40 protein-coding genes and 2 tRNA genes (2 of these 42 cut by a window edge) are annotated in these 57,671 nt (G+C 46.5%); 27 read left to right on the top strand and 15 right to left on the bottom strand.

The window, feature by feature from the left end; genetic code table 11:
- A protein-coding gene (locus tag C233_RS0107240) for an exo-beta-1,4-galactosidase (protein ID WP_373278732.1) crosses the window boundary here: on the top strand, positions 1–1,060 show its 3' portion. Its footprint begins 1,790 nt before the window's first position; 1,060 of the gene's 2,850 nt are visible here — the last part of the coding sequence; its start codon lies beyond the left edge, outside the window; its stop codon occupies positions 1,058–1,060.
- Between the two features lie 114 nt (positions 1,061–1,174).
- Here the strand turns inward: C233_RS0107240 and C233_RS0107245 are convergent, their stop codons facing one another.
- Entirely contained in the window at positions 1,175–2,086 is a 912-nt protein-coding gene (locus C233_RS0107245; protein WP_018666928.1) for a sialate O-acetylesterase, read from the bottom strand.
- 289 nt (positions 2,087–2,375) lie between these two features.
- On the opposite strand from C233_RS0107245, the gene C233_RS0107250 reads away from it, so the two are divergent.
- Genes C233_RS0107250 through C233_RS0107260 form a run of 3 tightly spaced genes read left to right on the top strand, consistent with a single transcriptional unit; the run spans position 2,376 to position 10,075 of the window.
- Entirely contained in the window at positions 2,376–5,465 is a 3,090-nt protein-coding gene (locus C233_RS0107250; RefSeq protein WP_026314778.1) for a SusC/RagA family TonB-linked outer membrane protein, read from the top strand.
- A gap of 30 nt (positions 5,466–5,495) precedes the next feature.
- Positions 5,496–7,058 (top strand): RagB/SusD family nutrient uptake outer membrane protein, encoded by a 1,563-nt coding sequence (locus C233_RS0107255; protein WP_018666930.1) that lies wholly within the window; start codon positions 5,496–5,498, stop codon positions 7,056–7,058.
- A gap of 47 nt (positions 7,059–7,105) precedes the next feature.
- Positions 7,106–10,075: a glycoside hydrolase family 2 protein gene (locus tag C233_RS0107260; RefSeq protein ID WP_026314779.1), complete on the top strand. Its 2,970-nt coding sequence runs from the start codon at positions 7,106–7,108 to the stop codon at positions 10,073–10,075.
- A 501-nt stretch (positions 10,076–10,576) separates the two neighbouring features.
- Here the strand turns inward: C233_RS0107260 and C233_RS0107265 are convergent.
- The 4 genes from C233_RS0107265 to C233_RS0107280 all read right to left on the bottom strand — a co-directional run bounded on the left by C233_RS0107265 (position 10,577) and on the right by C233_RS0107280 (position 13,268).
- The gene (locus C233_RS0107265) at positions 10,577–11,695 is read right to left on the bottom strand and encodes a Fic family protein (protein WP_018666932.1); all 1,119 of its coding nucleotides are present in this window, start codon (positions 11,693–11,695) and stop codon (positions 10,577–10,579) included.
- Between the two features lie 258 nt (positions 11,696–11,953).
- A tRNA-Pro gene (locus C233_RS0107270) sits at positions 11,954–12,026 on the bottom strand.
- Between the two features lie 16 nt (positions 12,027–12,042).
- Positions 12,043–12,115: transfer RNA gene (locus C233_RS0107275), tRNA-Phe, on the bottom strand.
- Between the two features lie 151 nt (positions 12,116–12,266).
- Positions 12,267–13,268 (bottom strand): malate dehydrogenase, encoded by a 1,002-nt coding sequence (locus C233_RS0107280; protein WP_018666933.1) that lies wholly within the window; start codon positions 13,266–13,268, stop codon positions 12,267–12,269.
- A gap of 208 nt (positions 13,269–13,476) precedes the next feature.
- On the opposite strand from C233_RS0107280, the gene C233_RS0107285 reads away from it, so the two are divergent.
- Entirely contained in the window at positions 13,477–14,325 is an 849-nt protein-coding gene (locus C233_RS0107285; RefSeq protein ID WP_018666934.1) for a CvfB family protein, read from the top strand.
- A gap of 337 nt (positions 14,326–14,662) precedes the next feature.
- Here C233_RS0107285 and C233_RS0107295 read toward each other — a convergent pair whose 3' ends face one another.
- From C233_RS0107295 to C233_RS0107315, 5 genes are all read right to left on the bottom strand, one after another.
- Positions 14,663–15,991, bottom strand: a complete 1,329-nt coding sequence (locus C233_RS0107295) for a TolC family protein (RefSeq protein ID WP_026314780.1) — start codon at positions 15,989–15,991, stop codon at positions 14,663–14,665.
- Between the two features lie 31 nt (positions 15,992–16,022).
- On the bottom strand, positions 16,023–17,129 hold the full coding sequence (locus tag C233_RS0107300; protein ID WP_018666937.1) for an efflux RND transporter periplasmic adaptor subunit: 1,107 nt from the start codon (positions 17,127–17,129) through the stop codon (positions 16,023–16,025).
- A 63-nt stretch (positions 17,130–17,192) separates the two neighbouring features.
- Positions 17,193–18,434 carry an ABC transporter permease gene (locus C233_RS0107305; protein ID WP_018666938.1) on the bottom strand — a complete coding sequence of 414 codons (1,242 nt, stop codon included), beginning with the start codon at positions 18,432–18,434 and terminating at the stop codon, positions 17,193–17,195.
- Between the two features lie 5 nt (positions 18,435–18,439).
- Positions 18,440–19,696 (bottom strand): ABC transporter permease, encoded by a 1,257-nt coding sequence (locus tag C233_RS0107310; protein WP_018666939.1) that lies wholly within the window; start codon positions 19,694–19,696, stop codon positions 18,440–18,442.
- 22 nt (positions 19,697–19,718) lie between these two features.
- A complete protein-coding gene (locus tag C233_RS0107315; protein ID WP_018666940.1) occupies positions 19,719–20,435 on the bottom strand; it encodes an ABC transporter ATP-binding protein in 717 nt (238 codons plus the stop codon).
- 178 nt (positions 20,436–20,613) lie between these two features.
- On the opposite strand from C233_RS0107315, the gene C233_RS0107320 reads away from it, so the two are divergent.
- Positions 20,614–21,594 (top strand): ROK family protein, encoded by a 981-nt coding sequence (locus tag C233_RS0107320; RefSeq protein ID WP_025068676.1) that lies wholly within the window; start codon positions 20,614–20,616, stop codon positions 21,592–21,594.
- Positions 21,595–22,134: 540 nt separating this feature from the next.
- Here C233_RS0107320 and rplS read toward each other — a convergent pair.
- The gene (gene rplS, locus C233_RS0107325; RefSeq protein WP_005652416.1) at positions 22,135–22,488 is read right to left on the bottom strand and encodes a 50S ribosomal protein L19; all 354 of its coding nucleotides are present in this window, start codon (positions 22,486–22,488) and stop codon (positions 22,135–22,137) included.
- Between the two features lie 226 nt (positions 22,489–22,714).
- Between rplS and C233_RS0107330 the strand changes: the two genes are divergently transcribed.
- The 3 genes from C233_RS0107330 to C233_RS0107340 are packed head-to-tail and all read left to right on the top strand — an operon-like array spanning position 22,715 to position 27,397.
- Positions 22,715–23,485 carry a 5'-nucleotidase C-terminal domain-containing protein gene (locus tag C233_RS0107330; protein WP_018666942.1) on the top strand — a complete coding sequence of 257 codons (771 nt, stop codon included), beginning with the start codon at positions 22,715–22,717 and terminating at the stop codon, positions 23,483–23,485.
- A 27-nt stretch (positions 23,486–23,512) separates the two neighbouring features.
- Complete coding sequence (locus C233_RS0107335) at positions 23,513–24,358, top strand: bifunctional metallophosphatase/5'-nucleotidase (protein WP_018666943.1); 846 nt, start codon at positions 23,513–23,515, stop codon at positions 24,356–24,358.
- A gap of 3 nt (positions 24,359–24,361) precedes the next feature.
- Positions 24,362–27,397 carry a serine hydrolase domain-containing protein gene (locus tag C233_RS0107340; RefSeq protein ID WP_025068675.1) on the top strand — a complete coding sequence of 1,012 codons (3,036 nt, stop codon included), beginning with the start codon at positions 24,362–24,364 and terminating at the stop codon, positions 27,395–27,397.
- A gap of 106 nt (positions 27,398–27,503) precedes the next feature.
- Here C233_RS0107340 and C233_RS0107345 read toward each other — a convergent pair whose 3' ends face one another.
- The 3 genes from C233_RS0107345 to C233_RS0107355 form a co-directional block, all read right to left on the bottom strand.
- Positions 27,504–28,133: a porin family protein gene (locus C233_RS0107345; protein WP_018666945.1), complete on the bottom strand. Its 630-nt coding sequence runs from the start codon at positions 28,131–28,133 to the stop codon at positions 27,504–27,506.
- A 59-nt stretch (positions 28,134–28,192) separates the two neighbouring features.
- On the bottom strand, positions 28,193–28,846 hold the full coding sequence (locus C233_RS0107350) for a DUF4136 domain-containing protein (RefSeq protein WP_018666946.1): 654 nt from the start codon (positions 28,844–28,846) through the stop codon (positions 28,193–28,195).
- A 191-nt stretch (positions 28,847–29,037) separates the two neighbouring features.
- The gene (locus C233_RS0107355; protein ID WP_026314781.1) at positions 29,038–30,039 is read right to left on the bottom strand and encodes an aldo/keto reductase; all 1,002 of its coding nucleotides are present in this window, start codon (positions 30,037–30,039) and stop codon (positions 29,038–29,040) included.
- A gap of 196 nt (positions 30,040–30,235) precedes the next feature.
- On the opposite strand from C233_RS0107355, the gene C233_RS0107360 reads away from it, so the two are divergent.
- The 10 genes from C233_RS0107360 to C233_RS0107405 all read left to right on the top strand — a co-directional run bounded on the left by C233_RS0107360 (position 30,236) and on the right by C233_RS0107405 (position 45,908).
- Complete coding sequence (locus C233_RS0107360; RefSeq protein WP_018666948.1) at positions 30,236–31,123, top strand: helix-turn-helix domain-containing protein; 888 nt, start codon at positions 30,236–30,238, stop codon at positions 31,121–31,123.
- 373 nt (positions 31,124–31,496) lie between these two features.
- Positions 31,497–32,789, top strand: a complete 1,293-nt coding sequence (locus C233_RS0107365) for a glycoside hydrolase 5 family protein (RefSeq protein ID WP_018666949.1) — start codon at positions 31,497–31,499, stop codon at positions 32,787–32,789.
- A gap of 193 nt (positions 32,790–32,982) precedes the next feature.
- The gene (locus tag C233_RS0107370; RefSeq protein WP_018666950.1) at positions 32,983–36,087 is read left to right on the top strand and encodes a SusC/RagA family TonB-linked outer membrane protein; all 3,105 of its coding nucleotides are present in this window, start codon (positions 32,983–32,985) and stop codon (positions 36,085–36,087) included.
- Between the two features lie 11 nt (positions 36,088–36,098).
- The gene (locus C233_RS0107375) at positions 36,099–37,757 is read left to right on the top strand and encodes a RagB/SusD family nutrient uptake outer membrane protein (protein ID WP_018666951.1); all 1,659 of its coding nucleotides are present in this window, start codon (positions 36,099–36,101) and stop codon (positions 37,755–37,757) included.
- Between the two features lie 20 nt (positions 37,758–37,777).
- Positions 37,778–39,466 carry an IPT/TIG domain-containing protein gene (locus C233_RS0107380; protein ID WP_018666952.1) on the top strand — a complete coding sequence of 563 codons (1,689 nt, stop codon included), beginning with the start codon at positions 37,778–37,780 and terminating at the stop codon, positions 39,464–39,466.
- A 58-nt stretch (positions 39,467–39,524) separates the two neighbouring features.
- The gene (locus C233_RS0107385; RefSeq protein WP_018666953.1) at positions 39,525–40,970 is read left to right on the top strand and encodes a calcineurin-like phosphoesterase C-terminal domain-containing protein; all 1,446 of its coding nucleotides are present in this window, start codon (positions 39,525–39,527) and stop codon (positions 40,968–40,970) included.
- Positions 40,970–42,088, top strand: a complete 1,119-nt coding sequence (locus C233_RS0107390) for a glycoside hydrolase family 26 protein (RefSeq protein WP_026314782.1) — start codon at positions 40,970–40,972, stop codon at positions 42,086–42,088. The genes C233_RS0107385 and C233_RS0107390 overlap by 1 nt, the downstream gene beginning before the upstream one ends.
- Positions 42,089–42,123: 35 nt before the next feature.
- Positions 42,124–43,314 carry a glycoside hydrolase family 130 protein gene (locus tag C233_RS0107395; RefSeq protein WP_018666955.1) on the top strand — a complete coding sequence of 397 codons (1,191 nt, stop codon included), beginning with the start codon at positions 42,124–42,126 and terminating at the stop codon, positions 43,312–43,314.
- Between the two features lie 7 nt (positions 43,315–43,321).
- The gene (locus tag C233_RS0107400) at positions 43,322–44,704 is read left to right on the top strand and encodes an MFS transporter (protein WP_018666956.1); all 1,383 of its coding nucleotides are present in this window, start codon (positions 43,322–43,324) and stop codon (positions 44,702–44,704) included.
- 13 nt (positions 44,705–44,717) lie between these two features.
- Positions 44,718–45,908, top strand: a complete 1,191-nt coding sequence (locus tag C233_RS0107405; protein ID WP_025068672.1) for an AGE family epimerase/isomerase — start codon at positions 44,718–44,720, stop codon at positions 45,906–45,908.
- A gap of 100 nt (positions 45,909–46,008) precedes the next feature.
- Here C233_RS0107405 and C233_RS0107410 read toward each other — a convergent pair whose 3' ends face one another.
- On the bottom strand, positions 46,009–47,346 hold the full coding sequence (locus tag C233_RS0107410; protein ID WP_018666958.1) for an aspartate kinase: 1,338 nt from the start codon (positions 47,344–47,346) through the stop codon (positions 46,009–46,011).
- 288 nt (positions 47,347–47,634) lie between these two features.
- On the opposite strand from C233_RS0107410, the gene C233_RS0107420 reads away from it, so the two are divergent.
- From C233_RS0107420 to C233_RS0107455, 8 genes are all read left to right on the top strand, one after another.
- Positions 47,635–48,978, top strand: a complete 1,344-nt coding sequence (locus tag C233_RS0107420; RefSeq protein ID WP_018666960.1) for a sigma-54-dependent transcriptional regulator — start codon at positions 47,635–47,637, stop codon at positions 48,976–48,978.
- 619 nt (positions 48,979–49,597) lie between these two features.
- Complete coding sequence (locus C233_RS25145) at positions 49,598–49,678, top strand: potassium-transporting ATPase subunit F (RefSeq protein WP_081626105.1); 81 nt, start codon at positions 49,598–49,600, stop codon at positions 49,676–49,678.
- A 14-nt stretch (positions 49,679–49,692) separates the two neighbouring features.
- On the top strand, positions 49,693–51,399 hold the full coding sequence (gene kdpA, locus C233_RS0107430; RefSeq protein WP_018666962.1) for a potassium-transporting ATPase subunit KdpA: 1,707 nt from the start codon (positions 49,693–49,695) through the stop codon (positions 51,397–51,399).
- A gap of 19 nt (positions 51,400–51,418) precedes the next feature.
- Entirely contained in the window at positions 51,419–53,467 is a 2,049-nt protein-coding gene (gene kdpB, locus C233_RS0107435) for a potassium-transporting ATPase subunit KdpB (protein ID WP_018666963.1), read from the top strand.
- A gap of 17 nt (positions 53,468–53,484) precedes the next feature.
- Positions 53,485–54,057, top strand: coding sequence for a K(+)-transporting ATPase subunit C (locus tag C233_RS0107440; RefSeq protein WP_018666965.1), 573 nt, complete (start codon positions 53,485–53,487; stop codon positions 54,055–54,057).
- A gap of 185 nt (positions 54,058–54,242) precedes the next feature.
- Positions 54,243–55,007, top strand: coding sequence for a TorF family putative porin (locus tag C233_RS0107445; protein ID WP_025068671.1), 765 nt, complete (start codon positions 54,243–54,245; stop codon positions 55,005–55,007).
- Between the two features lie 172 nt (positions 55,008–55,179).
- Positions 55,180–56,307: a sensor protein KdpD gene (locus tag C233_RS0107450; protein ID WP_018666969.1), complete on the top strand. Its 1,128-nt coding sequence runs from the start codon at positions 55,180–55,182 to the stop codon at positions 56,305–56,307.
- 20 nt (positions 56,308–56,327) lie between these two features.
- A protein-coding gene (locus C233_RS0107455; RefSeq protein WP_018666971.1) for an ATP-binding protein crosses the window boundary here: on the top strand, positions 56,328–57,671 show its 5' portion. The gene runs 96 nt beyond the window's last position; 1,344 of the gene's 1,440 nt are visible here — the first part of the coding sequence; its start codon is at positions 56,328–56,330; its stop codon lies off the right edge, out of view.

Raw genomic sequence — 57,671 nt, forward strand, 5'->3', positions numbered from 1 at the left:
ACTGTTGGCGCTGAACGATTATTCCGGTCAGGGAACTGCACTGGTGGGGGTGCTTAATGTGTTTTTCGAAGAGAAGGGATACATCGATGCGGCGGAGTTCAGGCGTTTTTGCAGTCCGACGGTTCCATTGGCGCGGATTCCTAAATTCGTATATACCGATAATGAGACTTTTCATGCAGATATAGAGGTTTCCCATTTCGGGGCGGCTCCGCTGCAAGGGGCAAGAACCGTTTATACGGTTAAGGATAAGTATGGAAAGGTGTATGCTCGCGGAACGGTCGGTATCAGCGATATTCCTATAGGGAACTTGTGCCCTTTAGGGAGTGTGGATATAAAGTTGGATATTGCCGACGTCCCGCAAAAACTAAACCTGGAGGTACGTATCGAGAATACGGATGCTGTTAATGACTGGGATTTCTGGGTGTATCCGGCAGATGTCGAGCTGGCGGAAGGTGATGTGTATACCACGGATACATTGGATGAAAAGGCTGTCTCTGTCTTGGAACAAGGCGGTAATGTGTTGATTACCGCAGCCGGAAAAGTGAGCTATGGCAAGGAGGTGGTGCAGTATTTTACTCCTGTATTCTGGAATACGTCCTGGTTCAAGATGCGCCCGCCGCATACCACCGGTATCTTCCTTAATGAATATCACCCGCTTTTTAGGGAGTTCCCTACCGAGTATCACAGTAATTTGCAGTGGTGGGAGTTGTTGAACAAGGCGCAGGTAATGCAGTTTACCGGTTTCCCGGCCGATTTCCAGCCATTGGTCCAGAGCATAGATACATGGTTTATAAGCCGAAAGACAGGAGTTTTGTTCGAGGCGAATGTACTGAACGGGAAGTTGATGATGACCAGCATGGATATTACTTCGAAACCGGAAGAACGGGTTGTTGCCCGCCAGATGCACAAAGCTATTCTGGATTATATGAATTCGGATAACTTCCGCCCTACGGCTACTGTTTCCCTTGGGCAGATACGGGAATTGTTCACCAAAGTGGCGGGAAATGTGAAGTCGTATACGAAGGATTCGCCGGATGAATTGAAGCCTAAGATGAATTGAGGATTAGGATTGCAGGCTTACCGGATAGGTATTGAACGTTTGCCGTAGAACACAAAGAGCCGGACTTTCGCAAGCCCGGCTCTTTTTACTTACACAAAATTTTCTATGGAAATCCTATTGTTTAATGCTTATCTTCTTTGCTTTTTTCCCGGCAATCCCCAGGTCTACCAGTTTGTTGTACATCTCGATTCCCAGATATTCGGCAGACTCGGCAGTGAAATGCAGCCGGTCTCTTTGTAATTCGGCCTTGGACATGTCTATAACGTGGAAGTTTTTGTCTTCCCGGGCAAGTTTATAAAGTGCGGCTTCTACATCGGCACTGTATTGCTTGTTGCTACGGGCTACTGTGCCGCAGATGAAGGGTAGCTTTTTGTACCGTTTGTTTCCCGTTTTCTCTACAAGGAAGTTGCGTACGTATGCTACTACTGCTTTCAAGTTCTTGTAATAGTTTTTGCCTTTGTGCCGGTCGCTTTCTCCCTGATGCCATAGGAAGGCTTTGATTTCGTATCCTTCGGGAAGTTTGCTCAGTTTATTGTCGATACATGCCGAGATATTTTCTGTAAACGAGAGCAGAAGCGATTTTCCGCCGGTAGCTGTCGAATGGTTGGCTGCCAGCCATTCCGGGTTGGCAGACCAGTATTTGCCACTGGTACTGCTGCAACCTATATCGATAGCAGTTCCGCCCAAAGACCATTTTACTACATAGAACTCTCTTTGAAGTGCCTGCTCCAGCCAATAATAAGTAACGGCATCATACGCCCAGCGTCCCGGACGCGCCTGGTGTACCATGCGGGGCCAGAAAGTTTCGAACTTCCCCGTTATCTGCTGACCGGCGCTTCCGTAACACCATTGGCAGTACTTATACTTATTTTTCTGGATATAGTCGGGGAGTGCACTGTTCAGCACCCGTCCGTCTGTGTTCGATTGTCCGGCAGTGATGATAACAGTTGCCGGTTGGTTGTCCTTACTTTTTCCGAGAGCAGTCAGCGAGCATAAGGCTACTGCTATCAACAAAATCTTTCTCATGATATGTATTTAGGGTTTTCGATTTATTTTGCTGCAAAGTTACGCAACCTTTATTCCGGTTACATGCAATATTGTTCAGATATCCTATATATTTATGCAGTGTTCGTATAAAACGTCCGGTGTGCTTGCAGAAAGGGGCGTGGTGGGCTTTTTTGCATACTTTTTGTACATAATTACATGTACGAATCGGCTCCGGTCGCTACTTTTGCATGTGTAAAACACAGGATTTGGTATTGGGGTATTATGAAATACACATTACTGTTTCTTTTATATGATAACTTTATTGACCATGAAAAATAAGATGAGAAAGATTTATGACTTTAGGCAGGCGGCAGTCTCGGTACTTTGCATCCTGTTCTTCCTGCTGTGCGGTGTTACGGCGGCAGCACAGAACCGGGAAATCAACGGTACGGTACTGGATGAGACGGGACAGCCTGCTATCGGTGCTACTGTGGTAGTGAAGGGAACGAATAGCATGACTATCACCGGGCTGGACGGGCAGTTCAGCCTTTCCGTACCGAAAGACGCCGCACAACTGGAGATTTCGTATGTGGGTTATGAAACCGCTAAAATAGCATTGACTGCCGGAAAGAACGTGTATAACGTAAAGCTGAAAGTAGCTGATTTGGCACTGGATGAAGTGGTGGTTATCGGTTACGGTACTGCCAAGAAAGGCAATGTGACGGGGTCTATCGCTACCCTGAAAGGAGAGAAAGTGGCAGACCGCCAGAACGAGAACGTGCTGTCTTCATTGCAAGGGCAATTGGCAGGTGTGGAGATTACGACAAACAGCGGTGCGCCGGGCGGCGAACTGGAAGTGCATATCCGCGGCGCAGCATCTATCAATGCCAGCGACCAGCCTCTCTATGTGGTGGACGGCATTCCGGTAGATGACTTGAGCGATTTGAATGCGGATGATATCGAGTCTATCGATGTGCTGAAGGATGCTTCTTCCTCTGCTATCTACGGTTCGCGCGGGGCCAACGGCGTTATTCTTATCAAGACGAAGGAAGCGCAGAAAACAGGCAAGGTGAACGTATCGTTTTCCGCTTCTTTCGGTATGCAACAAATGGAGAAGAAACTGGATGTACTGACACCGGACGAGTGGATTGCGTGGCGTTCGGAAATCAATAACCAGAACTATGTAAGGAATTATGGTTCGAAAGGCGCCACGGCTACCGATGATTATGAAATCCGACTGGCTTATACGGGCGGTTCTGTGAACACATCGTATGTAAATGACCCTCGTTGGACACAACCCGGCTACGGCGGCCTGTTGGCAATTGACTGGCAGGATGAGGTTTTCCGGCTGGCTCCCAAGCAGAATTACACATTGTCCGTATCCAACTCTACAGACCAGTCCAGTTATCGTGTGAGCCTGGGGTATGTAGACCAGAAGGGTATCGCGGTGAATACCTCTTATAAAAGGCTCAACCTGCGTGCTAATATGCAGACTACGATATTCGACCGTATTACGTTGGGGGTTAACCTGGCTCCTTCCATGTCTTGGAATGACGGCGGAACAGCGGATGCCGTGGCCGTGCTTTCCATGGTTCCTTTTGCCGAGCCGGAAGCTGGGCTTTATACCGGCGCGGAGCCTTACAGCAGATATAGCTGGGCGGGTACTCGCGTCAGCCCTATAGCCACGTTGGAGCGTAAGTCGAGTACGGCGGAAGATGCCCGCGTCAATACTTCCGCATTTATCCGCGCTGAATTGTATGAAGGTTTGCGTGCCGAGATAACGGGGGCTTATAACTTCCGCAGTACGCAGTCGCGCAGCTTTTCGCCCAGCTCCATTTCCAACCGGTGGAGTACGGGTGAAGGTTACTATGCAACTGCCAACCGTACCGATGCGCGTAATCATTCTTATCTGTTCCAGACGTTGCTGAATTATGACAATTCTTTCGGCAAGCATACCGTGGGGGCTATGGCAGGTTTCTCGATAGAGGCCAAGAATTCTTATTCTTCCCGCCTGTCGGCGACGCACTTTCCCGACAATCTGGTGGAGAGTTTCGATATGACGGATGTAGACCTGACTACGGCTTATGCCACTATCGGATATCCGGGACGAATGGCTTCTTTCTTCGGTCGCCTGCAATACGAGTATGATAACCGCTATCTGATGACGGCGAGTGTCCGCCGCGACGGTTCGTCCAAATTCGGCAAGAACAGACGTTGGGGTATTTTTCCTGCCGTGTCGCTTGCTTATCGTATCTCGAACGAGCGGTTCTGGCCTGAAGATTTTGTTGTCAACTCGATGAAGTTGCGTGGCAGTTGGGGAGCTAATGGTAATAATTCCCTTTCCGACGGGGCGGCACTGGGGTTGATGTCGAGTGCAAACTACTCTTTGGGCGGCTCGCTGATGAACGGCTACGCCATGTCTTCGCTCGATGTGGAAGACCTTACATGGGAGAAGGTGTATAGCTGGAATATCGGTGCCGACTTTTCATTGTTCAATAGCCGGTTGTCGGTAGCGTTGGATTATTATCAGAAGAAAACGAGCGATTTGCTTTATAAGGTGACGATGCCCGGTATTATCGGTTTTAGCAATATGTGGGACAATGTGGGTGAAGTTCAGAACAAGGGCTTCGAACTGGAATTGCAGAGCCAGAACCTGACGGGGGCTGTCCGTTGGAGCACTTCCTTCAATATGGCCTACAACGAAAATAAGGTGACCGACCTGGGCAACAACGACAAGATATTCAGCAACAGCAATACGCAGGTGCTGATGGTGGGACAGCCCATGCGCAGTTTCTACATGTACGATGCCGTGGGGGTGTACCAGTACTCCGAGGATTTACGGAGGTATCCGGTGCGTAAGGGTACGGCACTGGGAGATGTGCGCTACCGCGACGTGAATGACGACGGCGTTATCAATGATGACGACCGTACGCTGGTAGGCAAACCCAATCCGGACTTTACGTTCGGTATGACGAACAAGCTGAACTGGAAAGCGTTCGACTTGTCGGTACTTTGCACGGCGCAGTTCGGCGGTATGCTTTACAGTATGTCGCCGGGGCGTTATATGGATAATCCGGGTATGGCTATTTCACAGAATGTCTTTTCCTGGTGGAAGAATATGTGGCGTTCGGAAGAGGAGCCGGGTGACGGTAAAACACCGGCACTTAACTCCACTACCGGCGAGCTGCGCGACACGCGCTGGCTTTACAGTTCGGACTACATCCGTATCAAGAACATTACTTTGGGCTATAAATTGCCGATTAGCCGCAAGGTGGTACGTAATGCGCGCATTTACTTCACGGTAGAAAACGTGTGGATGTGGGACAAGTACGACGGCGGATATTCACCCGAGAACAAGGGTAACAATGCCTACCCGCAGGCACGGACTTATACGGTGGGCGCCAACTTCAACTTCTGAAACAAGGAATAACACTTAGAAACATCGCTTATGAAGACGTTTTATCATATATGTATCAGTAGCATCCTCACAGTGGGTATGCTGCTCACCGCTACCTCCTGCGAGGATTGGCTGGAAGTGAAATCACCTACTGCGCGTTCCACGCAGGACTTTTTCCAAACACCTACCCAGGCCGAACAGGCATTGTTGGGTGTCTATAACGGTTTGTTGCCCGTTCCGGAATACATCCTGCTCATGTCCGACGGCCGTTCGGATGACGTATGGACCGAACCCGCCGACGACAAGCAGCGCGATTACGTGGATATCAGCGTATTCAATCCGAGCATCTACACTGCCGGAACGATAAACAGTGCCTGGAATGCCCTTTATCAGATAGTTGCCCGTGCCAACCTTTTTCTTGAAAGGGTAGAGAACCTCGAGTTCGATGTGGAGGAAGATGCTGAGGTGGACGTAAAAGCTACTTTCATGGCTGAAGCGCGTTTTCTGCGTGCTTATGCTTATTTCGAGCTGGTGCGCTACTTCGGGCGTGTACCCGTTTCCACCAAGTCGTTGAGTGCGGAGGAGGCGATGAGCACACCGCAGTCCGAACCGGAGGAGGTATACGGGCAAGTAATCATTCCCGACCTGCAATACGCCATAGAGAATATGGAAGACCAGGCCTACACAAGCAGCGGCGGTATTGCCGAATTGGGACGTGCTACGCTGCCGGCGGCACAGGCATTGCTCGGCAGGGTGTATCTGACTATGGCAGGTTTTCCACTGTACGATACGGCTAAACTACCGCTTGCCGAGGAGGTACTGGGAGAGGTAATAGCCTATGCCGAGAAGAACGGCAAGTATTGGGCGGCCGACGGCGATGAATGGGAGCGTATCTGGATTAGCGATAACGACAATAAGTATCATATCTTCGAAGTACAGTACGTTGCCGAGAAGGATTACGGTAATCCGGTAGTATTCATGTCGGTTCCCAATGTAGGAACGGACTATGTAGGCATTCAGATGTCGGGCAACCGTATAACCTGCTCCGATGCGTTGGCGGCACTTTATGAGGAGAACAAGGCGGATGTGCGTTATGAAGCGACGGTAGACCCTAAGAAAAACTACTTTACCAAATTCTTCGAACATAAAATCAAACGGAAAAAACTGGGGTACAGCGATATCGACGGGCAGATTGTAGACCGTACCTATTTCCCTATCAATTATCCGCTCATCCGCCTGGAGGATGTGATGCTGATGTATGCCGAGATTGTAGGGCCTACGGACGAGGGGATACGGCTGGTGAATAAGATACGTACCCGTGCCGGGCTGGCAGCATTGAATGCCGCGCAGAAAACGGCTGATATTTTCCGGCAATGCGTGGAAGACGAGCGTCGCCGTGAGCTTGCTTTCGAAGGTATTCGCTGGCATGACCTCGTGCGCCACAATACGTATATAGAAAAGATACGTGCGAAGTTCTCGGATAAGGCTGCCGGTACTTCCGTCTATGATAATTATATCAACAATGTACAACCGGGTACTTACCTTTATCCTATTCCTGATACGCAAATGAAAGCGAAAGAGGGGTTGTATCAGCAAAATGAAGCGTACAGATGATGAACGGCGAGAATAAACGGGTACTAATAAAACTAAGTAATAAGGATATGAAGAACAAATTTTATCTGCTTACATTTCTGCTGGCAGCTCTTTTCAGCATAAACGGTTATGCCGCAGAACGCAAGAAGTATAATTTCAACAGTGAATGGCTCCTGCAGGTGGGCGACTTCCCGCAGGCCAAAAATACCGGTTTCGACGACAGCGGCTGGAAGCGGGTCACCCTGCCGCACGCTTTCAACGAGGACGAGGCGTTCAGGTTGTCTATCGAACAGCATACCGATACGGTGGTGTGGTATCGCAAGCATTTCCGGGTGGAGGGTCTGAAAGGAAGAAAGGTATTCGCGGAGTTCGAAGGCGTCCGTCAGGGCGGCGAGTTCTACCTGAACGGCCAGTACCTAGGAATACACGAAAACGGTGTCATGGCCGTGGGATTCGACCTTACCCCCTATATGAAGGAGGGAGACAATGTGCTTGCCGTCCGTACGGACAATGACTGGTTCTATCGCGAACGGCGCACCAACTCCAAGTTCCAGTGGAACGACCGTAACTTCAACGCCAATTACGGCGGCATTCCCAAGAATGTGTTTCTGCATGTTACGGATGAGGTGTACCAGACCCTTCCCTTGTACAGCAACCTGAAAACGACCGGTGTGTACGTCTATGCCACCGGTTTCGACATCAAGGGCCGCACGGCGAGGATACACGCCGAGTCCGAAGTGAGGAACGACAGCCGTGAGACGCGCAGCTTCAGTTACCGGGTGATACTGTCCGATGCGGACGGCAGGACGGTAAAGACCTTCGACGGTGATAAGACTGTACTGGAAGCCGGTGGGACGGGTGTCGTGAAAGCCTCCGCCGATGTCGGTGGCCTGCATTTCTGGAGCTGGGGGTACGGCTACCTGTACACCGTAAAAACCACCCTTTTGGACGACCGCGGGAACATTTTCGACGAGGTGGTGACCCGTACCGGCTTCCGCAAGACGAAATTCGGCCAGGGGAAGGTGTGGCTCAACGACCGTGTCATCCAGATGAAAGGCTATGCGCAGCGTACCAGTAACGAATGGCCTGCGGTGGGGCTTTCCGTCCCCGCATGGCTGAGCGACTACTCCAACGGGCTTATGGTGGAGAGCAATGCGAATCTCGTGCGGTGGATGCACGTCACCCCCTGGAAACAGGACGTGGAGTCCTGCGACCGCGTCGGACTGATTCAGGCGATGCCTGCCGGCGATGCGGAGAAAGACCGCCAGGGGCGTCAATGGGAACAGCGCACGGAACTGATGCGCGACGCCATTATCTATAACCGCAACAACCCGAGCATCCTGTTCTACGAGTGCGGTAACGAGTCTATCAGCCGCGAGCACATGGTGGAGATGAAGGCTATCCGAGACCGGTTCGACCCTTTCGGCGGACGCGCTATCGGCTCGCGCGAGATGCTTGACATCGATGAGGCGGAATACGGCGGCGAGATGCTCTATATCAACAAGAGCAAGAAACATCCGATGTGGGCCACCGAGTATTGCCGGGACGAGGGACTGCGTAAATACTGGGACGAATACAGCTATCCTTTCCATAAGGAGGGAGCCGGACCGCTTTATCGCGGGAAGCCCGCCACCGATTACAACCACAATCAGGATATGCTTGCCCTGGAAATGGTACGCCGTTGGTACGACTACTGGCGCGAACGGCCGGGTACAGGTCTCCGGGTGAGCGCAGGCGGTACTAAAATCATCTTCTCCGACTCCAACACCCATTACCGCGGCGAGGAGAACTACCGCCGCAGCGGCGTTACTGACCCCATGCGCATAGCAAAGGACGCCTTCTTCGCCCACCAGGTGATGTGGAACGGCTGGGTGGATACGGACAAGTATCAGACCCACATCATCGGGCATTGGAACTATCCGGAGAATACGGTGAAACCGGTGTATGTCGTGTCGAACGCCGAGCAGGTGGAATTGCTACTGAACGGCGAGTCCCTGGGCAAAGGGAAGCGCGACTGCCATTTCCTCTTCACCTTCGACAAGGTAGCCTACCGGCCAGGAAGGTTGGAGGCGGTGGGTTACGACGAGAACGGCTGGGAAGTGAGCCGCCATGCCCTGGCGACTGCGGGGGATGCCGCTCGCCTGGAGCTGACGGCGATACAGAACCCCGAGGGTTTCCATGCCGACGGAGCCGACATGGCGCTGCTCCAAGTGGAGGTGGTGGACAAGGACGGCAGGCGCTGCCCGTTGGACAACCGTACGGTCAGTTTCACCTTGGAGGGCGAGGCCGAGTGGCGCGGGGGTATCGCCCAGGGAAAGGACAACCATATCCTGGACACGAAGTTCCCGGTGGAATGCGGTATCAACCGGGCGCTTATCCGCAGCACCACACGCGCCGGCAGGATTACGGTGACCGCCGAGGCGGAGGGGCTTCCGGCGGCTACGCTCACCCTGCACACTGTTCCGGTAAAGGTTACCGGCGGTTTGAGCGAATACCTTCCCCAGATGACCTTGAAAGGCAGGCTGGATAAGGGGGAAACTCCGCTGACTCCTTCCTATACGGATACCATGCACGATGTTGCTATCGTATCTGCCAAAGCGGGTTCCAACCAGGCGGAGGCGGATAACAGCTACGATGACAATGAGTTGAGCGAATGGGCGAACGACGGGCAGCTAAGTACGGCATGGATTACCTACACGTTAGAAAGGGAAGCGGCTGTCGACGACATCTGCATCAAGCTGAACGGCTGGCGTTCCCGCAGTTATCCCCTAGAGGTGTATGCCGGCGATGAGTTGGTTTGGAGCGGCAATACGGAAAAGAGCCTGGGGTACGTGCATCTGAAAACGGACAAACCGGTACGCTCCGACAAGATAACGGTACGCCTGAAGGGGAGTACTACCGATAAGGATGCTTTCGGACAGATTGTAGAGGTGGCGGGCGGAACCGCCAATGACATGGAGAAGAAGGCGAAAGCAGGCAGGGGGAAACATAAGCTACGCATTATAGAAATAGAGTTTCTGGAATGTATAAGGAACTAACCGGATAATGAATTTGAAAAGGGGGAGTTGGGAAATTTGCTCCGTGGAATGAAAAGATTCGTTCCACGGAGCAGAATATTTCATCCCATGAGACGGATTTATTCGTCCCATGAGGTAAATCTTTTCGTTCCGTAGGATGATTCTCTTTAGGCTTTATACAGATTCCTTAGAAAGGGGAAAGCTTTCTGTTTCTTTTTGATGTTTAAAGGCCGCTTCGGTTCTTCCTATATAGGTGATTAAGTGGATTATTACTCTGACAGGACGGTAATTTGCGACTATGCCACAAAATAGGGTAGTGGAAAATAAAGAACCGAAGATATTTATAGAGTATGATGCTGTTTAAGCAACATAGAAGGTCAGAGCGAGTTAGAGGACAAAAGATTTCTTTACTGTTAGAGCGATACCTGTTGATACTGTAGGTTCTTTTTATATTTGGTCGGACGAATACTATACTGCTTGATACAATGAAGTATGTTAGTAATAATGTAAAAGATAATGTTTTTATCCAACAGTTGCAATTTGGTGTTGGTTATTGTCGGTCGTTTCAATATGAAAGGTATTTATCAGTAAATTAAAAAGCTTTGTATTTAAATAAAAGTTGTCCCGTCCTAATTTCATTTTAATTAGAAAACCGGCATTGACTAATTGATTAAGGTAAGAGGTTGCTGTAGGTCGGGTGACGTTCAGTTCATTGCATATGAAGTCAATTTTTGTATAGGGGTGTTTAAATAGATTGTTTAATAAATCTTGAGAGTATATTTTAGGGAGTTGGCTCCTGATTTTCTGTTTGTATTCCTGCATTAGTGCTTTCATGTTTAATATGAGAGATACTGTTTCTTGTGAAGTTTCTTCAAGACCTTTTAAAAGAAACAGAATCCACGGCTCCCATTCTTTTTGCTCTCTGACGACTTGAAGTAAACGATAATATTCCCCTTTATTTTTTATTATATACCGACTTAGATATAAGACTGGTAAATCCAGTAACCCTTGAAGAACAAGGTATAAGATATTGATGATTCTGCCAGTTCTGCCGTTACCGTCTGAAAAAGGATGAATGCTTTCAAATTGGTGGTGTATAATACACATTTTTATCAGTGGATCTAAATCGCTAATAGTATTGTCATTAATGAATGTTTCGAGATTTGACATACAAGACACTATTTCGTCATAGCTTTGAGGAGGTTGATAGACAGCTTCTCCTGTGCGGTCATTTATCAAAGCTGTTCCTGGAGTTACTCTAAAACCTGCTTGGTTATGCTTTATAAGTTTGTAGATTTCAATTATATCGTTGCAAGTTAGTAATTCATGCCGCTTGACGAGCTCAAAGCCATGGATTAAAGCCTCAGAATAACTGTGTACTTCTTTTGCTGCTGGTGAAATTGTAGCATGAAGTGATAATTCAGCCTTGTATAATTCGTCATGCGTTGTGATAATACTTTCTACGGCGGAACTGTCTTTAGCTTCTTGTAGGGATAATGTATTGATTAAAATCGTGGTATTAGGTATTGATAATACGGCTCCTTTTAGTTCTGCCAATCTACGATGTGCTTTTGCTGCTTGTCTTAAAACAGCTTTTGTTTCTACGTCTTGTTTGAGTGGTAAAGTTGGTATTTGATACATGTTGTTTTGTTTTTAATGACATGATACAAATATACATAGAAAATCCTGTTTTTTTTCTATATAAAGGAAGATGTATAAAAAAAAAGAGCTTTCTTTTATATATTACTGTGATGTATAAAAGGAATTTCTATGTTTTAATATAAAAGAAGAATCTCTCAAGTTTTACGTTGCCCTCCATTTCCTATATTCCATATGGCAGGCAGGGCTTTAAATGAAAATAAGCCGTAGTATAAAAGCTACGGCTTATTTTCGTTTGTGTCGGAATGAGGCGACTCGAACGCCCGACCCCTACGTCCCGAACGTAGTGCGCTACCAACTGCGCTACATTCCGATACCTTTTCGGAAAGTGGTGCCACCAGGAATCGAACCGGGGACACAAGGATTTTCAGTCCTTTGCTCTACCAACTGAGCTATGGCACCTTTTTGTTTGCGGGTGCAAAGATAAAGAGTTTTTTTTATACTACAAGGCTTTTTTGGAAAAATATTGGAAAAATCCCCTTTGCGGCTTCTTGAATAGGCGCAAAGGGGATATGAATAAGCTATTTCCGGAATAAATCCTTGTGCTAATCGCTTAGTCTATATTCGGGTTAATGCTGTGCCAGTCCTTAATGGGAGGCAGTACGCCCATTCCGATAACTTCGTCACGCAGCTTGCAGAGGTGTGCATAGCTTTCTTTCAGTTTGCTTTCTTCCTCGGGTGTGCCTTTCAGTTCTTTGTAATGTACGCCGTCTTTGTTGATTTCGGTTTCCATTGCCATCATGATATGGTCGAAACCGTGGTTGTGTACGTATATACCTGCCGGCCAGCGGAAAGGCTTGCCACCCATAGCGGCAGCAATCATCTCGATAGAAATGTACGAGGGACTTTGGAAAGAGGAACGGCCGCGCAGAGCGATGATGTTGGCTCCTCCTTTGGTTACTTTGGACTGTATTTCGCTCCATTGCTCTTTGGTAAGGGCGGGAGTGCCGATGATGTCCGACAACGGTTTACCGTCTACTTTGGCGGTAGAGGCATATACGGCCATTTGCTCGCCGTGTCCGCCGTAGGTGCGGCAATTTTCTATCTTGTCGGGAGCGATTCCGAAGTGCTTGGAAAGCTCGCTGCGCAGGCGGGTGCTGTCGAGGGCTGCTAGGGTGGTAACCTGGGAGGGTTTCAGTCCGGAGTACAGCAGTGTAATCAAGCCGGTGATGTCGGCGGGATTGAAGATAACGACTATATGCTTTACGTCCGGGCAGTAGGCTTTTACGTTCTTGCCGAATTCTTCGGCAATGGAGGCGTTGCCTTTCAGCAGGTCTTCACGGGTCATGCCGGCTTTACGGGCGGCGCCGCCGGAAGATACTACGTACTTGGCGCCGGTCAGGGCTTCCTTGATGTCGGATGTGAAGGTGAGGTTCAATCCTTCGAAGCCGCAGTGGAACATTTCCTCGGCCACGCCTTCCAGACCGGGAGCATAGGGGTCGTATAAACAGATGTTCGGGGTGAGGTGCATCATGATTGCTGTCTGTGCCATGTTGGAGCCAATCATACCGGCTGCGCCTACGATAGTTAACTTTTCGTTTGTAAGAAATTCCATAATTATATTGTTTTAAAGGTGAATGATAAATACTTCTCTTGATTGTTACGTTACAAAGATAACCGTTTTCCGGCAGAGTTGTTCATATAAAAAAGTTATCTTTTAGAGCGAAAAGTTATTCCTTATCTCTATCTTTGCAATTCATGCAGGGGCAGGCGGAGTGTTTTTTGCTGTGCCTTTATTGTAAATGTCACGAAATATAGTTTGTATGAGCATAGGGTTAGGGAAGTTCAATACTTTGAAGGTGGTAAAGGAGGTCGATTTCGGTATGTACCTGGATGGCGGCGAGGAAGGAGAAATCCTGCTTCCGGCGCGTTATGTGCCAGAGGGTTGCAAGCCGGGAGATGAGTTGAGGGTATTTATCTATCTGGATAATGAGGAACGGTTGGTGGCTACCACACTGACGCCGCTGGTGGAGGTGGGGCAGTTCGCCTGCCTGGAGGTGGTGTGGATTAACCAGTACGGCGCTTTCCTCAACTGGGGTTTGATGAAGGACTTGTTCGTTCCTTTCCGCGAGCAGAAGATGAAGATGCAGGTGGGAAAGCAGTATGTAGTTCATGCACACCTGGATGACGAAAGTTACCGTATTGTGGCTTCTGCGAAGGTAGACCGTTATCTGTCGAAGGAGAAGGCGCCTTATGAACCCGGACAGGAAGTAAGTATCCTTATCTGGCAGAAGACTGATTTGGGATTTAAGGCTATCATAGAAAACCGGTATAGTGGCTTGTTGTATGAAAGCGAGATTTTCCAGCCTTTGCATACGGGTATGACGATGAAAGCTTATGTAAAGCAGGTGCGTGAGGACGGCAAGATTGACCTGGTGCTTCAAAAGTTGGGACAGGGCAAGGTGGAGGATTTTTCTGCTGTCCTGCTGAATTATATCCGCGAACAGGGAGGGTGTACCGCTTTGCACGACAAGAGCCCGGCGGAAGAAATTTACGGGATATTCGGTGTCAGCAAAAAGACTTTCAAGAAGGCGGTGGGCGATTTATATAAGAAGCATCTGATACTGTTGCAGGAGAATGGTATCGAGCTGGCAGACACCCCTAATCCTTAATCGCGACAGGGGGCACTATGGGATAGTAGAGAGAAACAGAAGAATGGGGGAAATATTCCCCTATTTTTGTTTTCGTCCAAAGGGTCGATAGGGTATGAACTTGTAAAGAGTATTGCGATGAAACGGATGCCATACCCGTTTCTGTTATCTGCTTCTTTTTCATTACCGTACTTACTGCGACGGATATTGCCGTGTCCATTTCCATAATGCGGGTTATTACCGGTTTAGTGTTGTAAATGCTAAACGGGTGTGCTGTCTGCATTGGATAGAAAAAGCCCTTTCTTTCCATTTGAACGGAGAGAAAGGGCTTATAAACACACAACAACTAAAATTATATTTATTCGATAGGCTCTCCTTTATAGAAATCCAGTATCTTGGTACGGAAAAGGTATTCATACTTGGCTTGCAGTTCGTCGGACTGTGCTTTCATCAGGTTCTGCTTGGCTTCGTTGTATTCTACGGCATTCGCTTTTCCGTTTTCGTACTTCTCGCTCATAAGCTTGAAGGAAGCTTCGCTTGCCAATGCTGCCGTACTACTGCTCGTATATTTGCTTTCGGAGGCTGCCGCATTGTACCATGCCTGTTGAATTTCTTTGTAGAGGCTTTTCTTGGCATTGTCCAGTTGCAAAGAGTAGTTTTCGCGTTGGAGGCGGGCTGTACGTACCCGGTTGCGTGTAGCCAGTCTGTTGAAGATAGGTACGCTCAGGTTGAGTCCGATGTATTTGTTGAAGTTGTCGTTCATCTGCTGGCTGAAGGTACGGTTGATTGTTGAGTAATAGTTCGTACTGAGGCTTCCGTTCAGACTGAGTTGCGGGTAGTAACCGCTCTGGGCGATGCGTATGCTGTGTTTGCTTCCTTCCAGGCGGTACTGCGCCGCTTGTATGGATGCCTTGCTGACCAGGGCTATCTGGAAGATTTCGTCCGGGTGAGTCAACGGGGTAAGTTCTATCTTTACGGCAGGTTCTTCGAGGAGGAAGCCTTCCGGTGTATCCAGTTCGATGAGCTGGCTGAGGTCGAGCAATGCCAGTTGGTAGTCGTTGTCCGCCTGCACTGCATTCATTTCATCTTGTGCCACACGTGCTTTTGCCTCGGCAACTTCTGCCGGGGAGGCTTTCCCTACTTCCGCCAGCCGCTTGATACGGTTATACTGCTCTTTGCTCAGCTCCACCTGTCCTAAAGATACCCGGTGCAGTTCTTCGTTGAACAGTACTTGCAGGTAGGCGGAGGCGATGTTGATAGAAATGTCTTCTTTGGCTTTCTCCAGGTCGGCAAGGGCGGCTTTCAGGTTCAGCTTGGCCAGGGCATACTGGTTGGGTATCTCCAGGCCGGTAAACAGGGGAATGCTGGTGGAAACGGACATGTTGGTCCCGTGGCTGTCGGTATTGACGTAGACGGTGGAATAGTCGCCGGTGTTTTCATCCTTGACGGCAGTCTGCGTGCGTCCCCAGTTCCAGTTTTGTCCGGCGCTGGCATTGAGGTTCGGCAGGCGTGCCCATTTGGCGGTATTCACTTCGATGTTGCTTTGTTCGGCGGCATTGGCTGTCTGGCGGATGTCGATGTTGTGCTCGATAGCATAGTCTATGCACTGGCGCAATGACCAGCGTTGCTGTGCCTGAACTTGCATGCAGCCCAGAACTGCCATACATATGAGTAGATTTTTCTTCATGGTGTTTCTGTTTCGTCTTGAAGTAATGATGTTATTTATCTTTTTTCTCTGCACCACGCACTTTGTCTTTAGCGGTCAGCCCGCTCTTGACGGCAATCTTGATACCGTCGCTCATTCCTATTTCTATTTGCCGGCGTTTGAACTTTTGCCGGGGCACGCTGTCGGTCAGTACATATACGAAAGTGCTGTCTCCGCTGAACTCGACCGTACTCTCCGGCAGGGCGAGTGTCTTTTGGGCGCGTTCCAGCACGATTTCCGCATTGGCGGAGTATCCGGAACGGATTTGTACGCTATCCGGTGCTTGGATGGCCGCTTTGATTTCGAACTGGTTGGCTCCGTTCTCTTCCACTCCTTTGGGAGAGATGTATTCCAGTACGGCGTTGAACGACAGGTTTTGCAAGGCGCCGATAGTCAGCTTCACGGGCATTCCCTCGTGTACGCGTCCCACTTCGGTTTCGTCCAGGTTGCCGCGGAAAATCAGGTTGTTCATATTGGCAACGGTGGCGATAGTCGTTCCGTCGTTGAAGGTGTTGCTCATGATAACGGAGTTACCGACTTTGATTGGGATGTCCAGAATCAGTCCGGTAATGGTGGAACGGATTAGCGTACTGCTGAATGAGGCACTGTTCTTGGTGATGCCTTCCTTTACGATTTCCAGGTTGTCTTTGGCGGTTTGCAGCTCTTCGCGTGCCTGCTTCACGTTTACCTCGCCTTTTTCGTATTCTTCGTTGCTGATAAGCTTGTCGTTGAACAGTTTCTCGATACGCGCGAAGTCCGTCTCGGCTTGTTTGGCATTGATTTCTGCCAGGCGTACGCGGCTCTCGGCGGAGTTCAGCGTACCCAGCTCGGGAATAACCTTTACTTTGGCAATCACTTCGCCCTGTTTGATACTTTGCCCCGCCTCTTTATATACCTCGGAAATGATGCCGGAGATTTGCGGCTTGATAAGCACTTCGTCTCTCGGTTCCACTTTACCGGTAGCTACGGTGGTCTTTTCCAGGTCGGTTATTTCCGGAACGATAGTTTCGTACACCTTTACCGTGGGTTGGGACTTCTGGTACAAGAACACGAATGTCCAGACAAATATGGCAGCTACCACTACCAGCAATGCGATTTTCAGATACTTCTTTGTTTTCATCTTATTGTTGTTTTATTTTTTTCTTTATATATCATCTTGTCATTCTGCGGCTTTATCGTTTTTTCACTCGTCCCTGATTGCTTCAATCGGTTTGATAGCCATTGCGCGGTAGGCCGGGGCGAGTCCTGCCAATACTCCCAATGCAATGAGGAGGGCGCATGTACCGATAGCCAGCCCGAAAGAAACCTGGTAATGGGTCTTGATGACTCCCGGTTCGTTCGTGGCGCTTTCCAGGATTTGCAGTATGAATACGGCAAAGGAGATGCCTGCCATGCCTGCTACGGTGGTCAGTACCATGCTTTCCGAAAGGATTTGTTGCAGGATGTCTTTAGGACGGGCGCCGATAGCACGCCGTATGCCTATTTCCGTAGTACGTTCCTTTACCGTGACCATCATGATGTTCGATACGCCGATAGCACCGGCAAACAGCGTTCCCAGTCCCACCATCCAGATAAGGATGCGTGTACCCGTCATCAGGGTATCCATCATGGAGAACATGGCTTCCGCATTGAGGAGCATAACCGCTTGCTTGTCGTCCGGCGAGATGTAGTGGGCGGCCTTGACGAGGCGTTCTATTTCCGGCTCCACGTCCGTAACCTTCACTCCCGGTTGCATGATGAAGCATACTACGTCTATCTTTTGTCCCAAGTTGTATGTTTGCTGCATCGTCGTGAAAGGCAGGGTGACGGCTTCCGACGCCTGTCCCTGTATGTTGACGTTGCCTTCGGAAGAGCACATGCCGATTACGCGGTAGTAAATGCCGTTTACCCTGATATATTTCCCGCAGGGGTTCTCGCCCGGTTTGAAAAGGCTTTCGTACACACGCTTGCCGATGACGCATACTTTCCGTGCCTCTCGTATATCCACATCGTTGATGAAGCGCCCGTAGGTCATTTCCTGGTGTTCTATTTGTTCGTATTCGGGATACAGCCCTTTTACGCTGCATTCGTATTTGTTCTCTCCGTAAACGGCGGTCTGTCCCCAAAGGGCGAACGACGGTGTGGCTATTTTTATGCCGTCGATGTTGCGTACCCGTTCCACATCTTCCATTTCCAAGTCCCACCAGCGTCCCTTGCGGAAGCCTTTGTAAGCCTCGCTCGTCTTTTGGGCGGCGATGAAACCGGAGTTCGTGGCGAATCCCTCGAACTGGGCTCTCATGGTTTCTTGCATGCCTTGCCCGCCGCCGATGAGCGCCACCAGCATGAAGATGCCCCAGAATACGCCGAATGCCGTCAGCAGGCTGCGTGTCTTGTTTCTTGTTATCGTAACGAGGATTTCCTCGCATGTATCTATGTCTATTCTCATATGGTTTAATCTGCTCTAAGTGCTTCGATAGGACTGATGCTTACCGCTTTCTTCGCCGGGAAGAATCCGGCGAGCGTGCCGGCTACGATTAAGGTCAGCGTAGCTTGTATGGCGATGCCGATGTCTACTGTCGGGTCGGAGAACATCCTTGCCTGGAACATGCCTGCGTCCGCCGTCTGGTCGCCGAAGGCGGAATTCATCCATTCCGTCACTCCGATACCCGCCACCATGCCGATGTAGCCGAAGAAGGTGGTAATCGTAACGCTTTCCACGATAATCAGCCAGAGGATAGAAAGGGGCTTTGCACCCAGCGCCTTGCGTATGCCGAACTCGCGTGTGCGCTCCTTGACGGTAATCAGCATGATGTTCGATACGCCTACGATACCGCTTAGCAACGTAAAGATACCTATCACCCAGATAGCCGTACGAAGCAGGCTTGCAACATTCTGCGTCTGTATGTATTGCGTAAAACGGTTCCATATCCATATGGCGCCTTCATCTTCCGGGTCGAAACGGTGGTTGGCTGCAATGACCCTGCGGTATTCTTTTTCGAATGCCTCGTTCGCTTCTTCACTCGTCAGGTTTTTGGTGGTGAAAATGATGTTGTTGAGCTTGTCGCCTTTGTTGTAAATGATTTGCATGGTAGAGAAGGGAATGAAGGCCATACTGCTCTGGTCACCCTGGTCTTCGTATAACCCCGCTACTTGGTATGCCACACCGCCTGCGTTGACGAACTGGCCGACCGGTTCGGTATGCGACTTCCCGAAAAGAATCTCCGCTGACTTCTTGTGGAGGATGATGACTTTCCGCCGCTCTTTCACATCGTTCTGGTTGATGAAACGACCGCTTGCGGTTTTTACAGCCTCGGACTGTACGTAGTTGGGGTGTACGCCCATTAAGGAGATGTTGATGTATTCTTGTCCGAAGCTGATGTTCACATCGCCTTGCCACAGGGTAGCACCGGCGGTGATGATGTTGTCCGGGAAGTATTTCTCGGTTGCGGCGAGGTCTTTGTTCTCCATTTGGATGCGCCGTCCTTCCTTCAGGCCTTCGTACGATTTGGTTGTCCAGCCACCGCCCAGGCGAATGGAGTTCAGTGCACGCTCGGAGGCGTTCTGCTCGAAGGCATGGATAATGCCGTTGCCTGCTCCCAATAGTACGATAAGCATAAAGATGCCCCACGCTACTGCAAAGCCGGTGAGGAACGTGCGCAGCTTGTTGCGCTTGATTGTACCGTATATTTCTTGCCAAAGGTCTATCATAATCGATGTGGTAATGTGTTCGCTATTTCATATATCCGTCTTTGCCGAACGGGGATGCGTCGTGGTTCAGGTTCTCTTCGATACTGCCTATCACGCCGTCCTTGATGTGGATAATCTTGTCTGTCTGGTTGGCAACGCCGCTTTCGTGGGTTACGACGACGATAGTCATCCCTGTCTTGTGCAAGTCTTTCAGGATTTGCATGACCTCTACGGAGGTCTTGCTGTCGAGGGCGCCGGTCGGCTCGTCGGCAAGGATTACCTGGGGTTGGGTAATGAGTGCACGGGCGATAGCGACACGTTGTTTCTGTCCGCCGGACATCTCATTGGGCATGTGGTGCGCCCAGTCTTTCAGTCCCAGGCGCTCCAGGTATTCCAGCGCCATAGCATTGCGTTTCCGGCGGCTTACTCCCTGGTAAAAGAGCGGGAGGGCTACATTCTCTACCGCATCCTTGAAGGATATCAGGTTGAACGACTGGAAGATGAAACCAATCATGCGGTTGCGGTATTCGGCGGCCTTGGTTTCGCTCAGGTTTTTGATGAGCGTACCGTTCAGGTAATACTCTCCGGTATCGTAGCTGTCCAGGATGCCCAGGATATTGAGTAAGGTGGATTTACCCGACCCCGACGCTCCCATGATAGATACGAATTCTCCCTGCCTGATGTCGAGATTGATACCTTTGAGAACATGCAACGGTGCTCCGTTATTGTAGGTTTTGTTAATGTCTTTTAGTTGTATCACGATTTTCCCTGTTTATTGCTTTGTTCTTATTGATTTTCACTATTAGACGCAGTAATGCTACGAAAAGTTGCAAAAGCATCGAAGTTTTTTAAAAAAAGATTTTGCAGTGTCGTTTTTCTTTGTGTAATTTGTAACCATTAATGTTATAACTAACCCTTTAAACAAAAAAGTAAATATCATGAATTCAAACATGGAGAAACCCTATGTAGTGGGGATTGACATAGGCGGGACGAACACCGTCTTTGGTATCGTGGATGCACGTGGAACTATTATTGCAAGCAGTTCTATTAAGACCGGAGCTTATGAACAGGCAGATGATTATGTAAACGAGGTGTGTAAGAATCTTCTTCCGTTGATTATTGCAAATGGCGGTGTCGATAAAATAAAAGGTATCGGTATCGGTGCTCCCAACGGCAACTATTATAGCGGTACGATAGAGTTCGCTCCGAATCTTCCCTGGAAGGGAGTGATTCCTTTGGCTGCCATGTTTGAAGAACGTCTGGGTATCCCTACTGCGTTGACCAACGACGCCAATGCTGCCGCTATCGGCGAAATGACGTATGGCGCTGCGCGCGGTATGAAGGATTTTATCATGATAACCCTGGGCACGGGCGTAGGTAGCGGTATTGTGGTAAACGGCCAAATGGTGTACGGCCACGACGGTTTTGCCGGTGAGTTGGGGCATACTATCATACGCCGTGAAAACGGACGTCTTTGCGGATGCGGCCGCCACGGTTGTCTGGAAACTTATTGCTCGGCTACGGGTGTGGCGCGTACTGCACGCGAGTTCCTTACCGCACGTACCGAACCGAGCCTGCTGCGTGCTATCTCGGCCGAGGAAATCACGTCTAAGGATGTGTACGACGCAGCCATACAGGGCGATAAGCTGGCACAGGATATTTTCGACTTTACCGGTACTATCCTGGGCGAGGCTATTGCAGACTTCATCGCTTTCTCCAGCCCCGAGGCTATTATCTTGTTCGGCGGATTGGCTAAATCGGGCGATTATATCTTCAAGCCTATCCAGAAAGCTATCGATGCCAATGTATTGACTATCTATAAGGGCAAGGCCAAGCTGATGATGTCCGAGCTGAAAGACTCTGATGCCGCTGTGCTGGGAGCCAGTGCATTGGGCTGGGAGTTGAGGGACATCAAGTAGAACCCGGTCTTTAATAAAGGATACAGTCGAGGGTGTTAAGATTCACCGCAAATTATACGAGTTTACACAGATTGCCTATCTCGATAATCGATTACTCGATTTCAAATTGTGTAAGTTCGTGTAATCTACGATGAATCTTAACACCCTCTTTTTCGATATGTTTCGGAGAAATTCTCAACCGTATCGAACGGCTTTTCCGTTGAGGCGAAGTCCCTCCTTCTCTTATGCACTCAGGAATATTATTGTAGGAAAAACATGTTTGCTTATCTCTCTTTCGCTTTTTATCTCCTTTAGTTCATGTGCGATAGCGGGTGAAGAGTCGTTTGAGGGGAGTTGCATGAAATCAGCTTGTGGTACGGATTGTCCCGTCCCGTAAGGTGGATTTATCCGTCCCGTGGGATAGATTTATCCGTCTCATGGGATGGATTTATTCGTCTCGTGAGGCGGATAGTTTCATCCCGCAAGACAAATCCAAGGCACTAAAAAAGGGAAACCAACTGATTCGGCTTCCCTTTTTTATTTAGAAATAGGAGTCTGGAATTAACCGTTGACTCTTTTTTCTTTAATTCTTGCTTTCTTACCTGTAAGAGCACGCAGATAGTACAGTTTGGCACGACGCACCTTACCCACTTTGTTCACCTCGATGCTGTCGATAGCCGGTGATTCAATAGGGAAAATACGTTCTACACCTACAGTACCGGACATTTTACGTACAGTAAAACGTTTCTTTTCTCCGTGTCCGGCAATCTTGATAACAACGCCGCGGTACAACTGTACACGTTCCTTGTTACCTTCGACGATACGATATGCTACTGTTACAGTGTCGCCAGCTTTGAAGCTCGGATGCTGCTTTCCGGTAGCAAATGCTTCTTCTGCAATTTTAATTAAATCCATTGTTCTTATTATTAAATTGTTTTATCGTTACAACGCAACATACCAGGCTTCTCTCTTGGTGTCCTGACAGCGATTGCGCGAAAGCGGTGCAAAGGTAGTTTTTTTCTTTTGATTGACAAAGAGATGCAGGCTTTTTCTTTTTTGCCGTACTGAAAGAAAAACTATCCCCTCTTTGGGATTCCAGCAAAAGAAAAGTATATTTGTAGCAACTTAATAAAGAACAGAAATGAAAAAGAACTATTTGAAACTTGTCGCCGGAGCAGTGCCGGCAGTGATGTTTTTATTGACGTCCTGCCATTCTGCCTACGAAGTGACGAAAGTGGAGGGACGTATGCAGCCGATAGATGCCGCATACGATGCCAGTCCCGATGCGGAAGCTGTGGCATTGCTTGCTCCTTACAAGGCAAAGGTGGACAGCGTGATGTACCGGGTGGTGGGCACTGCCGAAATGTCTATGGATAGAGGTGCTCCCGAAAGCCTTCTCTCCAACCTGGTGGCCGATGTGCTGCGCCAGGCAGCCGTGCAAGTACTCGGAAAGCCTGCCGATATGGGGCTCGTGAATATGGGGGGCTTGCGTAATGTGCTGACGGAAGGGGCTGTTACTTGCGGCAATATCTATGAAATACTACCGTTTGAGAATTCGCTGTGTGTGGTTACTTTGAAGGGTGTTTACCTGAAACATTTGTTCGAGAATATAGCGGCACGCGGCGGCGAGGGGGTAAGCGGAGTGCAGTTGCAGATTACCAGAGACGGGAAGCTGTTGCAGGCTACCGTAGCCGGCAAGCCGGTTGCGGATGACAAGCTGTACACTGTCGCCACTATCGACTACCTGGCGGAGGGCAACGATGGTATGGCCGCCCTGATTCAGGCTGAGAAAAGAGACTGCCCGCAGGGAGCGACTCTGCGCGGCTTGTTTATGGATTATGTGGAACGGCAGACTGCGGCGGGGAAGAAGCTGACTTCGCGCATGGAAGGAAGAATTACCGTGAAAGATTAAGGATTGAAAACTAAAAAAGAGAAATCGATGAAACGTATATCTATATATTGCCTGCTGATGTTCTGTGTATTATTGACAGCATCGGCACAGCATACCAAGCAATTGGTTATCTTGCATACGAGCGATACCCATAGCCGTATCGAACCGGTCGACCCGCATGCGGCCGACCAGTATGCCGGTATGGGCGGAGCAGTGCGCCGTGCCACTTTCCTGAAAGAGTTCCGTGCCGAAAATCCGGATGTCCTGCTTTTCGACTGCGGCGATATTTCGCAAGGCACGCCTTATTACAATCTTTTCCAGGGTGAGGTAGAGGTCGAAATGATGAACCTTATGGGGTATGACGCCATGACTATCGGTAACCATGAATTCGATTTCGGACTGGAGAATATGGCACGCTTGTTCCGTATGGCGGACTTTCCGGTGGTATGCGCCAATTATAATGTAACCGGAACCATTCTCGAAGGTTTGGTGAAACCTTATGTTGTGCTGGAACGCTGCGGCATGAGAATCGGCGTGTTCGGACTGAGCCCGAAAATGGAAGGACTGGTGCAGGCTGACAAATGTGAGGGTGTGGTATATCATGAACCGATTGCTGTGGCGCAGGATGTAGCCGACCATTTGCGGGCGAGGGAGAAGTGCGATATCGTTATCTGTCTTTCGCATCTCGGCTTCCGCAGTAAGAGTGGAGCTTGCGACGAGAAGCTGGCGGCGGAAACCGAGGGAATCGATATAATTCTGGGCGGACATTCCCATACGTTTATGGAGAAGCCGGTTTTTTATCTGAATGCCGGTGGTAAGAGCGTCCCGGTATTGCATACCGGCAAGAATGGTATTTTTGTAGGAGAATTAGATTTGACATTGACTGAGGAGTAGTAGATGAAAAGACTGTTGCTGTTTGTTCTGGTTGTTATGGGATGTTGCGGGCGTTTCGCATCCGATGCCAAACGTTGCCCGGCAGCACCTGGTGTTATAGAACCCGTAGCGCCTTTACTGGTGAGGCATGTGCAGAATGATGCGTGGTGTCGGCTATGGGTGGATTCGGTATTGAACGGAATGAGCCTGAAAGAACGTATAGGGCAGCTTTTTATTTATACAATTGCTCCTCACCGGGATAAGCCTAACCGGGAGCTCTTGCGTAAGGTGGTCGAGGACTATAAGGTAGGCGGCCTGCTGTTCTCCGGCGGAATATTACAGAATCAGGCTATGCTTACGAATGAGGCGCAGCGTATGGCGGATGTTCCTCTGCTGATTACGTTCGACGGAGAATGGGGGCTTTCTATGCGCCTGCAGGATACTCCTGTCTTTCCGAAGAATATGGTATTGGGTTGCATACGGAACGACAGTCTGATTTATGAATATGGCCGCGAAATGGCAAGGCAGTGCCGGGAACTTGGCGTGCAGGTGAATTTCGCTCCTGTGGCGGATGTCAATATCAATCCGGAGAATCCGGTTATCAATACCCGTTCTTTCGGTGAAAGCCCGGTGAATGTTGCCGGTAAGGTAGTCGCTTATGCCAGAGGGCTGGAGGACGGGGGAGTGCTTTCGGTATCCAAGCATTTTCCCGGTCACGGAGATACGGATGTGGACTCGCATAAGGCGCTTCCCGTCCTGCCTTTCACGCGCGAACGTATGGATAGTGTGGAGTTATATCCTTTTAAGGAGGCTATCCGGGCAGGATTGGGGGGTATTATGGTAGGGCATTTGGAAGTGCCGGTCTTAGAGAAGAAAAGCGGATTACCTTCTTCCCTTTCCCGGAGTGTGGTTCATGATTTGCTGGCGCATGAGTTAGGGTTCCGGGGGCTCGTCTTTACGGACGCCCTTGCGATGAAAGGGGTGTCGGGCAATGAGTCGCTGTGCCTGAAAGCGTTGAAGGCGGGTAATGATTTGCTGCTCGTTCCTCGGCGTATCAAGGAGGAAGTGGATATTATATTGGATGCAGTGAAACGCGGTGAGTTGACGGAACGGGATGTGGAGGAAAAGTGCCGTAAGGTATTGACGTATAAATATGCCCTTGGGCTGGACAAGAAACCGGCAATTCGCCTTTCCGGCCTGGAAATGCGGATTAATACGCCTTATGCACGCGATTTGATTGGCCGTTTGAATAAGGCTGCCATTACTGTATTGGGCAATGAAAAGGAGGTGCTGCCGTTAGACCCGGCTGTTAAGGATGTTGCCGTACTGAATGTCGGTGCGGCCGCGGGGATACGGCCTTTTATCGAGCAACTTTCCGGATATACGCATCCGGTGGAGTTCCTGTTGAGGAAAGATTTGACGGTTGCAGGGCGTAAGGCTTTGAGGGAGAAGCTGTCGCAGTATAGGCGTATTTTGGTTTGCGTAACCGAGCGTAGCCTGAAGGCTTACCAGTCTTTCTTTGCGGAGTTTACCCCAGGTGTTCCGGTAGTATATGTATGTTTTGTGCCCGGTAAGCAGTTGTTGCAAATACAACGGGGCGCGTCTGCTGCCGAAGCGGTGGTATTGGCGCATTCCTCGGACGACGAGGTACAACGGCAGGCTGCCAGGATACTCTATGCGGATGCTGTGGCAGACGGCAGGCTTTCGGCAAGTATCGGTAATTTGTTTGCAGCCGGGGAAGGGGTGAACCTGAGTCCGCAGACGAAGCCTTATTTGGTTCCGGAGGAGCATGGCATGGATTCCCGTTTATTGGAGCGTATCGATACGATTGCCCGGGAAGGTATACAGAAGGGGGCTTATCCTGGTTGTCAGGTAGTGATTTTGAAGAACGGGAAGGAAATGTATAATAAGGCTTTCGGTACTTATACGTGGAATACCAGGAATAAGGAGGCTGTTCCGGTGACACCGGCGTCTGTGTATGATATCGCATCTTTAACGAAGACAACGGCTACCTTATTGGCGGTAATGAAGCTTTACGATAAGGGGCGCTTGAGCTTGACGGATTGCGTGTCCGATTACCTTCCATACCTACGAGATACGGATAAGCGTAATATTACCGTTAAGGAGTTGCTGTTCCACCAGTCCGGCTTGCCTTCTACCTTGTTGTTCTACCGGGATGCAATGGACGAGGACAGTTACACCGGTACATTGTTTAAGGGGCGGCCGGATAAGCAACATCCCGCCCGTATCGGCAGGCAAACGTGGGCTAATCCGGGATTTCGTTTCCGTCCGGGGCTAACCTCGAAGGTACGTACCGCCGAATGCTGCTTGCAGGTGTGCGACAGTCTTTGGCTGAACAGTTCTTTTAAAAAGGAATATCTCCGGAAAATAGCCGATGCTCCTTTGAGAGATAAACGGTATCGGTATAGTTGCGTGGGTTTCATCTTGTTGCAACAACTGGTTGAGGCGCGTGCAGGAATGCCTATGGACGAGTTTCTGGCTCAGGAGTTTTATGCTCCTATGGGACTGGAACGCACCGGGTATCTGCCGCTACGATTCTTGCCTAAAGAGGAAATCGTACCTTCGTCCGTCGATGCTTTTTTGCGGAAAACGACTTTGCAGGGCTTCGTGCATGATGAATCCGCCGCTTTCCTGGGTGGCGTTGCCGGTAATGCGGGGTTATTCTCTACTGCCGGGGAAGTGGCGCAGATTTACCAGATGCTGCTGAATGGCGGTGAATTGAATGGGAAACGTTATTTGAGCGGGGAAACTTGTAAATTCTTTACTGCTACGGCGGCCAGGAGTTGCCGCCGCGGTTTGGGATTTGATAAACCGGATGTACGGAACCCGGTAAAGAGTCCTTGTGCTCCTTCCGCTCCTGCATCCGTGTACGGTCATACGGGCTTTACCGGTAGTTGTGCATGGGTAGACCCCGATAATGAGCTGGTTTATGTATTCTTGAGCAACCGTATTTATCCGGATGTGTGGAATGCGAAGCTGCAAAAGCTGGATATCCGGGAGAGGATACAGGAGGCGATGTATCAGGCGGTATTGAAATAGAGGTAACCGTGTCCGGATAAAATGGAAAGAGCCGGTACTGCTGTCACAGCAGTACCGGCTCTTTTTCTTTTGAAACAATTAATTTATTAAGCTTTAGGTGTGTATGTCAAAATGCAATACCGATACGTAAACCTAAGTTATTCATTCCGTCTACGCTATAAGTAAAGAGGTCGCCTTTGTTTGTTCCGTAGCTATAATAAGCTGCAAAGTGCAAGCCCGGCCCATAAGCCCAGGGGTAAACGTTGAAACCGATTTCCGGAGACAGGTAGAAACCCCATGTGTCTTTGTTGGCTTCGAAGGAGTTGAAAGTTGACTTCAGTTGTGCATATTGCGTACCGAGCTTTATACCTGCATACGGTTGGAATACACCGCCGCGGTTCCACGCATAGCGTGTGGCAAGGCCGAAAGGCAACTGGAATACGGTATGCTGCTGGTCGGTGTTCAAACTGCCGCTCTCGCCGACCGGTAAGGTTTGGCGACCGAAATATTCATGGTTGCTATGATAGGCAAGGAAGCCTCCTATAGCGAAGTTGGAGGTCAGGAAGTAACCTCCTTCAAAGTTCATTCCCCAGCCGCTGGCTTTGTCGGCAAAATGGTTGTTTATGGGGAAGTTGAATTGCCAATCGATATTGGCGTAACCGTTATCGGTCATCTGTGCCTTTGCCGGCATGGCAAAGACCAGAGCGAGGGCAGTGATTGCAAGCACCCTCGAGGATATGTATTTTAATGTTTTCATACTTGTTCTTTTTATAAATTCAACAATAGCTTTCTATCGGATAGAAAAAACTGACTATTTTATCTGGGCTGGGCGCTCATCCTGTTGAGGTAGGTAGATTGTGTAAAGGCTTGGTTCACACCTTCTACTGCCATTTTGGTATTGAAGGAAGTAGAGCCGCTCAGCAGTCCGCTCATGTAGCTGGTCCACAGAACAGGAAGTTTTTCACTTTGACCTTGAGGCGCGTCGAGGTTCAGCAATTCGGTGATGAAGGAACCGGTGCTATAAGCATAGTTTACAGCGTATGGGTAATACCAGCCTCCCCAGTTGCCCCAGTAGGGAGCATCCCAATAACCCGGGTAGTTCCACCACCATTCGGGGCGTCCGTAGTCTGTAAAGTAGTAGGTGCTCTTTACGTAGCTGACCTGCAAGCCGAGGTCGGCTTCTTCACGGTCGTCTACACGTACATATCCGCGGTTAGCCATATTGGTAATGTATGCACCGAGGATTTCCTGGGCGCTTTCGTCCTTCCAATATTCGGCATCTTTACTGTTGCCGATAACGAGGATGCTGTCCGGCAAGTAGTAAGTTTCGAAAGCCTTGAAGTCTGCTTTCGTGTCATAATTGGTATAAACCAGATACTTGTTGTCCAGTTTATCCATGTCGGGGTCTTTCTCGCAAGCCGCAAATGCTACTGCGAAGACCGCTAATAATAGGGGAATAAATTTCTTCATACTTCTATAATGTTTAGGTTTAATATAAATTCCTGCCCTATGGTACCTTAGGCTTTTGGAGAAAGAACAAGCTAAAAAATAAAAGGTTCAAAAACGGGTATGTTAAATGTAGGGCGGGGGTAAAAAACGATAGGGTGATGAGTGTATGGTAGATACATCATTGCCCCTATCCGTTCTGGGTTTACCGGGAATTATTTTATAATCTGGCAGATACTATCTAATTCGTCTGCATCGAAAGTCGTGTTCTCTATCGCCTTCAGGTTATCCGCCAATTGTCCGACAGAGCTCGAGCCGATAATGACCGAGGTTACGGAATCGTCTTTCAGTATCCATGCAAGTGCCATTTCGGCAAGAGTCTGGCCGCGACGGATAGCGAGATGATTCAGGGCTTCGATTTTTTTTACGACTTCATCTGTCAGGGCTTCTTTTTTGAGGAATCCTCCTTTGGCGATGCGGGAATCTTCGGGGATTCCGTTAAGGTAACGGTTGGTAAGTAATCCTTGTGCCAAGGGGGAGAAAGCGATGAATCCCGTACCGTTTTCTTTAGCTTGCTGCAAGATTCCTTCTTCTTCCGGTTCACGGTTGAACAGGTTGTATTTGCCTTGATAGAGTAGGCAGTGCACATCTCGTTCCTCCAGGTATTTATAGGCAAATTCAGCTTTGTCTTTGGGGTATTTGGAGATACCGATATACAGTGCTTTTCCTTGCCGTACGATATCGACCAATGCTTGAAGCGTTTCTTCAAGCGGAGTGTCGGGGTCGTAGCGGTGGGTATAGAATATATCTACATACTCCAAGTTCATCCGTTTCAAGCTTTGGTTAAGGCTACTTACCAGGTATTTTCTGGAGCCCCAGTCTCCGTAAGGACCTGGCCACATTTCATGCCCTGCTTTCGTTGAAATGAATAATTCGTCCCGGTAGGGCATCAATGATTTTTTCATAATCATACCGAATGTTTCTTCAGCCGAACCACAGGAAGGCCCGTAATTATTGGCGAGGTCAAAGTGGGTGATGCCGTGGTCGAACGCATAATGTGCCATTGTCTGGGAGTTGGCAAATGTGTTGACATCACCGAAATTGTGCCATAGTCCTAAGGATATTTCAGGTAGCAGGATACCGCTCTTTCCGCAACGGCGGTATTTCATGCCATTGCTGTATCTGTCAGGGGTCGGGGAATAAATGGGATTCGTCATTGCTGTTAGTTTTAGTTGAATTTCATATATAAGGTATTATAACTATTAGAACAAAAATAAGAATTTTCTTTGAAATGGTCTATCCCTTTTGGTAATAATGGGTTGGTGTTCTTGATAGTTAAAAAAGCCCTTATTGATATTAGAATAAAAATAATAGTTATATTTGTGGTGTGTGATACTTTTTTAACTAATCGAAATGGAAAACTCAAACTACATTATGAGGGAGATAACTCCTTTGTCTGAGCGGGATTGCTTTTATATTGCGGACCGTCATAAGACGGAATTTACTTATCCCATTCATTGCCATGCCGAATATGAGCTGAATTTTACGGAACATGCTTCCGGAGTACGTCGGGTTGTCGGTGATTCTTCAGAAATTATCGGTGATTATGATTTGGTATTGATTACAGGTAAGGAGCTGGAACATGTATGGGAGCAGCACGAGTGTACTTCGAAAGATATTCGGGAAATTACAATTCAGTTCTCTTCGGACCTTTTCTTTAAGGATTTTATCAATAAGAATCAATTTGACAGTATTCGCCGGATGTTGGAAAAGGCACAGTGCGGCATTAGCTTTCCGATGCAAGCTATTATGAAAGTTTATAATTGGCTGGATAAGCTGGCTTCCGAGGAACAGGGATTCTATGCGGTAATGGACTTTCTTCGAATACTTTACGAGCTATCTCTGTATGATGATGCAAAGGTGCTTTCCAGTTCGTCATTTGCGAAGATTGATAATTTCTCGGATAGCCGTCGTGTACAAAAAGTTCAGAAGTATATTGCAGACCATTACCAGAACGATATTCGTTTAGCGGATATGGCAGATATGGTAGGGATGACTCCCGTTTCTTTTAGTCGTTTTTTTCATTTACGTACAGGCAAAACCCTCTCCGATTATATTATTGATATTCGTTTAGGATTTGCTACACGGCTATTAGTTGATTCGAGCCAGACAATCGCTGAAATTTGTTATGACTGCGGTTTTAATAATTTATCTAATTTCAACCGGATATTTAAACGCAAGAAGGGGTGTTCTCCGAAAGAGTTCCGTGAACACTATCGAAAGAAGAAGATAGTTATATAATAGATTAATTCCAACAAAAGGCTGGTAATGAACCTCTACTTTCAAACTTTTTTTGAGTGAGGTTGCTTTGTTCTTATATTGAGGATATTTCAGTCGTATACTTAGGGTATTTCAGTCGTATATTGAGATACCCTCCCTCCTCTCCCATTGTAGAAAGTATCCTAAGGGGGGTAAATTTGAAGTTTTATTTGTTTTGATAGGCAAAGATATCTTGAGTAAAGAATGATTGTAATTAGGTATTAAATACCTTCTGGGCGTTCAATGTTATTGAACTTATCTTGAATTAGTTCTCTCAATATTAGTATATGATAAGATAGTATCATTATATCCTTTTTAAATGCACTAATTTTGTGATGGCATTAAAATTGATATTATGAGGAACTTCTATTTATTCGCTCTGTTGTTTTTATTAGGGGCTTGTACTTCGAAACCGGTAAAACAATCTTTTATAAAGGTTGACACTAATGGTCAGTTTATACGTAATGGGAAGCCATATTATTTTGTAGGTACAAATTTTTGGTATGGAGCTATTCTTGCTTCAGAAGGAGAAGGGGGCAACCGCGAGCGTCTTCATAAAGAACTGGATTTTATGAAAAGTATTGGAATCGATAACGTACGTGTTTTAGTGGGGGTTGATGGTAAGAATCCAATAGAAACTCGTGTATTACCTGCTTTGCAAGAAGAGCCTGGTATTTATAATGATACAATTTTAGCGGGATTGGATTACCTGATGAATGAATTACGCAGACGTGATATGACTGCTGTACTTTTTCTGAATAATTCATGGGACTGGAGCGGTGGATATTCCGTTTATTTGCAATGGGCAGGATATGGAAGACCGCCAATACCCGAAATAGACGGTTGGCCTGCATACATGAAGTATGTGAGACAGTTTATGCAGTCAGATAGTGCCAAAACCTTGTTTAGTAAACATGTTGATTTTATTGTGAAGAGGACGAATCGTTATAGTCAATTGAGATATATAGATGATCCTACAATTATGGCATGGCAAATAGGAAATGAGCCCCGGGCTTTCTCGAAGGAGAATAAAAATTCTTTTGCGTGCTGGATGTCCGATGTTGCTGCACAAATTAAGTCTTTGGACCCTAACCATATGGTGTCTTCGGGTAGTGAGGGGTTACAAGGATGTGAGGGGGATATTACTTTGTTTGAAAAGATTCATACGAATCCTAATATCGATTATTTGAGTATCCATGTTTGGCCTTATAATTGGGGGTGGGTGAAAGCTGATAGTTTGAAAGAACTTTTACCAGAAGCTAAAAATAAGACTAAAGAATATATTGATAAACATATAGTAGTAGCAAAAAAATGTGGTAAACCTATCGTTTTAGAGGAATTTGGATATCCTCGTGATAACTTCAGTTTTATTAAAGATACACCAACTGCTTTGCGTGATGAGTATTATCGTTATGTGTTTGACTTGGTTTGTAAGGCAAAAGATAGTAATAGTCTTTTAGCAGGATGTAATTTTTGGGCATGGGGAGGTTTTGCTAATCATACTTTGGGACATGTATTTTGGGAGAAAGGAGATGATTATATGGGAGATCCTGTACAAGAAGAACAGGGATTAAACTCTGTTTTCGTCTCGGATAATACCATGGAAATTATAAATAGGGCTAATGAGCAGTTGAAGCACACTCAATGACGTTGAATATCACTATATTTGGTACTTTGTTCTTTTTGATTAGTTACTAAATAGAAATTCTCTCTTGCTTTTAATTAATATAATTCACTTGTATTATCATCAGATAAAATAGTATCATTATCTGTTATTCTTAACTTTTACTTTTGCATCCAGAAGAACATTATAAATTATTAATCATCTAATAAATCACAGTATGAATTTGAATTTTAAAAAAAGCGTGTTGTTTACGCTTGGCTTTTTGTCTATTAGCCCATTTACGGCACGAATGTATGCTGCTCCTGTGATTGCTATGGAAATAACACAGCAAACTGAAAAAATTTCAGGCCAGATAATAGGTGTATCTGGAGAACCAATTATTGGAGCTAATGTCGTAGAAAAGGGTACTGCAAATGGTGTCATTACAGATGTAAATGGAAATTTTACATTGACGACACAAAAAAATGCGGTACTTATAGTTTCTTATATTGGCTATATTTCTCGACAAATAGAAACGAGGGGTAAAACTGATTTTAAGATAATCTTGAAAGAAGATACTGAAATGCTGGAGGAAGTTGTTGTTGTAGGCTATGGTTCGATGAGAAAAAGTGATTTAACGGGTTCCGTATCTCGGATATATTCTGAAGATATGAAGTTGCTTTCCACTTCTGATGTGACTTTAGCAATGCAAGGACGAGTACCGGGAGTATCTATTACTGCAAATTCAGGTGAGCCTGGAGCTGGTACAAAAATAAGAATTCGTGGTGTGGGTACAATTAATAATTCCGATCCTCTTTATATTGTCGATGGTTTCCCTGTGGATAATATATCCCATCTTTCTGCTAATGATATTGAGAGCATTGAAGTTTTGAAAGATGCATCGGCTACTGCTATTTATGGTTCAAGGGGAGCTAATGGTGTTATTATGGTACAAACGAAATCTGGTGCACAAGAACGTCCTGTAACTGTAAGTGCCAATGCTTATGTTAGTTTTTCTGAAGTTGCAAATCGTATAGATATGGTGAATGCAACGGAGTATGCTTTATTAAAAACAGAATCTTATACAAATGCAGGACGTACGTTGGATACGGATATGGATGCTATTTTTTCTGAAGTACTGAAGCAAAAGGCAGTTGGCACTGATTGGCAAGATGAGGTTTTCCGAACTGGTATAGCTCAAAATTATAATGTAAATGTTTCTGGTGGTGGAAAGAAGAATTCTTATGATATAGGTATTACCTGGTCTAGAGAAGAAGGCACTGTAAAAAATACTCAAATGGATAAGTTGCTGATTCATGCAAACAATGAGTATAAATTCAATGAACATATTCGTGTAGGTATAGATTTGTTTTACCATAATTATTCGAAAAATGGGAATAGTAACGATTTTTATTCTGGTTCTCTAACCTCTGCTTTAAAAACAGACCCTATATCTGCTGCATGGGATAAGGATAAGGATTTTTTTGGTGAAGTTTATTTTACGTATGGTACTAATCCCGCTTTTTCTGCTTATAAAAATCAATATAAAGAAAATTCTTCACATAGCTTTTTGCTAAATTCATTCTTACAGATTGATGATATAGGGTTGAAGGGCTTGTCTTTCCGAGCTCAATTTGGGTCACGTCTTGCTTTTGCTAAGGATAGAAATTATTCTCCTGAATATTATATTACTGCTAACCAAAAAAGTGATCAAAGTTCTTTATATGAAAAAAGGGCTGAGACTTTAGACTGGTCAACGACAGAGTATTTTAGTTATCAGAACAAGTTTGGTGTACATGCTTTGAACTTGACATTAGGTTTTGAGGCGCAAAAATTTCGTAGTGAAGACATGGCTATTACCGTATATGATGTTCCTGAAGATTATAATATGAGATATATTAGTGCTGCGGGAGATAAAACAGCTTTTCAAGCTTCTGGAGCTGCTAACCATTCTGCACTAGTTTCTTATTTCTTCAGGGGAAACTATAATTATGATGACCGTTATTTATTTACCGCAACTGTGAGAGCGGATGGTACTTCACGCTTTTTAGACCGATGGGGCTATTTTCCTTCATTTTCTATGGGGTGGAATATTTATCGAGAGAGGTTTTTTAAAGAAAATAGTATAGCAAATATTTTCTCCCAATTAAAGTTGAGAGCTGGTTGGGGACAAGTTGGCAATCAGGGAAGTGCTGGATACCATGATTATGTGGCATTAATGAATAATGGATATACAGCTGTAATTGGTGGTACTGCTGTTGATGGTGCTATTCAAGAAACTGTTGCAAACAAAGAACTGTCTTGGGAAACAGCAGAACAATATAATATCGGTTTGGACTTTGGACTTTTAGAGAATCGTTTTTCTGGTAGTGTTGATTATTTCATTAGAAAAACAAATGATATGATACTAGCTACTCCGATTCCTATGTATGTAGGTATGTGGAAACCGAGAACGAATGTAGGTTCTCTACAAAATAAAGGAGTGGAATTTAATTTAAATTATGGTGATACTTATAAGGGCTTGCAGTACAATGTCGGGTTTAATATGGCATTTATCAAAAATGAGGTTACTAATATTGGCGGGGGTGATCCTATCTATGGAGGCAGTATCAGTAAGGTAGGTGAAGTGACTCGTACTGAAGTCGGTAAAGAGATTGCCTATTTTTATGGATTAAAAACAGATGGCGTATTCCATACAGAAGAAGAATTAAACGCTTATGTGGATAAAGATGGTAAGAAAATACAACCTAATGCTGGATTGGGGGATGTGAAGTTTATTGATTTGAACGGAGATGGAACAATTGATGGAGATGATCGTGTTTATTTGGGAAGTGCAATGCCTGATTTTACTTATGGGTTTTCTGGAAATCTGGCTTATAAAGGTTTTGACTTGAATCTTTTTCTGCAGGGAAGTTATGGAGGTGAGATAGTGAATGGTATGTATAATACTTTGCATAGTACTGATATGTTGGAATATAGTGTATGTAGAGATATGTTGAATCGTTGGACCGTTGATAATCCTTATTCAAATACTCCTCGGCTACATGCTTCAGACCCTAATAAAAATACACAGTTCTCTGATTTATATGTTGAAAATGGGTCTTACTTGAGAATTAAAAATATACAGTTAGGATACACACTTCCAAGTACTTTGACTCAAAAGTGGCATATTGATAATTTACGTGTTTACGTATCTGCAGATAATGTTTATACATTTACAAAATATAGTGGTTTTGATCCCGAAATAGGTGATTTGAATGGCTCTCCTTTGGGTGCTGGAGTGGATTTGGCAACTTATCCTGTACCTCGTGTCTTTTCTGTAGGATTTAACCTTCAATTTTAAAACATAAAAAGATGAAAAATATATTATTGATTTTAGCTTGTTCTCTATTCTTTTATTCTTGTGAAGACTTTTTGAATTTGAAACCTCAAGGCATGGAGAATAGTGATAATTATATGAATACGGAAGATAATGCGATTCGTGTAGTAAATGGTATGTATGACTTGTTGGGGCAATCCGAAGGAAAGGCGCCTGATGATCGTTGGTTGGACCACCATTATGAATTCTTTTTAGGTAGTATGGTTACAGATGATTCGGAGAAAGGGAGTAAACCGTCTGATGGTGGTGGACTGATTGAATTGTTAAATTGGTCTATTAATCCTAGTACGACTCTATGTAATGCATTTTGGATTCATGGTTATTGGGGAATATCTAGAGCCAACTATGTGTTGACTAATTTACCAAATTCTCCTATAGATGATATAATAAAGGATAGATTAATGGGAGAGACATATTTTATGCGTGGGTATTGGTATTTTTATTTATTGAAACATTTTGGTGGTGTACCACTTTTAGAGGAACCTGTGCTGCCTTCTCAATACGGTAAAATTAGTAGGGCAACTTTACATGAAACTTTTGTACAAATAGAAAAAGATTTATCTGAGGCAATAAAGTTACTGCCAGAACGTAGTGAATATGCTGCTACCGATATGGGACGTGCAACGAAAGGAGCGGCACGCGGATATATGGCACGTGTTTTATCATATCAATTGGGAATTGATTCGGAATGTGATAAAACATGGCAAGATGTTTATGACCAAACATCAGCTATTATAACATCAGGAGAATATAAGCTGGTTTCTAATTTTGCAACTTTATTTGAGGAAGAGAATAAAAATACAGAAGAGTCTATTTTTGAAATTCAGTGCTTGGAAGGTACTGCATATGATGCTCCAGCATCATTAGGCACAGCTTACTATTATTTTCAAGCGAATCGTGTTGAAAATAAAGGAGCAAACAGTGGCTATGGTTTTAATAATCCTACGGAAAATTTAGTTCAAGCATTCGACCCAACAGATCCTAGATTATCATGTACTGTTTATGGTATAGGGTACAATTCTGGTATTTTATATGGAGCAAAGTTAAAATATGATCGTACTCAACAAAGTACGAATTATTTTAACCGGAAAGCAGCTTTAGCGGAAAAGCCCAATATTTCAAAGTCTAGTAATCGAAATGTTTTGTTAATGCGTTATGCTGAAATTTATTTAATGCATGCAGAAGCTTGCTTTTACCTAAATAAAGAGGAAGAAGCTCGCGAATATGTAAATTATATTAGAGCACGTGCTCGTCAAAGCACATTATGTCGTGGTTTTAACGAAGGGGATCCAACAGGTTATCCTTCTCTAGTTAATGTTCCTAATATACCAGATGTTACTTCTACCGGAGAAGAATTGTTACATGCAATTTGGCATGAGAGAAGATTGGAGTTGGCAATGGAAAACTTGAGAGGATGGGACTTAATACGTACAGGTAGATTTTTGGATGTAACGAGTAAGGTAAAAGATACAGACCGATTGAATAATACAGGTGATGACGAACCGCGTTATCCTAATTATAGAGAAAACTGCTTGCGACACTGTATTCAAGGTAAAGATGGAATTTATATTCCAGTGTTACCTATACCCGTGTCAGAGGTTCAAAGTTGGGGATTGGAACAGAATCCATATTAATAAAAATAAAAGAGATAATTATGAAATATAATCGAATTATAATAAATACATTATTATCCATTTGTTTTTTAGCAGGATGTGATGATAAGGAGTTCGGTGAGAACTATGATTTGAATTTACCAGTATCAATAATTACAGATATAAAACCTATAACTGAATACATTGATGGAGAAGTAATTTTGACAGGAGAAAATTTGGATGATGTCACGTCTGTATTTTTAGGAAATATTTCTTGCGAAATATTAGAAGTTTTGGAAAATAGTTTAAAGATAAAAATTGATCGTTCTGCAGAAAGAAATAAAATATCTATAGTAAATAAATTTAAAAAAGAATTTGAGTCATCTCAATATTTTACTCCACTTTATTATGATGTGGAAATAACTTCATGGCCTTCCAAATTAGAAAAAGGCAAGACATTCTCTATTCAGGGTAAGAATGTAGATTTGATTACTAGAGTTCAAATTAATGATACAGATGTAGAGCGTGTAGGGAATGCTACTCCACAAAAAGTAACATATTCTTTAAAAGACATTTCATTAGATGCTACGGCTGTCATTACAATAAAAACCCATACTAATCAGGTTTTGGTATCTAATAGTATTGAAGTAGTGGAACCCAGTGATGTTTTTATTCCTTCTTCTTCTATTTGGCTTTGTGATTTTGATAATATTATTCCAACAATTGTTGAGGGTAATCCTTCAGGTGATGGAGCTACCTATGAGGCTGGAATGAATTTGAGTGGAATAACTGGAACATTTGGCAGTTATTATACAGTAAAAGCTCCTTTAGGCAATGCTTGGAATGGGGTTTATCAAGAATTAATATGTAATAATGAAGGCAGGGGATTTGACTTGAGTGGTTTTACTAAGCCTCATATTACTTTCTTGGTAAATACTAATGGTAAGCAAGGTTATTTTAATCCTAAATTGACTGTTAATGGAGAAGGTAGTGATAAGCATTTTACAGGACAAAGTGGTGAATATAGTGATGATTACAAGTTCACGACTAATGGCTGGGAATGGAGATCGTATGATCTTGCTGCAATGGGATTTGATGTGAGCGGAATAGTAGAATCAATAGATTTACTGATACGAGGAGCAAATGTCGGGAATAATAATTCTGAAGCTTTTGAGGTGAATATAGACCAAGTTATGATAACAGACGGTCCATTACTACCAACTGTACTTTGGGATTTTAGTACTAAACCTACTATTGTTGATGGAAGCGGAACTTTAAATAACGGAACTGGCGTAGCGACTGCTGGAGAAGGGAATAGTTATCTTACTATAAAGTCGGCTAATGTTGAAAAGTGGGCCAGTCTGGGTAAAATAACAAAGGAAAATATTAGCGCAGAAAAATATGCGAATTCTTTTTATATAAACTTTCTAGTGAATACAGGTGTAGATGGTGCAGAAGGATATGCACAATTGATTTTTTTGCAAAACAATAGTGAATTAGGTAAGCATTTTAAAGGTGAAAATGTATATGGTGATGATTATAAATTTGCCTCTACACATGGAAGTTGGGAGTGGCGCTCTTATCAAATTGATCCTAAAGCTATGGAATTATGGAGTGGTGAGGCTACAGAACTTGATTTGATGTCACCTTTCGATTTAACAGTAGAGTTCAAAACCGGAAATGTTCAAGGAAAATATGAACTCAATATAGATTATGTTGTATTAACGGCCACACCGCTTGATAATAAATAATTGTTGTAAGGTGGGGAGAATTCCCCACCTTATGATTGACCTTTAATAATATTATAATATGAAGTTGATTGGTATAATAATTGCATTATTGTGGATAACTACGGCTGCTCATGCAGAAAAAGTAGAAGGCTATGTGTTTGTTGATACAAATAATAATGGAAAGTTAGATAATGGTGAGGCTGGAATTCCAGGGGTGTGGATTTCTAACCAACGTGATTTTGTTCAATCAGATAACAATGGATTTTATGAAATAGAGAAACTCGAAAATAAATTGGTTTATGTCGTTAAACCTGCTACTTATAGTGTGAAAGATTATTATTGCCCTATAAATGAAACAGTAAAGAACTTTGCTCTTATCCCAAAACAGAAGAAAGATACTTTTGAAATTTTGGTGGTTGGAGATCCGCAAATGAGAATAGAACAGACTTTATATGCATTTCAGGAAGATATTGTAACGGAGATGTTAAACTATAACCCTGAGTTCTCAATAATTTTGGGTGATATTGCTGATAATGACTTAACTATGTATGCAGCTGCAAAGAATATTGTTAATACACTGCCATATGCTGTATTCCCGGTTTTGGGAAATCATGACGTAAATTATAGAGTTGCTTCAGCAGATCAAGAGGCAGATGTCTTTCAGCAGTGGTGGGGACCTGATTATTACACCTTTAATGAAGGTGATGTACATTTTGTTGTACTTAATAATATATTGTATAAAGGATGGGATATGAATAATAATAGGCAAGGAGATTATTTTGGTGGTATTTCCGATATACAATATGAATGGTTGAAAAAAGACCTCAGTTTACTTCAAAAAGAACAATTGGTAGTATTATGTATGCATATTCCATTATTAGAACGTTATACTTATCCCGCGGAAATACGACGTATATTTTCTTTGTTGGAGCAACATAATCATATATTAGCTCTGTCCGGTCATTTGCATACAATAGAAAACTATTTTTTTGATGCTAAAACAGAATGGAAATATCCTCAGACTTTTCAGAATATAACAGTAGGAGCAGCTTGTGGTGGCTGGTGGTGTGGCCCGATGGATGAGCGTGGCTTACCTGTTTCTACATGTACGGATGGCTCTCCGAATGGTTATTTTAAGTTTTCTTTTATAGGTAATAAATATTCTTATGATTTTATTCCTGCCAATCATCGTGTTGACTTTCAGATGAGAATAGTATATGATGAAAATAAAGAATTACTATATACCAATGTTTTCTCCGCAACTGCTAGTGCCATAGTTAAAGTTATATTGGAGGATGGACGTGAATTGATGATGGAGAATGTGAAAGAACGTGATCCTTTTATCTTATCAACATATAAGCAAAGATATAATTATGATAATTGGCAGCCCAAGGTTGAGGAAACACGGCACTTGTGGAAGTTGTCTTTACCGGATTTAGGTAGTGGGGTACATCGTCTAACTGTAGTTGCTACAGACGTTGACGGCAAACAATATGTTGGGTATAAATTGATAAAAATAGAGTGATGAGAGTTTATATTATTGAGTTATGTATAATATTGATATGCATGTCATGTTCGCATAAACAGCAACTTTCCGAGGCATGTACGGTTGATGATAAATTGGTTATTTCAGGAAAACATATGTATGAGCATTTGCAGGCAATGTCAGGAAAGGCAACTATGTTTGGTCATCAAGATGCTGGCGTCTATGGGCATGGCTGGATGTATATTACTGGTAAATCTGATATAAAGGATGTTTGTGGTGCTGCTCCGGCTGTTTATGGTTGGGAGTTAGGACATCTTGAATTAGGAGATTCTGTTAGTTTGGATTCTATCTCTTTTAATAAGATTAGAGAAGGTATTCAATATGTATATTCAAAGGGAGGAATTAATACGATAAGTTGGCATTTACGTAATCCATGGAATAACGAAAGTGCTTGGAACAAGACTGTGGGAACTGTGCATGCAATTTTGAACGATGATGAAGTTGGCGTTAAGTATAGAAACTGGTTGGATGAACTTGCTGATTTTATGTTGAGCTTGAGAAATAGTAATAATGAATTAATTCCGGTATTGTTCCGACCTTTCCATGAACATACCGGTAGTTGGTTTTGGTGGGGACATGATAATTGTACGGCAGAAGATTATAAATCCTTGTGGAGATATACTGTTTCTTATTTAAGAGACGAAAAACAAGTACATAACTTATTATATATTTACTCCCCTGATAGGGTTAATTCTTTAGAAGAGTATTTAGATAGATATCCAGGGGATGAATGGGTAGATATCTGGGGACTTGATTTATATCATCGTGATGGAAGTGAAAAAGCCGATGAATACATCGAAGTTGTTGAAAATGCATTGGAATTTATGAAAGCAGAGTGTGAGATTAGACATAAACCTTTTGTCTTTAGCGAAACAGGGTTATGCGAATTAACAATGGATGATTGGTTTACTAATGTGCTTTATAAAGCTATAAAGTCAACACATCCTGCGTATGTATTGGTATGGCGGAATGCTTATGATATGCCAAAACATTACTACGCTCCTTATCCAGGCCATCCTGCTTGTCCAAATTTTGTGGAATTTAAAGAATTTTCTGATATACTGTTTTTGGATGAACTTATTAATATTTATCAGTGAATTATTGTTTAAGTTAAGATAATAAAGACGTTTTTATGAATCAGTTTCAATCTAAATTGGAAAAATTGCTGGTAGATGCGGAGGAGTTGATAACCAGAACCAATATCCCCCAAGAGACAGGCAACAACATCTTCACCCGTTACAAATACCCCGTAATAACGGCTGCTCATACCCCTATATTCTGGCGGTACGATTTGAATGAAAAGACCAATCCCCATTTAATGGAACGCATCGGCATAAATTCCACAATGAATTCGGGAGCTATAAAGTGGCAGGGGAAATACTTGCTGGCAGTCCGTGTGGAAGGCGCCGACCGTAAATCATTCTTTGCTATAGCCGAAAGCCCGAACGGTATCGACAATTTCCGCTTTTGGGACTATCCGATAACGATGCCCGAAGACATTGTGCCGGCAACCAATATCTACGATATGCGCCTCACAGCCCATGAAGACGGTTGGATATATGGTATTTTCTGTGCCGAGCGCCATGACGACACAGCTCCTGCGGGCGATTTATCCTCGGCTACAGCTACGGCAGCCATTGCCCGTACCAAAGACTTAAAGACTTGGGAACGCCTGCCGGATTTGAAAACCAAGAGCCAACAGCGCAATGTCGTGCTACATCCCGAATTCGTGGACGGCAAATATGCCCTTTATACACGTCCGCAGGACGGCTTTATCGATACCGGAAGCGGTGGAGGCATTGGCTGGGCATTGGTAGACGATATAACACATGCAGAAGTAAAAGAGGAAAAAATCATCGACCAGCGCTATTACCACACTATCAAGGAAGTGAAAAACGGCGAAGGGCCGCATCCAATCAAGACCCCTGAAGGGTGGCTGCACCTGGCACATGGCGTACGCGCCTGCGCTGCCGGATTGCGCTACGTACTCTATATGTATATGACCGCCCTCGACGACCCTACCAGGCTCATAGCCGCCCCCGGAGGTTACTTCATGGCGCCCGAAGCCGAAGAACGCATCGGCGATGTGAGTAACGTACTCTTCTCCAACGGCTGGATTGCCGACGACGACGGAACGGTATTCATCTATTACGCTTCTTCTGATACCCGGATGCATGTAGCCACTTCTACCATTGACAAACTGGTGGATTATTGCATGAACACCCCTGCCGACGGCTTGAGCTCTTCCGCTTCGGTGGACACATTGAAGAGACAGATAGACAAGAACCTGGAACTGCTGAAACGGAATCCCGTTTTAAAATAGACATAGTATGATAAAACTTACAGAGAAAATAGGCTACGGTTTGGGCGACATGGCATCATCCATGTTCTGGAAACTGTTCGGCGCCTATCTGATGATATTCTATACGGATGTGTTCGGCTTGCCGGCTGCCGCGGTAGGAACCATGTTCCTGATAACGAGGATATGGGACTCCGCCTTCGACCCGGTTGTGGGAGTAGTTGCCGACCGCACGCACTCCCGCTGGGGCAAGTTCCGTCCCTATCTTTTGTGGCTTGCCGTTCCGTTCGGTATCATCGGCATTCTGACCTTTGTCACCCCGGACTGGAGCCCGGGCGGTAAACTGGTTTATGCCTATGTCACCTATTCGTCGATGATGATGATATATTCTGCTATCAACGTACCTTACGCTTCCCTATTAGGCGTGATGAGCCCTAACCCTAAAGAACGCAACACACTCTCTACATACAGAATGACCTTTGCCTACATCGGCAGCTTCATAGCCCTGCTGCTGTTTATGCCGTTAGTGAACTTTTTTAGCGGCAACAGTAAGGAGCTGGGCGACCAGCAAACCGGGTGGACTATGGCAGTCGCCGTTATAGCCATACTGTGCATCGTCTTGTTCTTCGGCTGCTTTGCCTGGACCAAAGAGCGGGTAAAGCCAATCAGGGAAACACAGAACCCGTTGAAAGAAGACCTGAAAGATTTGCTGGGCAACAAACCCTGGTGGATTCTGTTGGGTGCAGGTGTGGCGGCTTTGGTCTTCAACTCCATTCGCGACGGCGCTACCGTTTATTACTTTAAGTACTTTGTGGTAGAAGAAGACTACGCCGCCGTTTCCTTCTTCGGCATGCCGTTCGTGCTGAGCGGGTTCTACCTCGCTTTGGGGCAGGCAGCCAATATAATAGGAGTGATAGCCGCCGCTCCGGTCAGCAACCGCATCGGGAAGCGTAATACCTATATGTGGGCAATGATTATCGCTACGGTACTTAGCATCATCTTCTATTGGTTCGATAAGGCAGACCTGGTGTGGATGTTCGTATTCCAGGTACTGATTAGTATCTGTGCAGGCAGTATCTTCCCGCTGCTTTGGTCTATGTATGCCGATTGCGCCGACTATTCGGAACTCAGAACCGGCAACCGTGCCACGGGACTGATATTTTCCTCCTCCTCCATGAGCCAGAAGTTCGGCTGGGCTATCGGGACTGCCGTAACCGGCTGGTTGCTCGGCTTCTTCGGTTTCCGGGCAAACATGGTACAGAGCGAAGAAGCAATCAGTGGCATCAAGATGTTCCTGAGCTTCCTGCCGGCGGCAGGTACGATACTCAGTGTAATCTTCATCAGTATGTATCCGCTTACCGAAAAGAAAATGAAAGATATAACAGCCCGATTGGAACACAAAAGACAACTGTAAGAAAATGATATGCATGGATATACTGAGCCGGATGCGGCAGGAAATGCGTGCCGTGCTCGAAGATAACATCCTTTCGTTCTGGAAGGACAAGATGACCGACCCGGTGAACGGCGGCTTCTACGGCCGTATCACCGGAACAGATGAACTGAACCCGCAGGCAGTGAAAGGCGCTGTGCTCAATGCCCGCATATTGTGGACTTTCTCGTCGGCATACCGCCTGCTGGGGAAGCCGGAGTATCTGGAAACGGCTACCCGTGCCAAACGTGTCATTATCGACCGGTTCTACGACAAAGAGCATGGCGGAATATACTGGTCGCTCGATTATACAGGTACTCCCTCGGACACCAAGAAACAGATTTACGCCCTGGGCTTTGCCATTTACGGCCTGAGCGAGTACCACCGCGCCACCGGCGATGAAGAAGCACTTACATATGCTGTCCGTTTGTTCGGGGACATCGAACGGCACAGTTTCGATTCTGTGAAGAACGGCTATTGCGAAGCGCTGGCTTGCGATTGGAGCGAAATCGCCGATATGCGCCTGAGTGCCAAAGACGAGAATGAGCGCAAGACCATGAACACCCATTTACACATCCTGGAACCCTACACCAACCTGTACCGGGTATGGAAAGACGCCGCCCTCGAGAAGCAACTCCGCAACCTGGTAACACTTTTCACCGATAAGATATTGAACCAGCAAACCGGACATCTGGAACTCTTTTTCGATGACGACTGGGTAAGCAAATACCGCATCGTATCCTATGGACACGATATTGAAGCCTCGTGGCTGCTTCACGAGGCAGCCTTGGTCTTGGGAGACAAAGCGCTATTGGAGAAAGTAGAGCCTCTGGTAGAATACATTGCAGCCGCAGCCGATGAAGGACTTACAACCGAAGGCAGCATGATTTACGAAACCTTTCCCGGCAAAGGCAAAACAGATACGGACTGCCATTGGTGGGTGCAGGCAGAGAACGTGGTGGGGCACATCAACCTCTACCAGCATTTCGATGACGAAGTTGCTTTACAGAAAGCATTCCGCTGCTGGGAATACATCAAGAAACACCTGATAGATTATAAAAGCGGAGAATGGCATTGGAGCGTCCGTGCCGACGGAACGGTAAACACTGCCGATGATAAGGCAGGTTTCTGGAAATGCCCCTATCATAATGGGCGCATGTGCATGGAAATGATAGAACGCTTCCCGTAAAAAATAGGTACGTTGTTTTCAGGTTGAGGCTATATCGGAATAAGATACCGGCAAGTATCCGTTCCGGTATAGCCCCTCCGTTTTATACGCCGGGATGCGGTTATCTTGCAACCTTGTCCGCTGCCGGTTCAAAAAGCTTATTGTTGAGTGCCTGCAAAGCCTTTTTCTTGTCTTCCGTCTTAATGACGAATGCCACATCGCTGTCGTTGCTTCCGTATGAAATCATACGCAGCGGAATATCTGCCAGCGCCTCTATAATCTGGGCTTCCACACCGGCATACTGCCACCGCATATTCCCCACTACGGATACAATGGACATGCGGTCTTCCGTCAGAATTCTTGCATACGGCTCTAGCTCGGAAAGAATTTTGCATAAACGCTCGCTGTTGTCTATGGCTACGGATACATCCTGGTTGGACGAAACCAACAGGCAAAGCGGAGTCCGGTACTTGGCGAACGTATCGAAAATCCTGCTGATAAACTGGTAAGGACACAAACTATGATTCGATTCGAACTTCACGTAGAAGATGTTGTCTTTGGCTGCTATGGCCTTGATGATATTATCGTCCTGCAAGTCCGAAATCAACGTACCTTCCGCCGCAGGGTTCATCGAGTTGAGCAACCGTACCGGAATGTTGCGCTTGCGTGCCGGTGCAATACAGAACGGATGCAATATCTTAGCCCCGTAGAAAGCCAGTTGCTCGGCCTCGTTGAAGCTGAGATGCTTTACGGAATGCGTGCCCGATACCTCGCGCGGGTCGTTGTTATGCATACCGTCGATGTCCGTCCATATCTGTATCTCCTCCGCACGGATAGCAGCGCCGATAAGCGAGGCGGTGTAATCGCTGCCGCCCCGTTTCAGGTTGTCCGTTTCGTTATAGGCGTTTTTGCAGATATACCCCTGGGTAATGAAAAGATTGATACCGGGGTACTGGGCAAGTTGCGCTTGCAGCTTCTCCTCGATATATCTCAGGTCTGGTTCTCCCTCCAGGCCGGTACGCATGAAGTCGAAGGCGGAGAGCAGTATGTTGGGAATCTTCCGCTCCCGCAGGTAGAAGTGCAGCAAGGCTGTGCTGATAAGTTCCCCCTGCGCCAGCACCTCTTTTTCCTCTACCGAGGTAAACTCATCGCTGATAAACTGCCAGAGCCGTTGGAAGCGGTCGAGGATATAGTCTATCGCTTCCCGCTTTATGGAGTCGTCCGTCAGCAGTTCGTTGGCAAAGTCTATGAACTGGAGCTCCAGCCGGGCTATCTTCTCGTGTGCCTGTTCCGTGTCGCGGCCGAACATATCGGCTGCGATTTCTTCCAAGTGGTTGGTAGTGCCTGCCGTTGCAGACAGCACTACGATTTTGGATGCAGGGTCTGAAATAAGTTCCGCTACATGCTTCATTCTCTCTACTGTACCGACGGAAGTGCCGCCGAATTTAAAAACTTTCATTTTTAATTCTTTTTTAGTTATTCCTTTTTCAGTTGTTTGCGGAGCCTCCGTCCGCCTTTTCGTTTTAGGAGGCTCATTTTCAAAATGGAAGGGAGGGCAAGTCCTTCTGTTCTCTTAAAATATCCCTCTGGGATATATTGCAGGGCGCTTTTCTGCTTTCCTGCGATGTGCGTGCACATCCCCTTCGCTTATAAAAGTTCAAAAGACGTGCCGTTCGTTTGCCGGAAAACACTTATATTTGCACACCCCTGTTCTTACCATTTATTACTTTAAAATAGGCAAGAAGATATGAGCAAGATTTTAGTCGTTGACGATGAAGTACAGATTCGTACCCTTCTGTCGCGTATGTTGGAGTTGGAAGGATATGAAGTATGCCAGGCCGGTGATTGCAGGGCTGCCTTGAAGCAGTTGGAGCTTCAAAAGCCGGATGTTGTCTTGTGCGATGTATTCCTTCCCGACGGGAATGGGGTAGACCTTGTTTCGTCCATTAAGAAAACATCCCCTGATGCGGAAGTCATTTTGCTGACGGCGCACGGTAATATCCCGGACGGGGTGCAGGCCATTAAGAACGGCGCTTTCGACTATATTACCAAAGGTGACGATAACAACAAGATTATACCGCTTGTAAGCCGTGCGGCGGAGAAGGCGCGCACCAACGCCCGCCAGGAGAAGCAGGAAAAGAAGGCGGTGCAGGCGTATTCGTTCAGTTCCATACTGGGCGATTCGAAAGCCCTGAAAGACGCCGTGTCGCTGGCGCAGAAAGTTTCGGGAACGGATGTGCCCGTATTGCTGACGGGTGAAACGGGTACCGGTAAGGAAGTTTTTGCCCAAGCCATACATTATAATAGTAAGCGTGCCAAGCAGAATTTTGTTGCCGTCAACTGCTCTTCTTTCAGCAAGGAGCTGCTGGAGAGCGAGATGTTCGGCCATAAAGCCGGTTCGTTTACGGGAGCGTTGAAGGATAAGAAAGGGCTGTTCGAGGAGGCCAACAACGGTACGATTTTTTTGGATGAAATCGGCGAAATGGCATTCGAGCTGCAAGCCAAGCTCCTGCGTATCCTCGAAACGGGCGAATATATAAAGATTGGCGACACCAAGCCTACCCGTGTAAATGTGCGCATCATTGCCGCCACCAACCGTAACCTGCCGGAAGAGATTGCCGCAGGACGGTTCCGCGAAGATTTGTTCTACCGGCTTTCCGTATTCCAGATACATCTGCCGCCCCTACGCGAGCGGGCAGGCGATGTGCGCCTGCTGGCAAAAGCCTTTGTTAAGAACTTCTCCGGCCGGTTGGCACGCCCCGTTGCAGAAATAACGCCTGCCTTTCTCGAAGCTCTGGAACAACAACCCTGGAAAGGCAATATACGGGAACTGCGCAACGTGATAGAGCGCAGCCTGATTGTATGCGAAGGCGAGCGCCTGGATGTTGACGACCTGCCGCTCGATATCCAGAATACGCATTACGAGCAGTCCAACGAAACCAGCCCCGACAGCTTTGAGCTTTCGGCCATGGAGCGGCGCCACATTGCCCGCGTGCTGGAATATACCAAAGGTAACAAGACGGAGGCCGCCCGTCTTCTCAAAATCGGCTTGACCACACTCTACCGCAAAATCGAGGAGTACGGGATATAATCCGCCTTCTTCCATAGCCTCCCGGAAGTTCTCCCGGCACGGAACAGATTGTTTCCTGCCGTGGAACAGACTGTTCCGTGCCTTGAAACAAACTGTTTCACCATATAAAAACACTTTGTTCACATGCGATAGAACAAAGTGTTTCAAAGGGGGAGAACAAAGTGTTTCAACCTATTGAAACAAACTGTTCTCCACGGTGAAACAAAGTGTTTTCCTATGCGAAACAAACTGTTTCCTGCCTTGAAACAGTTTGTTCCACCCTTTGGCACTCCGATTTCCCTGCCGGGAAACGGAAGGTTCCGCCGGACGAACCTTGGATTGTACGATAATCCTTTTCTATTTTGATAAGCACCCTTTCATTTTGGAAGGGTGTTTTCTTTTCCTGCAACTCCCTGTATTATTTCATCTCCTTATAAACCAGTATTTTATCATCTTGCCTTGTCTCTTGGCACGCATTTGGCATTAGGGGAGCCGGTAAAACGAAAATATTAATTTAACAAAGTAAAAACATGGGAATAACGATTTCATTTATTTTCTGCCTGTTGAGCGGATTGTTTGCTTTCTGGCTGTTCTGGAAATGCGTGGATTGGTTTGAAAAGATTTAAAAACGAGAGAGATTATGTACACAGCTTTATTTGTATTGGGTATTGTAGTATTCGGGTATCTGGTTTATGTGCTGGTAAGACCCGAGAAGTTCTAATCTATTAAAAGGAAATGAATACAGAAATTTTAGGCGTAGCCTTACAGATTCTCCTGCTGATTGTAATATCTTACCCGCTGGGAAAATATATTGCTAAGGTTTATAGAGGAGAGAAAACTTGGTCGGACTTCATGAAGCCGGTCGAGAGATTGATATTTAAAGTAGCCGGTATCAACCCGAATGAGGAGATGAACTGGAAGCAGTTCCTGAAAGCCCTCTTGATTCTGAACGCTTTCTGGTTCGTATGGGGTATGGTGTTGCTTTGTACGCAACAGTGGTTGCCCCTGAATCCGGACGGCAATGCCAACCAGACGCCGGATTTGGCGTTCAATACGTGTATCAGCTTTATGGTGAACTGTAACTTGCAGCACTATTCCGGAGAAAGCGGGCTGACTTATTTCACACAATTGTTCGTTATCATGCTTTTCCAGTTCATTACCGCTGCAACGGGTATGGCTGCCATGGCGGGCGTTATGAAAGGTATGGCTGCCAAAAGCACGAAGACTATCGGTAACTTCTGGAATTTCCTGGTACTGAGCTGTACGCGTGTGCTGTTCCCGCTTTCGCTGATTGTAGGCTTCATCCTTATCGTAGAGGGTACTCCAATGGGATTCGACGGCAAAATGGAAGTGCAGACACTGGAAGGCGAAACCCAAATGGTTTCCCAGGGACCTACGGCGGCTATCGTGCCTATCAAGCAGTTGGGTACGAACGGTGGCGGTTACTTCGGCTGTAACTCTTCGCATCCGCTGGAAAACCCCACTTACCTGACCGATATTGCAGAATGCTGGTCTATCCTGATAATTCCAATGGCAATGGTAATCGCACTGGGCTTTTACACCAAGCGTAAGAAATTTGCCTATACGGTATACGGTGTCATGCTGTTTGCTTTCCTTGTCGGGGTCTGTATCAATGTTTCGCAGGAAATGGGCGGTAATCCGCGCATAGACGAAATGGGCATTGCCCAGGACAACGGAGCCATGGAAGGCAAGGAGGTGCGCCTGGGTTCTGCTGCTACCGCTTTGTGGAGTATTGTAACGACGGTTACTTCCAACGGTTCTGTAAATGGTATGCACGACTCTACCATGCCGCTTTCCGGTATGATGGAAATGCTGAACATGCAAATCAATACGTGGTTCGGCGGTGTAGGCGTAGGCTTCCTCAACTATTATACATTCATTATCATTGCTGTGTTCATCAGCGGATTAATGGTAGGACGTACGCCCGAGTTCTTAGGCAAGAAGGTAGAGGCGCGCGAAATGAAAATCGCCACTATCGTGGCACTGCTGCACCCGCTTATCATTTTGGGCGGCGTTGCTTTGTCCTGCTTCCTGTTTGCCCACTGGCCGGAGTTCGTCGAGAGCGAGGGCGGCTGGCTGAACAACCCCAGCTTCCACGGCTTGAGCGAACAGTTGTATGAGTACACTTCGGCTGCCGCCAACAACGGTTCCGGTTTCGAAGGATTGGGCGACAATACTTACTTCTGGAACTATACTACCGGCTGGACGCTGATTCTCGGACGTTTCTTGCCGATTGTAGGACAGGTGGCTATTGCAGGTTTGCTGGCCGGCAAGAAATTTATTCCGGAGAGTGCCGGTACGCTGAAGACGGATACGGTGACATTCGGTGTGATGACTTTCGCTGTAATCTTTATCGTGGCTGCGTTGTCATTCTTCCCGGCACATGCGTTGAGTACGATTGCTGAACATTTTAGTCTGTAAGTAGTAGAATAAGAAAGATATGAAAGATAATAAATCAGCTTCTTTGTTTCAAAAGGAGCAAGTAATGGAAAGCTTGAAGCAGTCATTCGTGAAGTTGAATCCGCGGATGATGATAAAGAATCCGATTATGTTCACGGTAGAGATTGTGACCCTGGTGATGCTGGTGGTTTGCATCCTCTCGCTGGGAACTGCGGAATATGGAACATTCGGTTACAACTTCCTTGTTTTCGTGATATTGTTCGTAACCTTGTTGTTCGCTAATTTTGCCGAGGCCATTGCCGAGGCTCGCGGTAAGGCTCAGGCAGACAGCTTGCGCAAGACCCGCGAAGAGACTCCTGCCAAAGTAGTGGTGGACGGAAAGGTACGTACCATTAGCAGTGCGCGCCTGAAAAAGGGAGATTATTTTATCTGCGAGGCAGGCGATACGATTCCTGCCGACGGCGAAATCGTCGAGGGTCTGGCTTCTATCGACGAGAGTGCCATTACCGGTGAGTCGGCTCCGGTTATCCGCGAGGCCGGCGGCGACAAGAGCTCTGTAACCGGCGGTACGAAAGTGCTTTCGGATAAGATTAAGGTACTGGTAACCCAACAGCCGGGCGAAAGCTTCCTCGACAAGATGATTGCTCTGGTAGAAGGGGCTACCCGCCAAAAGACTCCGAACGAAATAGCCCTGACTATCCTTTTGGCCGGCTTTACTTTGGTGTTCGTCATCGTGTGCGTTACTTTGATTCCTATGGCAGACTATACGAACATCGACCACCCGGGAACTTATATCTCCATTGCGGCTATCATCTCTTTGTTCGTCTGCCTGATTCCGACGACAATCGGCGGCCTGCTTTCGGCAATCGGTATTGCCGGTATGGACCGTGCGCTCCGTGCCAACGTAATCACCAAATCGGGTAAGGCGGTTGAAACTGCCGGCGACATAGATACCCTGCTGCTGGACAAGACCGGTACTATTACAATCGGTAACCGTAAGGCTACGAAGTTTCATCCGGCTCCGGGTGTCGATGAGAATGTGTTCGTAGAGGCTTGCCTCATGTCCTCCCTTTCCGATGAAACTCCGGAGGGTAAGTCGATTATCGAGCTGGGACGTGAAAACGGACACCGTATGCGCGACCTCAATACGACCGGTGCCCATATGATAAAGTTCACCGCTGAAACGAAGTGCTCGGGTGTAGACTTGCAGGACGGCACTCAGATTCGTAAGGGTGCGTTCGACGCTATCCGCAGGATTGTGGAGGCTGCCGGAAACAAATTCCCGAAAGAGGTCGAAGAAACTATCGCCGTTATTTCCGGCAATGGCGGTACTCCGCTGGTGGTATGTGTAAACCAGAAGGTAACGGGTGTTATCGAGTTGCAGGATATCATTAAGCCGGGCATCCAGGAGCGTTTCGAACGTTTGCGCAAAATGGGTGTAAAGACTGTAATGGTAACGGGCGACAACCCGCTGACAGCCAAATATATCGCTGAAAAGGCCGGTGTGGACGACTTCATTGCCGAGGCTAAGCCCGAGGACAAAATGGAGTATATCAAGAAGGAGCAGCAGGCAGGAAAGCTGGTTGCCATGATGGGCGACGGAACGAACGACGCTCCCGCTCTGGCACAGGCAAATGTGGGTGTTGCGATGAACAGCGGTACGCAGGCTGCCAAGGAAGCCGGTAATATGGTAGACCTCGACAACGACCCGACCAAGCTGATTGAAATCGTAGAAATCGGTAAGCAGTTGCTTATGACGCGCGGTACGCTGACTACTTTCTCCATTGCCAATGATGTGGCTAAGTATTTCGCTATCATTCCCGCCTTGTTCATGGTGGCTATCCCGCAGTTGGCGCCGCTGAACATCATGGGGCTGCACAGTCCTGAAACGGCTATTCTTTCGGCCATTATCTTCAACGCTATCATCATTCCTATCCTGATTCCGTTGGCTTTGAAGGGTGTTCAGTACAAGCCGATAGGTGCGAGCGCACTGCTCCGCCGCAACCTGCTGATTTATGGCGTAGGTGGTGTCATCGCTCCGTTCGTAGGTATTAAGTTAATAGATATGATAGTTAGTTTATTCTTTTAATTGAAGGAAATAGAAAAATGAAAACTCTTTGGAAATCATTTAAGATAACAATCGCTTTCTGCGTGTTCTTCTCTGTATTTTATATCCTTGTCTTATGGATATTCGCGCAGTTTGCCGGTCCCAACAAAGGTAACGCTGAAGTCGCTACTTTGAACGGTAAGGTAGTGGGGGCTGCCAATGTAGGTCAGATGTTTACGCAGGACATCTATTTCTGGGGACGTCCGTCTGCCGGCGGTTATACGGCCGATGCATCGGGCGGTAGCAACAAAGGACCTACGAACGAGGAGTACCTCACGGAAGTGGAAGCCCGCATCGATACGTTCCTCGTACATCATCCTTACCTGAACCGTGCGGAGGTTCCTGCCGATATGGTTACGGCGAGCGGTTCCGGCCTGGACCCTCATGTTACTTCTGCAGGAGCATATGTACAGGTAAAGCGCGTTGCCCAGGCACGCGGTATGAACGAGGCGGATGTGAAAGCGCTCGTGGACAAAGCTGTCGAGAAGCCTTTGCTCGGTCTGTTCGGTACGGAAAGGGTGAATGTGCTGAAACTGAATGTGGCTTTGGACGAAGCTGATAAGAAGCAATAAGTTTTTAGTTGTGTTTGTCATGTTATGGGGCAGGAACGGATTTATTCTGTTCAGGTAGTGCGAGACTACTGTTACAGGGGGAGCTGAATAGTCCTTCCTGCCCTTTTCCTGACGAAAGAGGTGTTCGGGAACGGGTGTTCCGGGCATCGGACAGAATTACTTTACTAAATAAGAATATGATAGAAATGAAAACGATTAAAACAATCACTTTTGGTTTTGTAGCTGCTGTTGCAGCATGTTTTATTGGAACGGGCAAAGCTCAGGCTCAGGAATTTACTGCTCAGGCAGACTTGGTCAGCTCTTATATCTGGCGTGGTTTCAACCAGGGCGGCGGCGTTCATATCCAGCCGACTCTCGGTTTCAGTGCCGGTAATTTTACTTTGACCGCATGGGGCTCTACCAACTTCGGCGGAGAGAACAAGGAAATCGACCTGACTGCTGCCTACAAGTTCGGCGAAGCGGGTCCTACGCTTTCTGTCGCAAGCCTTTGGTGGGCTAATGAAGGCAAGTACTTCAACTTCGAGAGCCACGAAACCGACCACCATTTCGAAGCCGGACTGGCATATACATTGCCTTGCGAAAGCTTCCCGCTGTCTATCGCGTGGAACCTGATGTTCGCCGGTTCCGATAAGCGTGTGAATAGCAAAGGCGAAGTGAAGCAGAACTTCAGTTCTTACGTGGAGCTGAACTACCCGTTCAGCGTGAAGTCCGTAGACCTGAATGCTACGGTGGGTATGCTGCCTTACGGACAGGGCTACAATAACAACGGAACGAGTGTGTACACCGACAGCCGTCGTCTGAACAAGTTCGCCGTTACCAACATTGCCTTGAAAGCCATTAAGGAAATTCGGATTACGGATAAATTCTCCCTGCCTATCTTCACGCAGGCTATCTGGAACCCTGCTATCGAAGACGCTTATCTGGTATTCGGTATCACACTGCGTCCGTAAGATAGCCAGGAGTATAGTTTTAACTCATGAATTAATGTTGGAAGGGACCCGTAGCAGTCGTGAGGGCTGTTACGGGTTATTCCCTTTTCACATGATACTGCAAGGTGTATTCTGATAATTCGTACCTTTGTGCTATCGTAATAGAGTCGTATTTTGTATTAATCAAGAATTTATGAGCAGTAGAGAAGAGAGCGTACAACATTTTCTCGATTTGATAAAAAGGTCGCGCCGTGGCAAGTTCAAGGTGTATATCGGTATGATTGCCGGTGTGGGTAAGTCTTACCGCATGCTTCAGGAAGCCCACGACCTGCTGGACAATGGGGTGGATGTGAAGATTGGCTATATCGAGACGCACGGACGCGCCGGTACGGACGCCATGCTGGAGGGATTGCCCGTCGTGCCCCGTCGCAAGATATTTTATAAAGGCAAGGAACTGGAAGAAATGGATTTGGATACCATTATCCGGATACATCCCGAAATCGTAATTGTAGACGAGCTGGCGCATACCAATGTCGAAGGCAGCCGGAATGAGAAACGCTGGCAGGATGTCATGGATTTGCTGGACGAGGGTATCAATGTTATTTCCGCCGTCAATATACAGCATATCGAAAGTATCAATGAAGAGGTACAGGGCATCTCGGGTATCGAAGTGAAAGAGCGTATCCCCGACAGCGTGCTGGAGGAGGCGGATGAGGTGGTGAATATCGACCTGACGGCGGAGGAACTGATTGCCCGCCTGAAAGCTGGCAAGATATACAAGCCGGACAAGGTGGCGCTTGCCTTGAACAACTTCTTCAAGACGGAGAATATCCTGCAACTGCGTGAGCTGGCTTTGAAGGAGGTAGCTCTGAGGGTGGAGAAGAAGGTGGAGAATGAAGTGCTGGTGTCCAGTGTCGGTGTGCGGCATGAGAAGTTCATGGCGTGCATCAGCAGTCAGGAAAAGACGCCGCGCCGCATTATCCGCAAGGCGGCAAGGCTGGCAACCCGCTATAATACCTCATTCGTAGCCCTTTATGTACAGACTCCCAACGAAAGCACCGACCGCATCGCACTTGCCAACCAGCGGCATCTGCTGAACCATTTCAAACTGGTGACCGAGCTGGGCGGCGAAGTTATGCAGGTACAGTCCAAAGATGTTATGGGCAGCATTGTTGCGGCTTGCAAAGAGAAGCAGATTACCACCGTTTGTATGGGCAGTCCCTCGTTTGCTTTGCCGCAATCTTTGTTTTTGGTGATGAAATATAGAAAATTCGTGAACGAACTGACGCAAGCAAACATAGATTTGATTATACTTGCATAAATTTTAATACCTTGAGCGTTATGAACATTCGTACAAAATTGATACTCAGCGTGGGCGTTCTCGCAGGTATGATAATCCTGCTGGTAGCCCTTTCTGTCGTGAACCTCCAGATATTGACGGCCACCGAGCCTGACAGCCCTGCCGCCATGCCCGGCCTGCAACGCGCCTTGTTATGGATTTCGGTTACGGGCGGCGTCTGTATTCTTGCCAGTATCGTATTGCTGGTATGGTTGCCCCGCTCCATAGACAAGCCTATCCGGGAGTTGATGCAAGGCATTCTCGAGATAGCCAATCACAACTATGAAAAGCGTCTCGACATGAGCGGGCACGAAGAGTTCCAGGAGGTTGCCAATAGCTTCAACAGCATGGCAGAGCGGCTCATGGAGTACCGCACCAGCACGCTGAACGATATCCTCTCTGCCAAGAAGTTCCTGGAAGCGATTGTCAACAGTATCCACGAGCCTATCATCGGCTTGAACTGCGAGCACGAAATTCTTTTCATCAACAAAGAGGCGCTTACCGTGCTGAACCTGAAACGCGAGGATGTTATCCGCCGTTCGGCAGAGGAGCTGTCGCTGAAGAACGACCTGCTCCGGCGGTTGGTGCGTGAACTTATCAATCCGGGCGAGAAGAAAGAGCCCTTGAAAATTTATGCCGACAATAAGGAGAGCTATTTCCAGGCATCCTACATTACTATTATAAATACGGATGCCACTACGGACGAGCCGCATAACCTGGGCGATGTCATCCTGCTGAAAAACATTACGGAGTTTAAAGAGCTGGATACGGCAAAGACTACCTTTATCTCTACGATTTCGCACGAGTTGAAAACGCCTATCTCGGCTATTCTTATGAGTTTGCAGCTTCTGGAGGACAACCGTGTCGGCGCTTTGAATACGGAGCAGGAGCAGTTATCCAAGAGTATCAAGGAAAATGCCGACCGCTTGCTGGGCATTACGGGCGAACTTCTCAATATGACACAGGTAGAAGCCGGCAAGTTGCAGATGATACCCAAGATAACGAAGCCTATCGAACTGATAGAGTATGCTATCAAGGCAAATCAGGTACAGGCCGATAAGTTCAATATCCAGATTGAAGTGGAATATCCGGAAGAGAAGATGCCGAAGCTTTTCGTCGATAGCGAGAAAATAGCATGGGTGCTTACCAACTTATTGAGCAATGCCATTCGTTACTCGAAGGAGAACGGCCGTGTAATTATCGGTGCGAAGCATGAAGAAGGTTTTATAGAGCTTTATGTACAGGATTTCGGCAAGGGTATCGACCCGCGTTATCATCAAAGCATCTTCGACCGCTATTTCCGTGTACCGGGTACAAAGGTACAGGGGAGCGGGCTGGGGCTTTCT

Source organism: Bacteroides gallinarum DSM 18171 = JCM 13658 (genome assembly GCF_000374365.1).
Lineage (GTDB): Bacteria > Bacteroidota > Bacteroidia > Bacteroidales > Bacteroidaceae > Bacteroides > Bacteroides gallinarum.

What these genes read in the sequence shown, in the direction of transcription:
- C233_RS0107245 (WP_018666928.1), bottom strand. Translation starts at nt 2,086, where the DNA reads ATGAGAAAGATTTTGTTGATAGCAGTAGCCTTATGCTCGCTGACTGCT.
- C233_RS0107250 (WP_026314778.1), top strand. Translation starts at nt 2,376, where the DNA reads ATGAAAAATAAGATGAGAAAGATTTATGACTTTAGGCAGGCGGCAGTC.
- C233_RS0107255 (WP_018666930.1), top strand. Translation starts at nt 5,496, where the DNA reads ATGAAGACGTTTTATCATATATGTATCAGTAGCATCCTCACAGTGGGT.
- C233_RS0107260 (WP_026314779.1), top strand. Translation starts at nt 7,106, where the DNA reads ATGAAGAACAAATTTTATCTGCTTACATTTCTGCTGGCAGCTCTTTTC.
- C233_RS0107265 (WP_018666932.1), bottom strand. Translation starts at nt 11,695, where the DNA reads ATGTATCAAATACCAACTTTACCACTCAAACAAGACGTAGAAACAAAA.
- C233_RS0107280 (WP_018666933.1), bottom strand. Translation starts at nt 13,268, where the DNA reads ATGGAATTTCTTACAAACGAAAAGTTAACTATCGTAGGCGCAGCCGGT.
- C233_RS0107285 (WP_018666934.1), top strand. Translation starts at nt 13,477, where the DNA reads ATGAGCATAGGGTTAGGGAAGTTCAATACTTTGAAGGTGGTAAAGGAG.
- C233_RS0107295 (WP_026314780.1), bottom strand. Translation starts at nt 15,991, where the DNA reads ATGAAGAAAAATCTACTCATATGTATGGCAGTTCTGGGCTGCATGCAA.
- C233_RS0107300 (WP_018666937.1), bottom strand. Translation starts at nt 17,129, where the DNA reads ATGAAAACAAAGAAGTATCTGAAAATCGCATTGCTGGTAGTGGTAGCT.
- C233_RS0107305 (WP_018666938.1), bottom strand. Translation starts at nt 18,434, where the DNA reads ATGAGAATAGACATAGATACATGCGAGGAAATCCTCGTTACGATAACA.
- C233_RS0107310 (WP_018666939.1), bottom strand. Translation starts at nt 19,696, where the DNA reads ATGATAGACCTTTGGCAAGAAATATACGGTACAATCAAGCGCAACAAG.
- C233_RS0107320 (WP_025068676.1), top strand. Translation starts at nt 20,614, where the DNA reads ATGAATTCAAACATGGAGAAACCCTATGTAGTGGGGATTGACATAGGC.
- rplS (WP_005652416.1), bottom strand. Translation starts at nt 22,488, where the DNA reads ATGGATTTAATTAAAATTGCAGAAGAAGCATTTGCTACCGGAAAGCAG.
- C233_RS0107330 (WP_018666942.1), top strand. Translation starts at nt 22,715, where the DNA reads ATGAAAAAGAACTATTTGAAACTTGTCGCCGGAGCAGTGCCGGCAGTG.
- C233_RS0107335 (WP_018666943.1), top strand. Translation starts at nt 23,513, where the DNA reads ATGAAACGTATATCTATATATTGCCTGCTGATGTTCTGTGTATTATTG.
- C233_RS0107340 (WP_025068675.1), top strand. Translation starts at nt 24,362, where the DNA reads ATGAAAAGACTGTTGCTGTTTGTTCTGGTTGTTATGGGATGTTGCGGG.
- C233_RS0107345 (WP_018666945.1), bottom strand. Translation starts at nt 28,133, where the DNA reads ATGAAAACATTAAAATACATATCCTCGAGGGTGCTTGCAATCACTGCC.
- C233_RS0107350 (WP_018666946.1), bottom strand. Translation starts at nt 28,846, where the DNA reads ATGAAGAAATTTATTCCCCTATTATTAGCGGTCTTCGCAGTAGCATTT.
- C233_RS0107355 (WP_026314781.1), bottom strand. Translation starts at nt 30,039, where the DNA reads ATGACGAATCCCATTTATTCCCCGACCCCTGACAGATACAGCAATGGC.
- C233_RS0107360 (WP_018666948.1), top strand. Translation starts at nt 30,236, where the DNA reads ATGGAAAACTCAAACTACATTATGAGGGAGATAACTCCTTTGTCTGAG.
- C233_RS0107365 (WP_018666949.1), top strand. Translation starts at nt 31,497, where the DNA reads ATGAGGAACTTCTATTTATTCGCTCTGTTGTTTTTATTAGGGGCTTGT.
- C233_RS0107370 (WP_018666950.1), top strand. Translation starts at nt 32,983, where the DNA reads ATGAATTTGAATTTTAAAAAAAGCGTGTTGTTTACGCTTGGCTTTTTG.
- C233_RS0107375 (WP_018666951.1), top strand. Translation starts at nt 36,099, where the DNA reads ATGAAAAATATATTATTGATTTTAGCTTGTTCTCTATTCTTTTATTCT.
- C233_RS0107380 (WP_018666952.1), top strand. Translation starts at nt 37,778, where the DNA reads ATGAAATATAATCGAATTATAATAAATACATTATTATCCATTTGTTTT.
- C233_RS0107385 (WP_018666953.1), top strand. Translation starts at nt 39,525, where the DNA reads ATGAAGTTGATTGGTATAATAATTGCATTATTGTGGATAACTACGGCT.
- C233_RS0107390 (WP_026314782.1), top strand. Translation starts at nt 40,970, where the DNA reads ATGAGAGTTTATATTATTGAGTTATGTATAATATTGATATGCATGTCA.
- C233_RS0107395 (WP_018666955.1), top strand. Translation starts at nt 42,124, where the DNA reads ATGAATCAGTTTCAATCTAAATTGGAAAAATTGCTGGTAGATGCGGAG.
- C233_RS0107400 (WP_018666956.1), top strand. Translation starts at nt 43,322, where the DNA reads ATGATAAAACTTACAGAGAAAATAGGCTACGGTTTGGGCGACATGGCA.
- C233_RS0107405 (WP_025068672.1), top strand. Translation starts at nt 44,718, where the DNA reads ATGGATATACTGAGCCGGATGCGGCAGGAAATGCGTGCCGTGCTCGAA.
- C233_RS0107410 (WP_018666958.1), bottom strand. Translation starts at nt 47,346, where the DNA reads ATGAAAGTTTTTAAATTCGGCGGCACTTCCGTCGGTACAGTAGAGAGA.
- C233_RS0107420 (WP_018666960.1), top strand. Translation starts at nt 47,635, where the DNA reads ATGAGCAAGATTTTAGTCGTTGACGATGAAGTACAGATTCGTACCCTT.
- C233_RS25145 (WP_081626105.1), top strand. Translation starts at nt 49,598, where the DNA reads ATGTACACAGCTTTATTTGTATTGGGTATTGTAGTATTCGGGTATCTG.
- kdpA (WP_018666962.1), top strand. Translation starts at nt 49,693, where the DNA reads ATGAATACAGAAATTTTAGGCGTAGCCTTACAGATTCTCCTGCTGATT.
- kdpB (WP_018666963.1), top strand. Translation starts at nt 51,419, where the DNA reads ATGAAAGATAATAAATCAGCTTCTTTGTTTCAAAAGGAGCAAGTAATG.
- C233_RS0107440 (WP_018666965.1), top strand. Translation starts at nt 53,485, where the DNA reads ATGAAAACTCTTTGGAAATCATTTAAGATAACAATCGCTTTCTGCGTG.
- C233_RS0107445 (WP_025068671.1), top strand. Translation starts at nt 54,243, where the DNA reads ATGAAAACGATTAAAACAATCACTTTTGGTTTTGTAGCTGCTGTTGCA.
- C233_RS0107450 (WP_018666969.1), top strand. Translation starts at nt 55,180, where the DNA reads ATGAGCAGTAGAGAAGAGAGCGTACAACATTTTCTCGATTTGATAAAA.